The following is a 57,671-nucleotide window of genomic DNA, read 5'->3' on the forward strand; positions in this document are numbered from 1 at the left end:
AACATAAAATCGTTGAAATTAAATTTACAATTCACGTTTGTCGATAACCCGTTTTGCTTTTCCTGTAGAGCGTTCAATACTCTTTGGTTCTACTAGTTTTACGTCAAAGCCAATTCCAATAACACTTCTTAATTCAGCTTCAAGTTTATTACGTAATCGAACCATCTGTCCCATTTCATCACTGAAAAATTCTTCTTTTACTTCAACTTTCAATTCTGTAGTATCATTATTGTTAATGCGGTTGACAGTAAGGAAATAGTGAGGTTCGAATTCTTTTAGACTTAATATTACAGCTTCAATCTGAGTTGGGAATACGTTGACTCCCCTAATTATAAGCATATCGTCGCAACGGCCGAGGATACGGTCCATACGGACAAAAGTACGACCACAAGGACATTTATCGTAATGCAAAGCCGTAAGATCGTGCGTGCGATAGCGAAGAAGTGGCATACCTTCTTTTGTAAGATGCGTAAAACAAAGTTCTCCTACGGTACCTTCAGGTAACGGCTCACCGGTATTAGGGTCAAGAATTTCTGGATAATAATAATCTTCATTCAGATGCGTACCATGCTGACACTCACACTCATAGCCTACACCAGGCCCTGCGATTTCACTTAATCCGTAAATGTCGTAAGCCTTAATACCTAGAGCCAGTTCTAGTTTTTTTCTCATATTTTCAGTCCAGGGTTCAGCTCCAAAAGCACCAATCCGAAGATTAAAGTCCTCTTTAGGCCATGGACTCAGCTTTAAGGCTTCTGCTAGATAGAGCGCATAAGAAGGGGTACAACATAGTGCAGTAGCTTTAAAATCGTGCATCAATGTAATCTGTTTCTGCGTATTACCAGAAGACATCGGGATAACGCTTGCCCCAATATTGTCAGCACCAGCGTGTGCACCAAGTCCACCAGTAAAGAGCCCGTATCCATAAGATATCTGGAATATATCTTTTTTAGTAGCACCATAAGCTGTGAGAGCACGAGAAAGACATTCTTTCCAATCCTGCAAATCGCGGCGTGTATAAAGGGCAACAACCGGCTTACCTGTTGTACCCGAAGAAGCATGAATGCGTACAATCTGGCTCATGGGTACAGCAGCCATGCCAAAAGGATATTGATCGCGTAAATCTGTTTTATTGGTAAACGGTAATTTGGAAATGTCGTCGATGCTTTTAATATCACCAGGCTCGAGTCCCATTTCCTGAAATTTACCTCTATAGAAGGGAGTATTGTGATAAACGTAGTCAACCATGTTGACTAATCTTTTGCTTTGGATTTCACGAAGCCGATCGCGATCCATGCATTCCATGGTTTTATTCCAAATCATCTGGTCAAATTTATTAAATGGTATTAGTATTGAGTTCTTGCAAAGATACAATATAATCAAATACATGCAAACTTTTTCGTACTTTTTAATAGAAAAATATAACAATCCGATATTTTATTTTGATTTCAATAAATAAATTCGTATTTTTGCCTCAATAAATAAAAACTTTATACAATGAAGATAGCCATATTACAACAGGATATTATTTGGGGAGATATTCACGCCAATTGTAAAGCTGCAGCCAAGGCTATTGATGCTCAGCCGGGAAGTAATCTCTATATATTGCCCGAAATGTTTTCGACAGGATTTGCTACTCGACCAAAAGGAATAGCAGATGCAGATGGTTATACTCTGAATTGGATGAAGCAGAAGGCCCGAGAGAAACATGCTGCAATCTGTGGCAGTGTGGCTATAGAGGACCATGTAAGATACTATAATCGTTTATACTTTGTAAAGCCAGATGGTAGTGTGGAGTATTACGATAAGCACCACCTTTTTACCTATGGAGGTGAACATTATCAGTTTACTGCTGGTAAAGACAGAGTGATAGTAAATTACGAAGGCTATCGTATCCTCTTAGCGGTATGTTATGACCTTCGTTTCCCTGTGTGGAGTAGAAATAATCAGGATTATGACCTGGCCATTTACGTGGCGAGTTGGCCGGCTAAACGTCAACTAGCCTGGGATACACTATTAAGAGCGCGTGCCATAGAGAATCAGTGCTATCTGGTAGGTGTAAATCGAGTAGGAGATGATCCGGTGCTCCATTATTCAGGAGGGTCGGTCATCTTAGATCCGAATGGCGAAATACTCACTGCATGTGAATCAGAAAAAGAGCAGGTAGCGGTAGCGGAAATAGATATCAAAAAACTTGAAGAATTTCGGAAAAAGTTTCCAGTTCTCGACGATATTGATAATTTTATACTGAAGTAAAAATTAGCAAATCATGCTAAATCCTTAATACAATCAATACTACATGAAAGAAAAAAGATTATTGCTCGGAGACGAAGCTATAGCCCTTGGAGCCCTCGATGCTGGTTTATCGGGAGTGTATGCTTATCCGGGCACACCCTCTACAGAGATTACAGAATTTATACAAAAACATCCTTTGACGAAAGAGCGTGGCATTCACAGTCGTTGGTGTACCAATGAAAAAACAGCGATGGAAGCTGCTCTTGGCATGAGTTATGCAGGTAAGAGAGCGCTCGTTTGTATGAAGCATGTAGGCATGAATGTGTGTGCTGATGCTTTTATCAATTCGGCAGTAACCGGTGTGAATGGTGGACTTGTAGTTCTGGCGGCCGACGATCCGTCGATGCATTCATCACAAAATGAACAAGATTCTCGTTTCTATGGCAAATTTGCTATGGTACCTATATTCGAACCGAGTAATCAACAGGAATGTTATGATGTTATGGGTACAGCTTTTGATCTTTCTGAAGCGATCAAGCTTCCTGTCGTTATGCGATTGGTAACACGATTGGCACATTCTCGTGCTGGTGTAGAGGTGAATCATGAGGCTAGAGAGATGAATGCTTTCCGTTTGGATACTGGAAAGAACTGGATACTATTGCCAGCAATTGCACGGAAGCAGAATGAACTACTGATAAGTAAACAGTCTACTATAGAACAATTTGCCGAAGAATCAACTTATAATCGACTAGAAATACAAGAAGGAAAAGGACTCGGTATTATTGCATCTGGTATCGGCTATAATTATGTGCGTGAGGTTCATCCATCAGGCGTATCAGCTATTTTAAAGATCTCACAATATCCCCTACCTCAGAAACAGATAAAACAGTTAGCTGAAATGAGTGACCGCATCCTTGTGGTAGAAGACGGACAGCCTTTTATAGAAGAAAGTGTTAAAGGTATGCTTGGCTCAGACTATGCGATAATAGGCCGCTTGACAGGTGATTTACCACGAACAGGAGAGTTAAATCCCGATTTTGTAGGAAAAGCTTTGGGAAAAGACGTCGATATCACCTTCAACGATATACACGAGGTAGTGGGGCGTCCACCAGCCCTATGTAAAGGATGCGGACATAGAGATGTATATCAAGCCCTGAATGCAATAGTTGCGCAATATGACGACTGTCGTATATTTGGCGATATCGGATGTTATACCTTAGGTGCATTACCTCCATTCCAAAGTATAGCCAGTTGTGTAGATATGGGTGCTAGCATTACGATGGCCAAGGGCGCAGCAGATGCTGGCCAGCATCCAGCTATCGCCATAATCGGAGATTCTACCTTTACCCACAGTGGGATGACAGGATTGCTGGATGCTGTAAATGATCATTCTCCAATTACCGTGGTGATATCTGATAATTTGACGACAGCCATGACAGGTGGACAGGATTCTGCCGGTACTAATAAATTTGAGCAGATATGTATCGGACTCGGAGTGGCTCCAGAGCATGTTCGTGTAGTCGTTCCTTTGCCTAAAAATATGGACGAAATCGTTAAGATTTTGAAGGAAGAAATAGATTATCCCGATGTTAGCGTGATTATACCTCGAAGAGAATGCATGCAGACACTGGGAAGAAAATTGAAAAATAGAGCTACAAAATAGGAGGGGAAGCTAAAATGAAAAAAGATATCATACTTTCAGGTGTGGGAGGACAAGGTATCCTCTCCATTGCCACCGTCATAGGTGAAGCTGCTACAGAGGCAGGTGTGAATCTGAAACAAGCAGAAGTACATGGTATGAGTCAGCGTGGTGGAGATGTGCAAAGTAATCTGAGACTAAGCAATGGCGATATTTTCAGTGATCTGATACCAAAAGGACAAGCAGACTTGATTATTTCCATGGAGCCCATGGAAGCTCTTCGTTATGTACCATTTCTGAATAAAGACGGATGGGTAGTAACCAGTTCTGAGCCTTTGGTAAATATATCTAATTATCCTGATGTAGATGCGGTTATTGCAGAACTCCATGCATTGCCTCATGTGAAATTATTGCCTATCGGAGAATTGGCAAAGCAAAATCATCTGCCTAAGAGTGCTAATATGATTTTGTTGGGTATGGCTGCTGATGCCCTCGAAATCATTTCTCCAGAGAAATTACGTGATGCTATCGGACGTATCTTTGCTCGAAAGGGAGAGACTATTGTAGAGGCGAACTATAAGGCTTTTGATTTGGGACGAAATACGAAAATGTAATGTATACCGTTTTCGGGTATTCAAGAATATAGTAAGAAATGAAAATATTTAGTGATGAACTGATAAACGAAGCGTGTCAGACTAATCATGTAGCCGATTTGGGACATGCTACTATAGGTGAAGTGCTGCTTGTGGCTCAGTTTTTAGAACAGAAAACGGGCATTCCTTTTATCCGTATGGATCAAGGTTCACCAGGATTACCTGTAAATCGGTATGGTGTGGAAGCTGAGAAGGAAGCCTTAGATCGTGGGGTAGGTTCACAATATCCTGCAGCTGCTGGTGTGAAAGAATTGAAGGAAGCTGCTCATGAGTTTGTTAAAGCTTTTATTAATGTTGATATTTCAGCCCGCTCATGCATTCCGACAACAGGTTCGGTAGCAGGTAGTTTTGGCTCTTTTATAGCGACAACTCAACGCATTCCGGGTAAGAATAAGGTACTTTTCATTGATCCTGGATTTCCTATTCAGAAGTCTCAGTTGCGTGTACTAGGTATCGAATGGAAAGAATTTGATATCTATCCTTATCGTGGTGAGGCTCTTCGTGCTAAACTCGAGGAGGAATTGGCTGATGGCACTGTTGCTTCTATCGTTTATAGCAATCCTAACAATCCTGCATGGACTTGTCTTGATGAAATAGAACTTCAGATTATAGGTGAATTGGCTACGAAATATGATGTTGTTGTTATGGAGGATTTGGCTTATTTCTGTATGGATTATCGTCGTGATTTAAGTCATCCGTATGAAGCTCCGTTTGTACCGACAGTAGCACGATATACTGAAAACTATATTCTTATGTTGTCATCTTCTAAGATTTTCAGCTATGCCGGACAGCGTATGGCATTGGTATGTATCAGTGATAAACTCTATGATACCTATTACCCAGCTTTAGCCGAGCGCTATCATGATGCGGGACTGTTTGGCAGTACGATGTGTGCCGAGATACTCTATATGATAACAAGTGGCTGTACAGCGAGTACTCAGTATGGTTATGCCGAAATGCTTCGTTTAAGTTGTGAAGGTAAAATCAATTTTGTGGAAGATACGCGAGAGTATGAGCGAAGAGCTTGTAAAATGAAGAAAATCTTCTGCGATCACGGATTCCATATCGTGTATGATAAGGATGTGAACCAAAAAGTGGGTGATGGTTTCTTTTTTACTTTAGGCTATGGTCAAATGGACGGTAGTACGCTGGTGAAAGAGTTGGTAAGTTATGGTGTAAGCAGTATTAATCTAGATACTACCGGTTCGCTTGAGCCAGGAGTACGCGCTTGTACTTCTCGTATGAGGGAAGAGCTATATAGTGTACTCGAAGAACGTATGAAACTCTTCCAAGAGGATCATCCTTTGGAAGACGGACAGTGATTCTTGCGCAAATCTCGACCTTCATATTTGCACATGGCATCCACCCATTCCGGAAGGAGTTCCATGGATTCCTGTTTCTTCAAGTCGAAAGCTACCATAATCGTTTTACCGATACACTTTACCTCATTGGTGTCGGTATTGACTAATTTTTGGTAAAGAGTAAAACTCTTATTGCCCACGTTGGTAACAGCTGTTAAGACCGATACATTCTCATCGATACGAACTTGTGCCATGAAGTCGGCCTCTACATGGACTACGACAATGGCATATTTGCGAGTGTCTAAATCAGGCCATAACTCCTGTACATATTTAATCTTTGCAATATCATAATACTGAAAGAATATGGAATTATTAACATGCCCGAAAGGGTCGGCATCGGTAAAGCGTAATTGGATATCTAGCTTATTATGAAAAGTTATATCATCTATTTCCATCCTCTATTTTTTGTATACGAAGGTACGGAATAAAATTAATGGAAAGGAAAGGGATTTTTGCTTTTTAACGAATATTTATATATACTCAAATCGTTTTGCGCACAATAGAAGAGGAGTGTGCAGTATATCTTATCTGTTCGTATTTAAGCTATAAGGGGGATGTGTAGCGTCGGCACATCCCCCTTTTTGAATCTAGTATTATGATATCTCTTATTTTGAAAAAAACGAATTCGTAGTGAAAGTTTATCTGCTATTTCGACATATCATAGTGGTATTTTTATCATTTATCAGACGCTGCTGATGGGATATACTTGAGTCTATACCAAATATTGTTAGGCATTAGTGAAGATTGGAGCTTACCATCGATATACATTCCTATATTGATAATTTGCAATTCGAAGGATTTTGGATTAGTAGTGTATAAACCGTAAGAATATGAATTATTTAAAGCAAATGAGAACTGTACCTTATGCTCCTTACCGCCATAGTTTACGTTAAATGTTGGTGAAGTTGGGTTAATAAGAATAGCAATCGGTTTCAGTTGTACTAAACCGATATAACATTTCAATACCGGTGTTACCTGTTTCTCAATAGCTTGTTTCAATTCATTGTCTGTAATGCTCTTAGCGAGGAATTTAGAAGGAAGGTTGTAGATATACATGATAGAATCATTGCTTACTTCCCATTCGACATCTGCAGTATCTCTAATTTCTTGATTGGTAACAGAATTCTCTTGAATACGAATAATTTTTCCATGGTAGATACCATAGATGGTTTGCATAGCTTGTTTACTCTGTTCTGGAGTAATGATGTTGTCTGCATGATCCAGATCGTTACATGCTGTGAATGCCATGGCTGCCATGATGCAGCAAAGAATGCTGCTAAGTACTTTTAATTTTTTCATTTTTGTTTTTGTTTTTGTTTATTATTATTGGTTTCTTGTATTTTCCTACTGATATGCCGTAATTGGTTATTGCATTTTCAGCCTTCATACACTCTCTAAATGCAATAACTTCGAGAATCTTGCTTGTAGATAAAAAAAATTTTTTTTTATGAAACATAGATGCAAGATTCACTCTTTTTTCGTATTTATAAGGTAATAATTAAATAATAAGACAAGAAATCTTTTTTATATCCGTTTGGCTAGTGTGCATTCGGATGAAAAATTATGAATAATCTGGGAAACGATATAGAGATAGCGATAGTCGAGAAGTTCCGTCGAGGAGACACTTCTGCGATGGATCGGCTATATGCTGCATATGCAAATTATCTTACTGGAGTTTGCTGTCGATATATCGTCCATGATGACGATCTTAAAGATGTACTTCAAGAGAGTTTCATCAAGATTTTTACTCGAATGAATAGTTTTGATTATCGAGGAAAGGGATCGCTACGAGCATGGGTAACCAAGATAGCAATTAATGAATGTTTACTATTTCTTCGCAGGCAAAAGCAGAACACCTTTGTTGTTGATATGGATCCGCCTGATATTCCAGATGAGGAACCTGATACAGAAGGCTTGAGTGGAGATGTATTAACTCGCTTGATTAGACAACTGCCAGATGGTTATCGTACAGTGCTTAATCTCTATGTTATAGAAGGGAAAAGTCATAAGGAGATAGCTGAGATGCTGAATATAAAACCAGATACATCGGCTTCTCAACTACACAGAGCCAAAAATATGTTGGCTAAGTTTATTAAGGATTATAAAAGGTATGGGTATGAATGATAAGTGGATGGACGATTTGAAAAACCAGCTTGGCGACTATCGGAAAGATGCGCCAGAAGGTTTACTCGATGACATTAAGCAAGAAATGTGTCGTAGAGGTGTGATGCCTAATCAGAAAGTACCCGTAAAGAAACCGGTAATTGGATATAAACGGCAAATATGGTGGAAGGTGGCAGTCGCAGCGCTGCTTGCTATTGCTGGTATTGGTATTGTGGAGTGGAATAACCGAAGTGTATCGTCTAATTCCATTGTTCACACGGCACGTGTAAATTCTACAAATAGCTCAAAACATGGTATTACTGAAGTGGATAGTAAGGAGCAAGAAAATTCTCATGTGTTGGCTTCATTATATCCTATGAGTAATCATCGATATCTTGTTTCTGATAGAGATCAAGAATACAGTCTGCAAGGATGTCTGAAAGAAGATATTCAAGAGGATTATCACAATAGTACTTCTGAGCATGCACAAGTAACTCCTTTTTCAGAGGACGAATCTCATGAATCGACTTCAGCTAGTATTATTATCCGTAAACCAAGTACTTCTTTATATGCCCAGAATACATCTAAGGCATCTGTCAAGAGGCAACAGGTAGATGAAACATTATCATTGGGAGCTTGGTATGGTAGTAGTATGACAGGGAATAGTTCTGCTCAGCAAATGGCGATGGTATACGCCTCTACTTCCATATGTAGTTTTGATGCGATGGATACTCATGAATATATTGATGAGGCCTTGACACAGATTTATAATAAGGAATTTATACAAGCGGCTATGCCTACAGTGAAAGCGAAGCATCATCAGCCAGTTAAGGTAGGAGTGTCTGTACGCTATCAGTTGAATCCGAAATGGAGTTTACTTGCAGGACTAACATATAGTTATCTGCATAGTGAATTTACAGAGGATGTACGTTTTTATCAATCGGTAACCGATCAGAAACTTCATTACGTTGGTATTCCTTTGAGCGTAAGTTATAGTTTCTGGCGTAATCCGCATTTTAATATCTATGTAACAGGTGGTGTTGAAGCTGAGAAGTTAGTAAGTGGTAAGGCCGAGCATCGTATGGAGGGATATTTGATGCAGAAGGATCAGAAACTATCAGAAAAAAAGTCTTCTGAGGTGGAGAACGTGTCAGAGCGTCGCCCTGTATTTAGTACGAATGTTGCGGTCGGAGCAGAATATCATATATCTGATAATCTGAGCCTTTATGTCGAGCCAGGTGCCAATTACTATTTTAAGAATGGAAGTGGAGTGCTGTCTAGCTATACAGAAAATCCATTTATCTTTAATCTTCATTTAGGTATGCGCTGGCATGTAAATCGATAATAATAGATTATTATTGCATGTGTTCGCACACAAATATTTGATATAGGTCAAGAATATGCTGTATAACATATTTTTAGTTGGTATCTATTTGGCTATTATTTTAGATAGTTATACTTTTGCAGTGTCGAGAGAGACAATAAAACAACTTGTAGAGAGAGAATATTCAAGTTTTGGTTATTAGTTTTTAGGTTTAGATTGTTTAGGTTTTAGATTTTATTAAAGTTTGTTGCTTTGAGGTAAAAAGCAAATAAGATTGTTAGAACGACAATAGACAAGTTTAGATTATGAGGATTCGGCCGTGAGGCTGACCTCTTTGGTTAGGCGGAGAAGATATTCTTCGCTTTATTTTTTGTAGATACTTTATATGAGTATAAAAAAACGAATCCACTCTGTTGTGAATTCGTTTTTTGCTTTCTGTATGATTTATTTAATTCGATTTTGCTTTTTCTTTATGTTTTAAAGGCAATGTGAACGAGAAGGTAGTGCCAGTACCCAAAGCACTTTCTACGCTGATAGTACCATTCATGGCTAATACCAGCCTATTGGCCAATGCCAAACCAATACCCGTACTTGATTTTTTCTGAGAGCCATCTTTGCTTTGCCAGTAAGGTTCGAAAACATGTTTACATGTTTCTTCGTCCATACCAATACCGTTATCTTTTACTCGGACAAGCAAGTTCTTGTTTTCTACTTGGGTAGTTACACGGATAATACCCCCTTCTTCAGGACAAAATTTGCAAGCATTGTTAATCAAGTTACGAAGAATCTTAGTTATGAAGTCAGGTTCGTAATCCATATTAACCTCAGGCTCATATCGAGCAAGCGACAGCTGTATTTGCTTCATGTGACAGAGTTCTTCGCAATCTTCGAGAATTCCAGCGATATGTGCGATGACATCGCCATGGCGATAATTTTGTTTTAGTCCAATTTCACTTGTTACCTTGTTGAAATCCATCAACTGGTTAACCAGTTCGAGCATAACTTTACCCTGTCGATTAATGCGTGCTAAATATTTTTGTATTATTGACATGCTAGGCTTTTCGTTTTCCATCAAGTCTTCACTCATACCAATAACGATAGTGAGCGGAGTGCGGAGTTCATGAGTTACATTTCGAAAGAAGTTTAAACGCGTAAGTTCCAATTGCTTTTGCAACTCATTACGCTGCTTACGAGCCTTGAGCAGATTAGTCATGATAGTGAGCAGTATAATCAGAAGTAACACAATGATAGCCGAACCTAAAGCGGTATAGATACGTTTGTTTTTTTCCAATTTGTAGTCACTAGCAAGTTTAGCCAATTCTTGCTTCCTTCTAGTTTGATCCATATTTTCGTGAAGTATACGGATATGGTCTTTTTCATTGCTGAAATGCATGCTATCACGAAACATTATACTGCGTGTATAATTATTAAGCGCTTCCTTATAGTTGCCCTGCTTCTTATATAGGTCATAAAAAGACTCATAGAGGCGCGCTTTGTATTCCATTGCATGTACGTTGTTGGTTAGTTTTTGTGCTTTATCAAGTTGTGCCTTAGCTGCTTCGAATTCGCCCTTGGCGATATAGGCTTTTGCCAAATTTAGAATAGGTTCCACCCAGTACCAGGTATCTGTTGTCTTTATCAAATAGTCGCTGGCGAGTTTAAATTCCTCGATAGCTTTGTCGTATTTTCCTTGTTGCAAATATAGACTGCCATAGTTAGAATGTGAAAGTCCAATACCCAGCGTATTGTGGTCTTGTAAATTCGCATCCATAGATTTCTTGTAGTAATACAAAGCCGAGTCAATCTGACCTTGTTTCTGTTTGCTTTGTCCTAGGTTAGCCATATTGATAGCAATACCTCTTCTGCTATTTATCTTCTTTTCACCAGCTAATGATTTATGGAAAATAGTATCAGCAGTTTTGTAATTTTTATGAATCAGATATATTTTGCCAATACCATTAAGGGCGCTAAGATATTGCTTATAATTGTTCGGATTTTTAAAGTCAGAATAAGAGGAAATGTAGTGTAAGGCTGTTAGATGATAGAGAGTAGCTTGGTCGAGAATACCCATACGTCCAAAGTTGACTGCTAGCTGGTTGCAGATGTGAGAAATTTCGATGGTATCATTGTTGTCAATAGCTATCTCATAAGCTTGGTATAAATATTTTATAGCAGTATAGGAGCGACCAGCCAAACAATTTTGGCTCCCTAATTCACGAAGTGTAACCTCTTGTCCAAGAATATTATTTTCTGCTTTATATTTATCGAGCAATCCCAATAATGCAGTGGTATCCTCGGCTGCTTTTATGAGGCTATCCATCTCTTGGCGCACATCTTGTGCGTAATGTCCATTTGGATTATGCTCTCCACATCCTATAAGCGCAAATACGCTTAAGAGGCATAGTATCCCTATAATGTTTCTAGAAAAAAAGTGTTTCATCTTTAAATGCCATGCGGTGGTTTTACCCTCTAAATGTCTTTATAATATATTAATTCAAGTGCATGGATACCATGCATGGTAGAGCATACCCATCCGTGAGCTCAATATCGAGCAGAAGTCTAGCATTACGAATATAATTTATGTGTTTTAATAATTCATCCATAGTAAATAGCTCTTTAGTACAATATTTGAAAGTTAATAGAATGTCATATTACAAAGATAAATTTATTCTTTGAATAATGCAAGATTTTGGCTATTAAAAAAAGATGTTTTGATATGAATTATATTTCTTTCGTTTATTTTGTATTCTTCTTGGTGGGTATTTTTATTTTCATGAGAGTCTCCACATCCTTTTGTCCTAGTGTCTTAATGCCATACTTTTTGATATTTCTGAGTTTGGCAGCACCAGCTTCTTTGCCAACGAAAACGAAGTCTGTAGCTTCTGATACTTTAAGATCGATGTCAGCACCGCAAGCTTTCAACTGTCGTGCAATATCTATGCGGTCGATAACATTCTGCTTATCGGCTCCTTGATAGAAAACTCCCGTGATAACTACTTTTTTATCGTAGTATGGACTATTGGGATCTGCATTTTTCAGGTCTTTAATCAGTAGGTCACCCTTCAAGGTTGGATGATTGACAAATACGTTTGCATATGGTTGTTTCAGCTTATCATTGATAGGCTTGATATCTTCCAGTGGTTTGTTACCTTTCAGATGCTGTACGTAGAGCCAGCCACAATAATAGGCATCATCGTCACTCTCATGGTGATGTGATGTATCTTGATGATATGCTTTCGTAATTGCTTCCAACTTGTAAGGGTATACATCAAACAAGCTGGCAAAGGTATATTTATCGAGATCTATACCTAGCTGGTAAGCTTCAGACTCCGCTTTGAGAACACCAGGGTCAAACGGACTATTACTATGATACAAAATGACATCAGCTTCGTCAAAATATGGTTTAACTTTTGGCCATATTTTATCGAAGGTAGGAGCATTGGCCGTGTCTTTTGGCTCCAGATGATGTATCATCGGAGTAACGGGGTCATAATAATTATTTGGAGGCTGATTGATAAAATTTTTTCTCAGCGTTAGTTCTCCATCGATAAATTGGGCGATACCCAGTGAGCATGCCCTACTGCTATGCGAATAATATACAGCTTCAAAATCGAAGGCCAATATATTATGAGGCATGGTCAAGTGTGTAGGTGTATGGTCAATGAGCTGTTGCAATTCTTCTACAGAGGTAATTTGTCGATGCATGATAATTGCTTCTGAAGCATACCCCTTTACCCATTTTTTAGGTTGTTTCTTTTTTATGGCCCCCAATGGCGTGTCACCGCTAAAATATTTCATGCCAGCCGGAATATAAGCTAACCAAAGTTGAAGATGGGTTTTGTTTTTCGGCTTTTTCTCGATACTGAAGGCAAAATCTTTAGCATTTTCGATGCCTTGTAGGGCATAAGTATGGATATAACCATTACCCAACTGTAATGGATTTTCAGGATCTTGCTCATCCAAGTAAACGGTTTTCTTACCTTCCTTACCATTTGCCTTTTTAAGTTCTCGGGCCTTGAGACGTGCACCAAAACGTGCTTCTACGTGCTCAAGTGCTACAGGTGTAACAGTATGTCCATCAGGATGCCTTTTCGTGTATCGCACCTTGATAATTTTTAGACAAAACATGTTATCCTTAGCCGTTTCTTCCTGTTGATGAGGCCGTATGATAAGACTCATAATATATACCGTTTGCTCATTTGAGATGCAAAGGTACGCAAATGTCGAGAATTACCCAAATAATTGTTTACCTTTTTGATCGTATGCGTCTGTTGCTAGCATAAAAATAAGTATCTTTGCAGGCAAAATATAAATACGACAAAAAGATGAATAGTAAGACCGATGCGATGGGTAGAGCCATTGCCGAATATAATAATACCCATAAGGCTGGAAAACTGCGAGTTTTCTCACCGATGTTTGATGAAGACGAAATACCGGTAGAGTGGCTCTTTCGCACTTACGGTGAAATGCCAAAATGGGAGCAACAAGCCCTTGATAGGGCTCAGGGGCGTATTCTTGATGTAGGTGCAGCGTCAGGTTGTCATTCACTTGTTTTGCAAGAGCAAGGCAAGAATGTTGTGGCCATTGATATCTCGCCGCTTTCAGTCGAGGTTATGGTGCAGCGTGGTGTAAAACATGCTATTGAACAAGATTTTTTTGCCGTAACTGAGCAGTATGATACCATTTTGATGCTGATGAATGGTATTGGAATTGTTGGCACGATAGATCAATTACCCGATTTTTTTGAACATCTTAAACGTATTTTAGCACCAGGTGGACAGTTATTGTGCGATTCTTCGGATATCAGTTATATTTTTGAAGATGAGGATGGCTTTATCGAATATCCTGAGGATAGTAATTATTTTGGTGAACTAACATACCGAATGCAATATAAGGATACTGTTGGTGAGCCTTTTCCATGGCTTTATATAGATGCGCAAACATTAGGTGATGCTGCTGTAAAGGCGGGTTTTGATTTTGAAGTACTCGCAGAAGGCGATCATTATGAGTATCTTGCCCGAATAACCCGGGCTGTATAATATAAAGTTGAACTATTGAATTTAGTGAACAAAACTTCTTATCAGAATAAAAAGTATGTCGGATAAGATCTATTACTAGACCACCGTCGGTAATATCAAGGTGATATCAAGTAAATCATACCAATTATAATGTTTTTTCTTAGCCCTTAACTTACGCATGTTTTCATGCGTATAATTCTTACTCATTTTTCTTCATAAAAACCTATCTTTTTTCTTCTTTATGTGTAATTAAATGTAAAATATGTCTATATTTGCAAAAAAAATAATTTCATAGAGAAGAAGGTGCAGTATATGGCTACTTTTCATGGAATATTTTTATAGTATAAGTTTTTTTGCATTAAACCTAATATTATATGATCCAACATTTAGGATTGAAAGGATGTTTTCTTTTAGCTTCTGTTTTGTCTATACAAAATGGATGGGCAGTTTCGCTGACGTCATCAATTGAAACAGTACCCTTATCTGTTGAACCTCGGTCTGAATCTATAGAAGGTAGAGTCGTTGATGCCCAGGGCAAACCGATTGTCGGAGCTATTGTGGTAGAGAAGGGGTCTACAGTAGGAACAGTTACCGATATAGATGGTAAGTTCAATCTACCAGTTAAAGTGGGTTCGCGCTTGCTGATATCTTATCTTGGATATCAGACGAAGGAGGTGAAAGCTCAGTCACATATGCTGTTAGAGATGACAGACGATAACGCACAACTTGACGAAGTGGTTGTTGTGGGGTATGGTCAGCAGAAAAAAGTAAATCTAACAGGTGCAGTCGCTAACGTCGACCTCGAGAAGACTATAGGTTCGAGACCTGCTCAGGATGTAGCTAAAGCGCTGCAGGGTGCAGTGCCAGGACTTACGATCATCAATAGTAATGGTTCTATAGATGCTTCACCAACACTCTCGATACGTGGATTAGGAACCCTATCAAACAGTCAGCAATCATCTCCGCTTGTTATCGTCGACGGTGTTCCTTGCGATGATATGAGTCTGCTTAATGGTAATGATATTGCATCTATTTCCGTGTTAAAGGATGCCTCCTCGTCAGCCATCTATGGAAGTAGAGCCGCCTTTGGTGTGATATTAATTACTACCAAACAGGCGAATAAAGGTGACAAAATAAAGATAAGATACGATATGCAGTTTGGTTGGGACAAAGCTACCATATTACCAGATTTCCCATCGGTAGCCACCCAACTTGAAGCGGGTATAAGAGCTAAGGCGAGAGCCGGTGAAAGTACCCCTGAATTATTCGGAATGTATTTTGACGAGTTATTACCTTATGCTAAGGCTTGGGAAGAGCAGGATGGTGGCAAGAAAGGGTACAGCCTGATGCAGCCTTATCAAAGTATGGATGCCGTGGGCGATTATCGTTTTGATGGCGCCAAAGCGCTCTATTATGCAGATTATGATATACAGGATATTTGGTATAATAGCCATGCTCCTTCGACATCACATAATTTGAGTATATCGGGTTCAAGCAATAAGACAACGTATTATTTTTCAGCGGGCTATGATCGCAAGGTAGATATCATGAAGATAGACCCAGATCGTCGCCAGCGCTTTAACGCTACTCTTCATTTGAAGACAGACCTGACCGATTGGCTTACCATCGGACTTCGTTCGTCATTTTCCCGAAAGAAAGTCGATTCTAAAGATACCTATTCGAGCATATATCAGTATATCTGGCGATGGGGATCTTACTTTGTTCCATCGGGCTATATAGAGGATGTAGACGGAAGTACTTATGATTATCGTTTTATAGCCATGCAGAAAGGGGCTGGTGATAAATCTACTATACGCGATGTACTTCAGATGCAGGCTTATGCCAAAGCATATATAACTCATGATATAACGTTGAATGCTGATTTTACTTACCAAATAGAGAATGACAATATAAAAACCTCTACGAAGAGTATTTTCGGCATGAACTGGAGCGGTACAACACCCGTGTACATTGTGAATAATAGTAATTCATCGGTGACCAAGGAAAATGGTAAGGCTGACAGATGGACTGCTAATGCTTATCTTAACTATGCTCATCTCTTTGCTGATAAACATAACCTGAATGTTATGGTAGGAGTAAATGCAGAAAAACTGGAGCGAGATAATTTTTCGGCTATGCGTACCCAACTCTATGATGAGAATTATCCGGAATTTAATCTTACTTACGGAGATATGGCCAAAGCTAAAATAACATCAGCAACACAAGATCGTGCCAGTGCAGGTGTCTTTGGTCGAATCAACTACGACTATAAGGGCATTTATCTGTTAGAACTCAACGGCAGATATGATGGTTCTAGTCGTTTCAGAGAAGGACACAAATGGGCCTTCTTTCCTAGTCTTTCTGCTGGATACCGCTTCAGTGAAGAAAAATATTTTAGTCCTGTGAAAAATATAGTCTCTAATGGTAAGTTGCGTTTTTCATTCGGTCAGATAGGTAATGAAGCTGTAGGTGACAATATGTTTCTTTCTACCTTAGAGGCTTATCAGACCAATTGGTTTGTGGGTACTAACCAGCTTAGTGGTTTAAAAATACCAACATGGGTTAGTCCGTCGCTTACTTGGGAGCGAATACAGACAACCAATTTCGGCATTGATCTTGGTTTCTTAAATAATGAGTTTACCCTGAGCTTCGATCTTTTTCAACGTCTTACCAAAGACATGTTGGCACCAGGAAATGCCCTACCATCGAGTGTGGGAGCTGAAGCCCCTTATACGAATGCGGGTCAACTCCGTTCTCGTGGCTGGGAACTTGCTTTAGCTTGGCGTAAGCAGTGGAATAAAAATCTGAGTCTTTATGCCAACTTCTCTATCAGTGACACCCGTGTACGTGTAACCCGTTGGAATAATACCTCGCAGCTGGTAGGTCATACCGGCAATACAGCCTATGCTTATGAGGGTGAAAACTGGGGAGATATCTGGGGCTTTGAGACCGATCGCTATTTTACAGAGGAAGATTTTGAAGGACAGAATGCCGATGGAAGTTGGAAATATAAAGCGGGAATAGCTGACCAGACAGGTATACAGACCGGTAAGTTTGTCTTTGGTCCAGGTGATATCAAATATAAAGACTTGAATGGTGATGGTAAAATAAATGGTGGCAAAGGAACGTTGCAAGATCATGGTGACTTGAAAGTTATCGGCAACCAGTTGCCACGCTATGAATACAGTTTCCATTTAGGTGGAGCTTATAAAGGTATTGATCTAGACCTCTTTTTTCAGGGTGTAGGCAAGCGTGATATGTGGACGATTTCTTCTTTTGCATTCCCGCTGATGAGAAATGCCGACTTAGCCCTTTATGCCAATCAGACAAGTTATAATATTTATGATCCTGCTAATGGCATCGTTAATATCAATCAAAATAATGATTTCCCATGTCTTTGGCCGGGGAATGATGTAGCGGGAAATGTTGCAGCTTTGGCTGACGCAGGTGGAAGTAATAATTATTATCCACAAAGTAGATATCTCGTTGATATGTCTTATCTGCGTCTGAAGAGCGTAACTCTGGGTTATACTCTTCCTGAGGGGCTTACCCGTAAGGCTCATATCGAAAGCTTACGTATCTATACCAGTGCCAATAATTTGTTCCTATTGCATAAAGGTAACGGTAATCTGCCACTCGATCCGGAAATTAACGACGGTAACGGTATCGTTTATGGTGGATGGGGGCGTACTACCCCTATAACTCGTTCGTGGGTAGTAGGATTGCAGGTAACTTTCTAATTCATATATTGTACATCTTTTGTAAGTGACAAAATCATGAACATATCTATAAAATATATCATGACAACTCCATCGATCGTTGTTGTAAGGTCGATAGCTTTATCAGCAGTTTCGATGCTTTTGGCCGGTTGTAGTGGTCTGCTTAATCAGAAACCACGCGATGTAATTACTAACGACGCCTCGTTGTGGAATAATGCCAATCTAGTAGAGAGTTATACCAATGGTTTCTATGAGAACTATATTGGTTATGGACAAAATAGCGAATTTGGCTGGTTCTACTTCAAGAGTTTGGGAGATGATCAAGCTAATCCAGATTTTGATAACTGGAGTTTTACCACCGTGCCAAGCACAAGTAATGAGTGGACTGATAAATTTACCCAAATTCGACGGGTAAATTATTTGCTCGACGGTTTGAAAACTTCGACATTGCCGCTGGCTCAGAAAAATCAATTTGAAGGTATCGGACGACTTAATCGTGCTTGGCTTTATTATCAGTTGGTGCGCGAATATGGTGATATTCAATGGGAAGATCGGGTAATCAATAATCCAGATGACCCTATTGTGTATGGTGAGCGTACTAGTCGTGACCAAGTGATGGACTATGTGCTGCAAGATCTCGATTTTGCCATTGCTCATATCCCTACAGCTACCAGTAAGTTTAGCTGGAGCAAGGAAATGGCGCTGGCTATGAAGAGTGATATCTGTCTGTTTGAAGGTACCTATTGCAAGTATCGTACTCAAGCGGATAATGGTGAAGCACCGAATGAGGATAGAGCTCAAAAATATCTGCAAGAATGTGTGTCCGCATCTGAAACTCTGATACATAGCGGTATGTATAGTCTGATGCCTATGTATGGTGAAGTCTATCATTCACTAGATTTGTCGAATGCAAGCGAAGTCATCTTTGCCCGCCATTATGAAAAAGATGCCATTGGACATTCGTTAGTAGATTATAATGTGGGGTCTACAACGCAACGAGGGCTCACCAAAGATGCTGTAGACGCCTTTCTCTTTACCGATGGTAAACCTTTGGCCACCACGTCATTGCCTACAGACGACCGTGCTCAGCTGAACCAACAGGGAAATTATTCGATACAACATTTACTTGCCCATAAAGACCAACGTCTATCAGCGATTATAGATTCTGTGATATGTTACAATGGGCATGGTTGGATACGTCCAGAGCCTTCGCCTGATGGAAAACTGACTATGGAGATGACGTCGAGTACTGGATATACTATACGTAAATACGATACACCGGCTGTTCTTCTTTACTATCGTACCAATGTAAAAACCGGATATACCGATGCCCCCCTCTTCTGGTATGCCGTCATTCAACTTAATTTGGCGGAAGCTAAAGCAGAACTCGGTATAATTACTCAGGAAGATTTGGATGAAACCATTAATCCGTTGCAGCACCGAGTCGGTTTACCTGCGATGACACTGAATCCTAAGGCTGACCCTGCCAATAATCAAGGAGTAAGCCATTTAATCTGGGAGATACGCCGTGTTCGTCGTTGTGAACTGATGTTAGATAATTGGTATCGTTATTGGGATTTGGTACGCTGGCATCAACTCGACAAACTGGATAGTAATCGCTATCCTGCGATTAATAGAGGAGCAAATCTGACCGCAGCCGAACATAGTCAGGTGAAGGTAGATGCTGATGGATACATGATTGCAACATCTGCAACTCGAAGTTATCTGCCTAAATATTATTTTTATCCGATACCTACCAATGATATCAATTTAAATGGAACTATTAAGCAGAATATAGGATGGGAATAAAAAAAATATCACTGTTATTTATGCTCTTGGTGAGTTTTGCTCCACTTTCAGCTTCTGATATAGATGTCGTAATTTCGCTCAAGAGCGAAGGACAACCGTTGCACCATTATTTCTTGGAGCAAAAGGGTAATCAGTTAATACCCGAGAAGCCTTTGCCATTAGATATTACCATAGAGCAGAAAAAGGATGGGGCAGACGAATTATTAACTCTTTGTGTCAAGGCCAAGGCTGATGTCTATTATAATATAGGTGGTATGCTCAATACAGCCCTGTCATCTCAATCTGCAGAATTTTATCTGCCAGGTTTGTTTTATCATCAGAACATGAGATCGCCTGCCAAAGCTCCATCCTTTAAAACTAGCCGTAGCTGGAATTTCCGTGAAGACCGGCTCTCAACACCGCTTACATCGGTGTATGATGAAAAAATGAAACAGGGAGTCTCCGTGATGCGCATTTTAGATCAGGGAAAAGATTGTGTCGTGGGACAACTGTCGGGTGAAGTCATTCTGCCAGGTGAAACCTCAATAGGTTATTTGGGATTTGATGCAGAAGACCCTCAGGTATCACTTACTTTTGGTTATCCTTTCATGGAAACCCCAAAACGTTATGTCAGAAAACTCTCATTGGTTGAGGCTGTGATGACTTTTGCTCATTTAAAACGAGGTGAGCAGAAGCGTATTTCCTGGCGTATTCACACTGTACAGGCCAAGGATTTTAGTGATTTTGTCGCTTTAACATGGTGTCATAGTTTTGATAAGATGGCCCCACAACCACTAACTCCTCGCTATACTCCGGCAGAGATGAAGTCTGGACTTGCCCAATACTTCAAACAGTCGTATGTCGATTCGACCCCCCTGAAATACCATTCCGGTATATCTATACAGACAGCAACTTGTAATCGGGAAAGCAGAGTACAGTTGGGCTTCTGTGGTCGTGTCCTTTTGAATGCCTTCAATGCGTTGGAATATGGAGAACAGCAGCAAGACGAACAACTGGTGTCTATGGGCAAGAACATATTCGACAGTTGGCTGGCTCATGGTATAACCCAAAACGGCTGGCTTATCGACGATAAACCTATCATACGTGCTGGTGGGCAGCAGATACACACCATAAGGCAGCAGAGTGAAGGCATTTATGCACTTTTACACTATTTGTCCTATGAGAAAAAGCATCATCGTAAGCATCAAGAATGGGAATTGCGGGTACGAAAGATGCTCGATAATATGGTTGCTATGCAACTATCAGATGGTCATTTTGCTAGAAAATTTAAAGAAGATGGTACTGTGCATGATATATCGGGAGGCAGTACGTCTTCGGCCACCTCAACATTGGTAATGGGGTATGTTTATTTTGGCGACAAAAAATATCTAAAAGCAGCAGAGCGTACGGTAGATTATATCGAACAAAACATTATTAATAAGAGCGATTACTATTCATCTACACTCGATGCGAATTGTGAAGATAAGGAGGCTGCTATAGCTGCAGTTACAGCAACCTATTATATGGCAATGGTCAGTCCAAATAAAGCAAGAATGCATTATATAGACTTATGTCGTAAAGCGGCTTACTTTGCCTTATCCTGGTATTATACATGGGATGTACCATTTGCTCCTGAACAATTATTAGGAAAACTCAATTTCCACACGCGAGGATGGGGTAATGTATCAGTAGAAAATAATCATGTTGACGTGTTTGTGTTCGAATTGCCAAGCATATTGAAATGGTTGAGTATAGAGACAAACGAAAGAAGATTTGAACAAATGCGCCAAGTTATTTTTAATTCGTTAGACCAGTTACTTCCTACCCAAGACCGACTTTGCGGTATAGCCAAACCAGGCTATTATCCTGAAGTGGTACAACATACAACCTGGGACTATGGTAGTCATGGTAAAGGATTTTACCATCGTGTTTTTGCACCAGGATGGACTGTTGCATCGCTGTGGGAAATGTATAGTCCACAGCGTACAATAGATTACTTAAAAGGAAAATAAAGTTCTATTTGGAATGTTCTCTGAGATACTGATTGCGATAACGCTGAGGGCTAACCCCTAAATGCTTCTTGACATATTTGCCAAAGAAACTCAGATTATCGAATCTTAAAGAATAAGCGATTTCCTTGACCGATTTTGTAGAGAACTGCAGTTCGCTCTTAATACGGTCGAGGGTAATCTCAGTAATCACTTCCAGCGGCGCTTTACCCATATATCTTCTTACCAGAATGGCGAGATATTTAGGTGTGATATTGAGAAGCTTGGCATATTCAGCCACATTACGTTCGTGGTTGTTTTGATCATTAACCATCATATAGAACCGCTTGGCAAGTTCTTCACCATGTATACCTTTAATAGGAGTATCTTCTTCAGGAACTTCGCGATTCTGATATATCGTCATTACTACAGCGATAAAAGCCTCTAGCATCTTCTTAATAGCATAAGCTTTACGCCCATCGAATAATTTATTGCTTACCATGTCATATATGGTATCGAATAGGGTATAGATATATTGCTGCTGCTGCTTATTCAGACTGATTACAGGGTCCTCTAGCATTTTAGATTTCAACAAGTTCATTTGTGATGTATGCACGAGAAACTGATAAGCTAAAAAGTCTTTAAACGAAATGGTGTCTAAAGATGCAGAAGCAGACATATGAGTATCTTGTAAAGTAAGACGGCTTGATGCGAAAATAATATCACCAGCTTGATATTGGATTTCTTTCCCGCCCAAATTGCATTTAACCTTACCTTTTTTGCAAATGACAATAGTTGTATAGTTTAAGGGTGTTGGTCCTTTGTTGACGACAGCCTTAATGCCCTTATACATTTTAAGGTCATTATGATTGAATTCAACTTTAGAGTCAGCAGTAAATTCAATCTCATATTTTATGGGTTTACGCATTTTATTTCTCATTCTAGTTATTTTATAGTAAATGCTTCAATTCATTATCTTTGGCTATCTACTTTGCAAAGTTATACCTTTTTTCGTTTGGATAGATATTCCATATGATATAAAGAATGTTACATATAACAGAAAACCATGTTTCTCGTCCCAAAAGAATGTTTTTTAGGGTTTATATAATACAGAAGTTATAAAATATCTTTTTATATTTGCACTTAGATAGAAAGCGTTGTATGTCTTTCATGACAAATGAGAGTGATATATTGGCTTGAAAATTGTTAAGACCAACTCAAAAACATAATAAATACAAGTGGTCAGTTCTATGTCCTCTGACCCGACGAACAATTTAAATGTGGAAATGTAATATATTTGTCGACCAGTGTAGATGTGATATCTCTGCTGGTTTTTTTGTAACTTTTCATGCAATTTTTGTATCTTTGCATGCGTGAATCATTAAAAGTAACCTTTTATAAATTAACAATGGGTGGTATTTTCGGAACAATTGCAGTCAAAAGCTGTGTAGATGATGTATTCTACGGCACAGACTACAATTCGCATTTGGGTACTAAGCGCGCTGGTATGGTCACATTTGACCGTGAGAAAGGCTTTACCCGCTCTATTCATAGTTTGGAACGTAATTATTTTCGTTCAAGATTTGAAGATGAACTAGAATCTTTTGTTGGAAACCAGGGTATGGGTGTTATCAGTGATACTGATCCTCAGCCTATCATCATTAACTCTCATTTGGGACGTTATGCAGTGGCCACAGTTGCTCACATTACAAATCTGCGGGAAATCGCAGATGAATTGTTGCAGAAGCGTATGCATTTGAGTGAGATGTCGGCGAACACCATTAACCAGACGGAGATGGTAGCTTTGCTCATTAACATGGGTAATACTTTCGTTGAAGGTATCAATAATGTATTTAAGAAGATTGAGGGGTCTTGCTCAATGGTTATCATCACTGAAGATGGTATGATAGCTGCTCGTGATTTCTTAGGTCGTACACCTTTGGTTATTGGCCAGAAGGATGGCGCTTATGCAGTATCGAGCGAGACGACGAGTTTTCCAAATCTGGATTATAAGACTGTTCGTGATGTTGGTCCTGGTGAAATTGTTCGTCTTCGTGCCGATGGTATGGAGGTATTGCAAGGTCCAAGAGAGCGTCAGCAGATCTGTTCTTTCCTTTGGGTGTATTATGGCTTCCCTACCAGTACCTACGAAGGTATTAATACAGAAGATGTGCGAGAGAAAAATGGTATTATGATGGGTAAGGAAGATGATACCCCTGCCGATCTTGTTTGCGGAATTCCTGATTCTGGTGTAGGCTGTGCTTTAGGCTATGCAGAAGGTAAAGGTATACCTTATAAGAGAGCGGTTCTAAAATATACCCCAACATGGCCTCGTAGCTTTACTCCAGGTAACCAGTCTCGTCGTAATCTTGTTGCTAAGATGAAGTTGATACCTAATAAGGCTATTCTTAATGGTAAACGTGTAGTGTTCTGTGATGATTCTATCGTTCGTGGTACACAGCTTCGTGATAATGTACGTACATTCTTCGAGTGTGGTGCTAAAGAAGTGCATGCACGAATTTCATGTCCGCCATTAGTATATGGTTGTCCGTTTATCGGCTTTACCTCTTCTAAGAGTGATCTTGAACTTATTACTCGTCGTATCATTAAGGACTTTGAGGGTGATGACAAGAAAAATCTTGAGAAGTATGCTACAACGGGTACTCCAGAATATAATCGTATGGTTGAGGAAATCGGTAAGCGATTGGGACTTACAAGTCTGAAGTTTAGCAAGATTGAACATCTCATCGAAAGTATCGGTATGCCTAAATGCAAGGTTTGTACGCATTGCTTTGATGGTAGCAGTTACTGTCATGAGCACGATAATGACTAATGAAGTTCTTGCCACCCCCCTTGGGGGTGTAAGGTTATAATTTTTATAGAATGGTACCGGAGGTACATTCCTTTATACTGAGTTATAAAGTGAATGTATTTCCGGTTTTTTTATTCTTATGTATTTTATCCAAAAAGTATAAACAAGCGTATTTTATACAATTATTTATTTAACATTAATTTGTATTTTTAGGTTAAAAAATGCGACAAACTCGTAAAAATGTCGGTAAATGATACGTTTTGCAAAGTATTTGTTACATTTTGCAAACATGCTCATGTAACAAATAAATATATTTGCATCGAACCAAAGTTCTAATATCGCAAGAGAAATACACCGGCCACTATTTAGATCGCATCTGTCATGTTCCTTTTATTTAGCAGTGATGTATTTTCATATATTATGGAATAAAAATGTATTTATATTTAACTAATATGTTTAGTCTAATCATGAAAATGCAACAAGCAAAAATTACTCCTAAATCACTTTCTGGTTGAACCGCCAGAGTACAAACAACGTTTTCAAGCTTTTTCCCGACAAAAAGGCTAACCTATCATTCGTATGCCTTTTACTCTGATATTTGTAAGGGTAAAGGCTAGTCTTAATCTAAAAAACCAACAAAAAGTTTTATGGCGTATTTTAAAACTATGCTCAGGGCCATTATGGTGCTTATCTTGTTGTGCTGTAGTTCACTAGAGAGTTTGGCCCAAAGCCTCATTAAAGGTTTGGTGAAAGATCAGACCGGTGAACCTATTATCGGAGCTACTGTGCGTGTAGCAGGAACTAATACTGGTACGGTTTCCGATTTAGATGGTAACTTCTCAATAGAGGCTGCCCCTAATGCTAAACTGCAAGTTTCTTATGTAGGTTATGAGTCACAGACCGTTGCTATCGCAGGAAAGCGGTTTGTTACCATTGTGCTTAAAGATGATAGCAAGACGCTTAATGATGTAGTTGTTATCGGTTATGGTACCATGAAGAAATCAGATATCTCCGGTTCTGTGGCAACAGTCGATAAAGATGCTGTTATGAAGCGTATACCTACCAATATCGGACAGGCTCTGCAGGGAGCAGCTGCTGGTGTATTGGTTTCTCAGCAGGATGGTACGCCTGATGGTAATTCGGCTATCCGCATTCGTGGTGTAGGAACCATTAATGGTGTAGCAAGTCCACTCTATGTGGTAGATGGTGTTCAGGTGGGTTATGATGCTAACTTCCTTAATCCTCAGGATATCGAAAGTATCGAAGTGCTCAAAGATGCTTCGGCTACAGCAATCTATGGTTCTAATGGAGCCAATGGTGTTATTATGATTACCACCAAACACGGTAATAAAGGAGCTACACACGTAAACCTAACAGCCGATTTCGGTCTGCAGACCTTGCCTTATAAACTGAAGACAGGCAATGTGGATCAATACGCTGCTTCTATTCGTGAGGCACATGCTAACGATGGTACAAATATCTTCAACCAGATTTGGGATGCACAGTATGATGGTAAACGTACCAATATCGACTGGCAGAAAGAAATGACACGCCCAGCACTTCGCCAGCAGTACGGACTTTCTGTATCTGGTGGTGGTGATAAGTCACAGTATAGTGTGTCACTGGGTTACCTCGATGTTAACGGTTTGATAGTAAATTCCAGCTATAATCGTTTCAGCGCTCGTGCCAACATGAACAGTAAGATAACCAAATGGCTCGAAGTGGGCGCAGATCTTAACTATGTACACTCTGCAAGTTATGGTAGTAATGGAGCCTTGAACAACAATGGTAACATGTCTTCTCTTCGTGATTTAGCTTATATGGCACCTACCGAAGACTATCTCGTCAATAATGTCCTAGGTGGCGAATATGTGCATGTCAATTTAGTCAATCCTGACGGTACTTATGGTACTACTTATCAAGGCACGTCAGATGGATGGGAAGGTAATACAGCACTCTCTGGTAACCCATATGCATCGCAAATGGAAAATGGAGCACGTAATCGTAATGGTCACGACCGTGTACAGACTACAGCCTATTTAGATGTAACTTTCCTCAACACGAAGGAACATCATCTCAACTTAAAGACGCAGGCTACACATTTGTACACCTCTAATCACTCTAATGATATGACAGGTGGCCGTCATCGCTATAATTTTATCGGTGGTTCGCTTCAAGAGATTGTTCAGAAGCAAGACCAGATGCTTCAGCTTTCTTTCAGTGCAGATAATAGCTATAGCTTAGGCGACCAGACCTATCTCACGTATAATTTCAAAAATGCTAATCATGACCTTACAGCAATGGCAGGTTTCGAGGTGAACAAGACGTGGGGCCAATGGTTAAACTCAAGTGCCAAGAATTTTGCTACTGCTGATAATTTCGACATCTCACTTACCAATGATCCGACAACTAAGGATAATGGTGGTGCACGTAATCTCGAAAATCATACAATCTCTTACTTTGGTCGTCTCTCTTATGTCCTGATGGATCGTTATATCTTCACCGGTACTATTCGTCGTGATGGTAGTTCAAACTTCAGTAGTAGCAATCGCTGGGGTACCTTCCCTTCTTTGGCAGGTGCATGGCGTATCAGTCAGGAGCCATTCATGAAAAATGTGAAATGGGTGGACAACTTTAAATTACGTATTGGTTGGGGTCAGACCGGTAATGCTGGTAATATGGCGGGCAAGTCAATAGCAGCCCTAAGTGGAAACGCTGCTTATGCCTTCTATCCTGCTAATGGTTATTCTGGTGCCTTTGCTGGTAATCGTGACCGTAAGACAGGCTGGTTTGTTCCTCTTATCGATGAGAATCTGAAGTGGGAGACCAATGAAATGGCAAACTTTGGTATCGATTTCGATTTCTGCTCTAATTGGAGTGTTTCTCTTGATTATTTTATCAAGACTACTAAAGATTTGCTATTGGATCGCCAGATGCGTCCATCTGCAGGTTATACATCTGTTTACACCAACTATGGTACTATCAAGAACAAAGGTTTCGAGTTTGCCATTCGCTATCACAAACAGGTAAATAAAGATTTCGGTTTCAATGTAGCTCTTACTGGTTCTACCATCAAGAATAAGGTTGAGGAAATGGGTGAACCATTGTATAACACATGTTCTGCTAATGGGGCAGGAACCCTCGACGGTTCTAACGTACAGGCCGTTTCTGATGGTGTACACTGGAATAACCACTCTATCTGTGCTAATGGTTACGCTGTAGGTTCATACTATGGTTATCGTACCGACGGAATCATAAAGGATGAAGCAGACTTGAAGGATTATTTGAGCAAGGTAAAATTGAGCGAAGGTACAGCACATGTAGGAGACTATAAGTGGAAAGATCTCAATGGCGACAAAACAATAGACAAGAGTGATATGGATATCATTGGCAATGGTTTCCCTTCTCTGAACTATGGTATCAATTTTGGTGCTAATTATAAGAACTGGGATTTCTCACTCTATATGTATGGTGTATTCGGACAGGATATCCTCTCTTATTCAGCCATGCGATTGAGCACAATGATTCCTTCAGACGACCAGACTGTTCCTAATCTGCTCACCGACAACTATCAGAATGCTTTCCGCAATGGTCAAGGTTCTCTTCCACGTCTTACTCTTGTAGATGGTAATTACAATATGCGTTGTAGTGACGCTTGGGTAAAGAATGGTGATTTCCTCCGTATCAGCAATATTCAGGTGGGCTATACCTTACCTTCACTTTGGGTTCATAACCTCGGTATTCAGAATGCTCGTGTATATTTTGGTATTCAGAATCTATGCATCCTTTCAGGTTACGCCAAGTATGGTGACCCTGAAGTAGGACAGGGTTCGGTACTCTATACCGGTCTTGATACTGGTCGTTACCCTATGCCTCGTACATTCATGGCAGGTGTAAACGTAACATTCTAATTTGCTCTCAACCATAATAAGATGAATCGTATGAAAAAAAGATATTTAATATATGGAACAGTTGTATGTAGTATGTTGGCTATGGGCTTGACATCGTGCAACAACGACAATTTTCTTGATACTACACTATACAATGCTATTCCAAAAGATTTCATGTATAGCTCAGATGCTAATGCAACAACAGGTCTTAATGGTATCTATGACCAGGTTTTCCCAAATGATGACTATGATGGTGACTGGGGCTTTAAGCCAAATTTGTTTACGGGTAGTCATCCTACCATAGATACGCAGGCTACGGGTTGGGATAAGGACTGGAATACGCAGAAATGGGGCGCTTCAAGCGAAGAATTGCTCAAGGGCTGGCGCCACGTATATGCTGGTATTGTTCGTGCCAATGATTATCTGGCTGGTCTGGAGGCCTCCACGGGACTCAGTGAGGGTGTCAAGAAAAGTCTTCATGGACAGGGATGTGCACTCCGAGGATTCTTTTACCATTGGTTGGCTACCACCTTCGGGCGTGTGCCAATGTTGAAGACTGGTGAGACTTATATGAATACACCAACCAAGGCCCGTGCAGCTACTTACAGTGAAATGTGGAATTTCATTATCGACGACTTTAAGACAGCTGTTGATGAACTGGATTGGGCTCCGATGAATGGACAGTATGGCCGATGCACCAAAGGTATGGCTCTAACGTATCTGGCCGATGCCTACATGTGGAAAGCATATCGTCTTACCGATGGCGCCAATGGACAGGAGCAAAATGAGAATGAGGCTAAAAAGTGTCTGCAGGAAGCTGAAAAATGTCTGAAGCAGGTACTAGACAGTAAAGTCTATGAACTGAGCCGTTCTTTCACAACAAACTGGGACCCTGCTGGTGCCTGGAATAAGGAGACGATATGGTGCGAACAGCTCGATGAAGGTACCAACTGGGGTGGATGGAATGATATGACCTCTAAGCTTATGTTGAAGTGGTATACAGCTTGCCCTGAGAATGGAGGATGGGGGTCACTCTACCTCTCTTGGGAGTGGTGGAGCAGTTACGAAAAGGGTGATAAGCGCCGTGAGGCTTCTGGCTATACGGGTGCTGTTCCACAGATTGATCCGAATAATCCTGCTTATGATCCTCAGTATGAGGGATGGTATGAACCAGCTGTTTACGGCAAGAATCCTTATTTGCAGGAAGTTCTCGGCCAGTCTAAGGGTGCTGATACCAAGACTGCTCAGTTCCACTTTACCAATGGCGAATGGGCACCATCCATCTGGAGTGCTAAATTGTGGCGTACAGCTACAGCTGATTATTTAAGTTGGAGTGATGGTCACTGGAGTCCTACACCTATTTACTGGAAGCGTCTGCCTAACGTGATGCTCGACTATGCAGAGTGCCGTTTCCGTCTTTATGGTGGTGATGATACTGAAGGGTGGAAGATGATCAACGAACTTCGTAATCGTGCTTTCGGTAAACTTGAGGATGGTCATGAGAAAGAACTTACCGACAAATTCCTGCCATACTATAACGACTATGCTCACTGGGTAAGAAATGCACGTGAAGCAGCTAAAGTTCCTATTCATGATCTTACAGAGTATCCGATTCCTTTCGGAAGTACTGTAGCTACAGTGCCTGATGCCAAGACAGTGTATACTGCTTTGAAAGCTAAGAAAGGTTTCGATTCTCCAGTATGGAAAGTCGCTGTTAATGAGGAACGTCGTAAAGAATTCAATTGTGAATGGTGTCTTCGTCCTGATATGCAAAGGAGCGGTTATATGGCCGATCATGTAGCGCATAATTATCCTGAGCGTGGTGAGGCAAGTGATATGGCTAACAGTCCATGGACTGTACGGCAATATAAGTATGATGACCGTAAGATGGATATGCCAATACCTGCTGATGAACTGACGAAGAACACGGAGTGTGATCAGAATGAAGCTTATAGGGCAGATGAGAAGTGATAAACTAGTGCTAAATTTTTAGACGTTAAATGGGGAAAGGTGCTGAATGGTGATTCGGTATACTTTCCCCTTATTAATTAGTGCGCTCTTGGCAAGATACCGCGTTCGGGTTAAAGAATGTCAAAATAAGATGCTCTATTATATTTATTCTTACCTTTGAAAGGTTATATATAGCATTTTAAATATGAATGAGAATCTGAACGAAAGATATAGGATGAAAGATTTTAGAAAATTGCTTTTTCTGATCTTGATGTGTTTGTTGCCTTTTGCTATAAATGCGCAGAGTTATCAAGATGGTTGGAAAGAAGTAGATGAGGCCGCTCGTCGTGATTTGCCAAGAAATGAACTGAAAGCGCTCGACAAAATTATAAAGAAGGCTACTCGGCAGAAGAACTATGGTCAACTGATGTCGGCTGAGCTTGTCAAATTAAGTGTTCGTCGTACGTTAGAGCCTGATTCGGTGAAAGGTATTTATGCCAATTATCGAAAGACAGCAGATTTGCTCGACAAGAAGAATCCTGCTTTGGCGGCGATTTATTATGCTGTTGTCAGTGATAAGAAGAAAGCCTTGGCTCATTTGGATGTTTTGGCTGCTACACGCCATGAGAATTATGTGCCTTTAGTAAATATAGGAGTAAGCAGTAGTATTTTTAATCACGACTTACTTCATGTTATCGGTTTTTATTTCAATGCTTATGATGAAATGTCGGCTTATTACCAGCGTAAAGGCAATAAGCTTGGAGCTTTTATAGTGGAAGGTTTAGGGCTGATAAAAAAAGGTGATTACAGACAGGTAGATGCTTTGATTAAGGCGCATCCTGAGTTTGATGAATCTGTTTGGCTTGCCGGTAAGCGAGCTGAGAGAATATCAAAATCGATAGATCGTGGCCACTATGCCGATAGTATCGTGAGGTGTCATCCTCATAATCGTTATGTCAATATCTTGCGAAATCAAGTCAACGATTGTATGTATCCGAGGGCCAATATTTCTATCAGTAGAACCATATTATCACCTCTGGATAGTATCAAAATGGATATTACTACTCGAAATATTCACCAGTTGAAGTTTGAGGTTCGTCGTTTAATCAATGATACTACGGTGAACGAGAAAGTGGAGATGGAACAAACGATTAATATCAACGTCGACGACGTCTTCCAATCAATCAAACAAAATTATTCTCTTCCTTCTCTTCCAATCGGATGGTATGAAATCCGTGCTATAGGCGATGATTATCAAGCTTCTGTGGCTAAATGTCAGGTGAAAATCACGGCTCTTTACCTTTTGGCTACGAAGTTGCCTGGTAATAAGTATCGTATGGTAGTAGTTGATCGCAAAACGGGTAAACCGGTGTCTAAGGCTTCTATCCATACTTATATGAGTTCTACCCATAAACCAGGTACAGTTTATACGTGTGACGAGAAGGGAGAAGTGCTCATAGATGCACCTGCCAACTACAATACTCAGGTACGTTATGCACCTGTTTTGGGTCGAGATACCTATTGCCCTGCAGAGTTACTTTATCCTTCTTTCTATAGTAATGTCTCAGCTGAGAATCATAACGACGTCGATAATATACGATGCCACACCATGACCGATAGAGCTATTTATCGTCCTGGTCAGAAGGTGCATCTTGCTGCTACAGTCTATAGCGATGCGAGCAAGGGTAAGATGAAGACTCTCGAGAATATTCCTATAGGCGTTATCGTCAGCAATGCTGATGGTCAAGAGGTAGACACACTCATCGCCAATACTGATGCTTATGGAACGATAGCCGTGGAGTATCAATTGCCTAAAAATGCCAAAACAGGTCATTGGAGTCTGATGGTTACCAATGATGTTAAGAATTTCGCTGAAGATACGGAGTCTTTTGTATCTACACATCAAGGCGTATATATCCATAAGCATTTTTCTCAGAATATAGATTTCTCAGTAGAAGAGTATAAGCGACCAACCTTTACAGCTGAATGGATTAGTCCAAAGGAGGCGTATTGTCAAGGTGATACCATCACGCTGAAAGGTAAGGCTTCTACCTTTGCAGACAATGCCGTTCAAGGGGCCCGCGTGGTATACTCTGTTGGAAATAACAGTAAGGATACTACGATAACCGATAATAAGGGTATTTTTTCCGTAAGAGTTCCTATTCATTCTACAGCAACTTACGAGTGGGGTAGAAGAGTGACTGTAAGAGCCACGGTTACTGATGTAAGTGGGGAGAGTCACGAAGCACAAATATCACTGCCTGTACGTAAGAGTCCTGCGCGCTTGTCCGTTATGGTTAATGATGGAGGAGAAACTGTAACTCAAGATTCGCTTCGTATTATGATTACACGTAAAAACCTTTCTGACCAGCCGATAGCGGGTAGTGCTTTCTGGTATTTGGTACCTCAAGGTAAGACGACCAAGATAGAGGCGGCTGATGCTATACGCAAGGTCAAGGCTAATCAAACTTTTACGATTTCCACCCGAGCTCTGCAGATGCATACAGGTGATTATATACTTTATGCCATCTGTGAGGGCGACACTTCGCAGACTGATATTCGTGTGGTAAATTTAGCTGATAAGCATCTCTGTACTTCTTCTGATATCTGGCTTTACGCTGATCATGTAGGCTATAAGAGTACGAAAGATGCAATACGAGTACAGTATGGCAGCAGTAGAAAAAATGTAACTTTCTTCTACACTTTAGCTTCGAGCCGTCAGATACTCAAGAAGGAGCAACTTTCGTGTGATAGTTCGCTTCAGGTATTGACCATACCTTATGATAAGTCGATGGGCGATTTGGCTATCCTAACGTTGGCTATGGTGAAAGACGGCAAAGTATATCAGATGGAAAAACAACTAACAGGTCCAAGAGAGTCTGAGCCAAAATTGCAGGTTACTTGGAGTACTTTCCGCGATAAACTACAGCCGGGTGAGAAAGAAACTTGGAAAATGAATGTGCGTTATCCAAATGGAAAGCCAGCAGATGCCCAACTCACGGGTACAATGTTCGATCAAGCACTCGATTACTTGAAAGAGTATTATACAATGGATGTTCCAACCTTTACACCTTATATTACAAGCTCATGGTCTGGTCTTACTAACCATTATGATTCAGATCATCTGTTCCATTACTTCCCATATCATCCAGAGTCCGACCTTTCTTTTAGTGCATTTCGTAGAAATCTGATGCAGGGTAGAGTGGGACTCGATGATATTGCCTTGTTGAAGAGTGCTGATGAAGGAAAATATGATGCTGGTAAGGTCGGCTTGATAATGGGTGTTGTTACCGATATGGAGGGTAACCCTCTTATTGGTGTCACAGTGAAGAGCAAAGATAATACGAAATCAGCCATTACGGATGTAAATGGACAGTTCAAAATCGCCTCTCAGCATGCCCTTGAATTGGTATTCTCGTTTGTGGACTTCATGAGTGAAAAGATAGTAGCTCAGCCGGGGGCTTCCTTACGTGTAAGACTACGTGAGAGTGGTAACCGACAGAAAGATGCACCAGTTGTAGGTTATGGTGTGCGGAAGAAGAATTTCGCGGTAAACCGGGCTGTGTCTGCAGATGTGATGAATGCAGCAATGGCAGCAGATAATAGTATCATGATACGAGGATCAAAACTACAGGTAGAAAGTGCTGCTACCCCCGCATCTTCCAATCATGTGTCTGAGGAGATTTTACCTAGCGTTTCTCCTCGTACCAACTTTAGTGAATTGGCCTTTTGGCAGCCACAATTGGTTACAGATAAGAAGGGCAGAATCAATTTAACCTTTACTTTACCCGAGAGTATTACAGCTTGGCGATTTATCGGTTGGGCTCACGATAAGCACATGCGTACTGGTTGGGCCAACGCTATGGTCAAAGCTCAGAAAGCCTTTGTAATCCAGCCGAATATGCCGCGCTTTATGAGACGAGGTGATTCTGGTGAATTGGTATCGCGTATTGTGAATACCTCAGAGCAAAATCAGAAGGGAACTATCGTGATGCAACTCCTTGACCCTGCTACAGAAGAGGTAATTTATGAAGAAAAGAAACCTTTTGTGGTAAATGCTCAGCAAACTACTTCTGCTGTTTTCACCATCGATTTGCGTAAGAGTGATACCATAAAAGATGGTGTTATCTGCAAAATCGTGGCTGCTACTGCTGATGGCACAGCCGATGGCGAACAGCATTATCTGGCAATACTTCCTAATAAAGAGATCATTACCAAGAGTATGGCTGTGCGGATAAAGCGTGGCGAAACAGCTACAGTGCCAGTTGAAAAACTCTTTGGAAAGAATGCTTCTCAACGTAAACTGATTATTGAGACAACAGAAAACCCTATATGGTATGCTGTACAGGCTCTTGGAGGACTTACCCTTCCTAAGTATGAAGATGCTTTCAGTCAGTTGTCGTCTTTTTATGCCAACAGTCTTATCGCTAAGATAGGTAGTCAGTTTGATAACGATTCTATTTTCATTAAGATGCTCGGTACGGCAGCTAATCCAGATACTTTACGTCATCGTATAGATGAGGCTGCAAGTAAACTCGGAAACCTACAACATAACGATGGTCGATGGAGCTGGTTTAGTGGCATGCCAGGTAATGATTATATGACCATCATGATAGCCGAACAACTGGTTCACCTGAATCAGTTGATTGGTGCTGGACAATCAACACGCCTTCCTGTTTTGACTGCAAGTATAACTAATGCAGAGACGATGTTACGACAGGCGATGCCGGTTATAGACAAGTGTATTAGCGATGAGGCCAAAACGATGCGTAAGAAGGAAGCAGAAGAGCGCCAACGCACTAAAGGCAGAGTAAAATCATTACCATATATACCATATGAAATGGTAAACCATGCCCTTTATGTTCGTGCAATGGCAGGAGGAGTAGAGAGTGACAGTCTCAAATCAGATATCGATTATCTTATGAGTAAGATTATAGACCGTCCTGATCAGTTAACCATTTATGGCAAGGCTATTCTGGCTAATGTACTTGATAAGCGTGGAGAGAAGCAATATGCCCGTGAATTTCTGGAGAGTATTCGCCAATATAGTGTAAAAACACCGATGATGGGTGTTTACTTTGATACGAATAAGGCTCACTCTTCATGGTACGACTATAAGTTGCCTACTGTAAGTATGGCGCTTGAAGCCTTCCATAAGATTGCGCCAAGCGATACGGCTATGCTCGTCGGTATGCAGACTTATTTGCTCGAAGAAAAACGAACACAGGAATGGGATACACAAATTAATTCGGTGAATGCCATTTATGCCCTGTTACTCGATAATATGAAAGATATGCATGAATCAGAGGGGGTAGTACATGTTACAATGGATGGTAAATCTGTAGCTATGGGTGATGCAACCGCCATTGTTGGTTTCTGCAAGACAGAGCTGAAGGAACCAAAAGGAAAGATGCTCACGATACAGTCAGACCCTTATCCTGTAGCCCAGCATAACAAATCCATTGTAGCGGGAATGTCATGGGGGAGTGTCTATGCTCAGTTTGAACAGCCTGTAGCAGATATTGATGCCAGTTTCTCGAGTGGTTTTACAATTAGTCGACGTTTGGAATTCGCAGACAGTACCAAGACTCCTACCGTAGGCGATAAAGTTCGCGAAGTCATTATCATTCATGCAGAACGTAATTTTGATTATGTTCGTGTAACCAGCAATCATGCTGCCTCGCTCGAACCCGTAAAGCAGTTAAGTGGTTACGACTGGAGATTCAATTGTTATGTATCGCCTTACGACAGTCATACCGATTACTTCTTCAATACCATGCCAAAGGGCGATTATACATTGACTACGGAGTATTATATCGATCGCAAGGGTGAATATCAGAATGGCTCTTGTTCTGTTCAGAGCGTTTATGCACCAGTATTCAAAGCCTATGCCAGTCAGAGATAGAGAAATCATACTATAGCTTGACTCTTTATTTGAGTAAAACGATTTTTTTTAGTAATTTTGCATTTAGTATCATTTAAAGATGAAGAGAAAAAAATCAGTTTATAATATTAAAATAGGGAATGAAGTCACAATTAAAAAACAAGATTTTGGCTATAGTCTTGACTTCTGTCGGCGTGACAGCTAGTGCTCAAAATGTCCAACTCCATTATGACATGGGACACGTACTTAATGGTAATCTAACTTCTCGTCCAAGTGTAACAACAACTGTCGAAATGTTTAAACCCGATGCGTGGGGTAGTACATTTATGTTTACTGATATTAATTATCAGCGTGATGGTGTAGAAGGAGCCTATTGGGAAATTTCACGTGAATTTCATGTGAGCAAGAATAAGCAGTGGGCAGTACATGTAGAGTATAATGGTGGTTTGAGTTCTAATGAAAAGACATGGGACGCTACTCGTTTTCAGCATGCTGTGCTGGCTGGTGGTGCATGGAATTGGCATTCAGCAGATTTTACTAAAACATTCTCGCTTCAGGCCATGTATAAGTATTATTTCAAGAATCGTCATTATGGGGCCCGTCCTTTCAGTGGTTTTCAACTTACAGAAGTATGGAGCATTCATTTTTTAAATCGACTTTGTACCTTCTCTGGTTTCAATGATCTTTGGTATGATCCTAATGTAAATGGTAAACTTATTTGGTTGAGCGAACCTCAGTTTTGGTTTAATCTGAATACGATTAAAGAATGGGATAAAATTAATCTGAGTGTAGGAACAGAGGTTGAGTTATCCAATAATTTTGTTTGGAACGATCAGGGACAAAATAATCGCTTTTATGCTATCCCAACATTGGCATTAAAGTGGACTTTTAATTAAAAAGACAAGTGCGACATCATTTCATTGTTAAGATGGAATCATGTCGCACTTTTTACGAATCACTTGATGACTTCAGAGAAGTAAAAATCACGCAAAGGTTTCACTACGATATCTCCCTTGACGGTTATATTTTTTTGCAATTTGATATCCTGTGATGAGGCTCCTATCTTGACCGTAAATGTGCCAGGGGCGATATTCCATTGTCGTTTACCGTTGTTAGAATAATAGCCAAACTGTTCAGTGTAGAGTTTTACCTTTACTTTCTTACGCTCACCAGCCTTGAGTGATATGCGTGCAAAGCCCTGCAGTTGGATAGGGCGGATATTCTGATTCTCTTGAGTAGGAGATAAGTAAACCTGAGCGATTTCATCAGCATCCATTTTTCCCGTATTTGCTACTTCGAATGCGATATGCAAGCTTTCATCAGAAGTCTTCACTTCTGCAGGAACTTCAAGATTACTATAGTCGAAAGTGGTATAGCTCAGTCCATAGCCGAAAGGCCAAGCCACACGTGAATCCTGTTTGGCAGAATAGTTATAGCAGATGGGCTCGTCCAGTTCTACATTCGGATAACTTACAGAAAGTTTAGCTGATGGAGACACGTTACCGTAGAGAATATCTGCAACAGCATGACCACCTTCCTCACCAGGATACCAAGCCTGGATAACAGCAGCACAACGGTTAGCAATGTTAGAGATGACTTGCGCTCTTCCACCAAAAACAACCAGCACAACAGGTTTTCCTGTAGCCAGAAGTCGTTCTACATATTGTTCCTGATGTCCCGGGAGGCAAAGCCCCTGTCGATCACGATTTTCGCCACATAGCATTACATTCTCACCAACAGCTGCGATGATAACATCCGCCTTCTTTGCCATGGCCAGAGCTTCAGTTTCATCAGCCTTTTCACCAGAATCGACCTTGCGATGTAATACCTCGTATTCCCAAGCACGTTCATCACCAGATACAGCATACTTGGTTTCGATAGTATCAGTCCAGTCACATCCGCGGGAATAAGAAATATTTATCCCCGCAGGCTTTCGGTCTTTCATACCTTCGAGGAGTTTCACGATATGAGGATGGTCAAGATCTTCAGTTACCTTCTTCCAGAAATAAGTCATTGCTGGGAACGAATAGTCACCACACATGGCCCACATCGTATTCGCATTCGGACCTGTGACGAAGATATTCTGTTTGCCTCGAAGCGGTAATATCCCTTTATTTTCAAGTAAAACGACACTTTGTGTAGCGATATCGTAGGCAGTCTGTCGCTCCTCCTTACTATCGAGCTGAATAGGATCTTTGCTGTAGAGATAAGCGTTCTTGTCGAAGAGCCCTTGGCGATATTTATGGCGAAGAACATCTTTTACAGCACGCTCAAAAGCCTCGGGCTTAACCATACCTTTATCGAGACCTTCCTGCAGGAACTTATAGTTGGCACCATGCGGAAAATCCACATCGTTGCCAGCGTTGATCGCTGCAGTAGCCTTCTGAAGAGGAGTATCAAGACCAGGAATTTGGTCTATGGCTGTATAGTCACTAACCACCATACCATCGAAGCCGAGATAGCCACGAAGAATATCGGTCAATATCTCATGATTAGCTACACAGTTAGTACCATGTACAGCGTGATAACCAGGCATCAGCGCTTTGCTTCCAGCCAGACGAATCATTGTTTCGTGAGGAAGTAGAATTTCTTCCATCATCTCCTTTTCCTTAGCATCGCCTCCGCCACCATATCCGAGATAGTGCTTGCTGCAAGCCCCCACACCTTTGGTTAAGTCGCCCTGCTGTAATCCCTTGACAAAGGCAGTACCCATTACAGCCGACAGATACCCATCTTCGCCATACGACTCTTCGAGCCGGTTGAAACTCGGATTTCGGCATACGTCTACCATAGGCGATAAGGAGAGTACGCCCCCCATTTTGCGCATATCGATACCCGTTTGTAAGGTCTTTCGCTCAGCCAGTTCGGGATTAAAAGAGCATGCTTGTCCTATTTGTTGTGGATAGATCGTAGCATCTTTCGTGTTAACACCCGAGAGCACTTCTTCGTGGAAGAGAGCAGGAATTCCGTTAGGAGTATGATGTATGAGCCAGTCTTGTACAGCAGCAACGCGGTCTCGAAGAATATTTGCATCGAGCGGTTTTTGGCTGGCATATTGAGAGAAGTGACCGATACCAAACGGAATCAACTCTTTACATTTTACGGTATCCAGATTACCCTGTTCATCAAACAAGTCATCCATATATCCACTACGTAATTGGTTAATGCGTTCTTCCTGCGACATTCTATCGTAAAGAGCGTCAACCTGCTGATTAATAAGTATAGTTTGGTTATTACAACTGACAAGAGCTATAGAAGCACACATAAGCAATATTTTTTTTCTCATGTTAAGGTTTAATGTTATTATTTGGTTAGCTTTGGTGCAAAGATACATTTTTCTTTGAAAATATAACTCTATCTATTTACAATAATCCCAAAATCATCTTATTTGCTTTGTCAACCACTGACGTTTCTAGTGAAGCAAGGTAAATCCGTGTCGTTGCTTCAGAGTCATGTCCCATACCTTCGCTGATAACAGATAAAGGTATATTTTTAAATTTGGCAGCACTTGCCCAAGAGTGGCGAGCTACATACATGGTCAGTGGTCTCTGGAGTTTAAGCATAGTCGAAAGCTCTTTTAAGTGATAGTTCACTAAATGAAGGGCATTGTTGTATTGTTTTCGTTCCTTGCCTGGTTTGGTAATGATAGGAAGAAGATAGATCGTCTCATTTTTAGGGTATTTGTCGATAATCTCCTCCATGCACTTCTCCCACTTGATCGTGAGCAGCTGACCCGTTTTTTTTCGTCGGTAAGTCAGAAAACCGTTTTTCAAGTCTTTCTTTTTGAGGTATGACATGTCGATGAAAGACATGCCACGAGTGTAGAAACTGAATAAGAACATATCACGTGCATAATCGAGTATCGGTTTCAACGACAAGTCCTGTTCTTTCAAGGCTTTAATCGTTTTGATAGGAACGGCTCGTTTAACAGTTTTCTCAACTCCCGTATAGACGTGTCGAAACGGATAGATTTGTGGAGTCAGCTCCTTTTCTACGGCACGATTATAGACGGCGCGAAGATTGCGCATATAGAAAGAAATGGTGTTCATGCTAACCCCTCTGGCTTTCAGATAAGCCTCATACAGAAGCATGAGGTCAGAATTGATGCCATTAAGTGGGATATCTCGTCCGTCTCGAAAAGTGATAAAACTTTTAAGTGTAGCGGCATAAGTCTCAGATGTTCGGATCTTGCCCAAAAGCTTTAATTGTGCTATGGTATTGTGCATGAAGGTGAAAAACGAAGTTTCTTTAGTTACACGTTGGAATGTAGCTATTATAGTATCCGTCGTATATCTAAGTTCCTCTGTCTCCATTTGTCTGATAATGCTTTTCAATCGGGTGAAGTCCCATTTCAAATGCTCCTTGATATTGCACAAAACAGCGTATCGGTTTTCGTTCATGATAATACATTCTTCTGTTGCATCCCATTCATTTGCAAAAATATGATAGTCGGTGTTTAACTGGCGAACTACGCGGTTATGGATAATTTGAAAATAGATGCATCCTTCTTTATCTTCAACAGTGGAAGGTCTAAACTTTATTTTTATTGATGTCATAGTATAAAATTATAGTTGTTACATTATATACTGTGATGGGGAATATTTTATATCCCAAATCGAATAAAAATATAGAGAATTAATCCATTTTTTGAGTAAGTCTAGTATATAAATTCTCGTTTTTTGTATTGGATAGAGCGATAAAATATCGTATTTTTAGAACCTTTGTGCTTAAATTGAGCGCAAATGAAAAAAGAACAATCTTCTTTACAAGTTCAGCAACTGGACGCACAATATAATAATGTTCGTCAACTTTTCAACACTATAAGAGTACTATATGAAAAATATTAACTAAATTTGCACTTGTATATTGAATCTTGAACAAAATAAATACTTACTTATGCGTATAATCTTAATGTCTTTTCTATGGCTATGCTCAATAGCTTCTTTTGCTCAGACAATAACAGGTCGTGTTATTGATGAATTGTCACAGCCTTTGGCTTTTGCTAATGTTGTATTATTGAATAGTGCTGACTCTTCTTTTGTTAAGGGAGTCATAACCAAGGACGATGGAACATTCATCATTGATGCAGAAGGCAAGGACGGATTACTTAAACTCTCAAGCGTGGGTTATCAAACCATGTTTATTGCTGTCCAGCATGGGAGTGTGGGAGACATTAAGATGCAACTTGCTACCCAAACACTTGGTGAGGTGGTGATAAAAGGTGAATATCCTCAATACAAGATGACTGCAGGCGGTATGGCTGTGGATATTCATAATTCGATGCTTAAAGATGTTGGAACGGCAGATGATGTCCTTTCTATGCTGCCAAACGTGCAAGGCGAAGACGGAAAATTTACTGTGTTTGCTAAGGGTACTCCTGAGATATACATCAATAACAAAAAAGTGCAGGATATTCAAGAACTGAAACAACTGAAATCTACAGATATCAAGAGCGTATCAATAATAACCTCACCTGGTGCAAAATATAACGCTGAGGTGGGTGCCGTGATACGTATTAAAACCTTAAAGCCTCAGGGTGATGGTTTTGGCGTGGAGACATATAGTTGGCTAGGTTATAACAAGAAATGGGCAAACTATGATGACGCTACGGTAAAATATCGCACTGGTGGCTTGGAACTAACAGGTTCAATGGCATTGAATCATGCTAACTACTCTGAGGACAACACATTGGCTACTGATATTTATACAAACGGCAATCATATCAATATTAGTCAATATGCTCCAAATAGTTTCTGGTACACCCTTGTTAATGGCAAGATAGGTGCAAGTTATGATTTTAATGTCGACAATTCTATAGGCTTCTCTTATAAACTGAAGGGTTCTATTTATCAAGGTGGAACAGCTCAAACATTACAAAATATAAAGCGTAATGATGTTCTTGAAGGAAATGTTGATCAGTTGATGACAATACAGATGAGCGATAATCCACAGCATGAAGCAAATATGTATTATGTGGGTAAGGCTGGCAAACTTGGTATTGATTTCAACGGAACATGGATTTGGAAGAAAAACACACGTAATCAAGCTTCCCATGAAGAAAGTCTGCAATTGGGTAATCGTGAGGTAAATACATACAACGTAAATCGTAATAATCTGTTGGCTGGAAAATTAGTGTTGAGTTATCCTGTGTGGAAGGGCGAACTGAGTGTAGGTTCTGAGATAAGCCGCTCTAATAATCATGGTGTTTATACCAATATAGAACAGGTATTATTGCCTTCAGATGATGAAATAAAAGAAAGTAATACAGCTGCTTTTGCAGAATATCAGTTGAATTTAGGAGAATGGAACTTTGTTGGAGGCTTGCGCTACGAATCGGTTAATTCTGATTATTATTCCTTTGGAAAATTCCAGACAGAGCCAAGTCGAAAATATCGTGATTGGTTCCCTAGTGTTACCTTAGGATGGGAAAAGAATAAATGGGGTGTTCAGTTGGGATATGATAAGCGTATAAGTCGTCCAAGCTATCGTTCTTTAAATTCTAACGTGCAATATGACAATCGCTATCAATATGAAGGTGGTAATCCGTTGTTGCGTCCAACAATAAAGCAGAATCTCAGTCTGAATGTCACCTATTCTTGGTTGAGTTTCATTGCAGGATACAGACGTGACAAGGATGTACAGCAGAGTTTTGGTAGCCTGTATAAGGAAGGAACGGAAATAACAATATGGACAGATCGCAATTTCGATAAGGCTGAATTCTATAACCTCTCGCTAACAGCCTCTCCTAAGTTTGGATTCTATTTGCCAACGCTCACAGTTAGCTACTGGCAGCAGAACTTTGACACAAAGGCTTATGGTGTAGATAGGAATTTTAATAAGCCAGAGTGGGAATTCGACTTCCGCAATTGGTTTACCCTCAACAAGACAACCAAGGCAATGCTTTATTTGCACTATTCAACAAGCTATTACAATGGTTTTACTTATTACAACCATGGCTTTAGAGTGAATGCTCGTGTTCAGAAGAAATTCTTTGATGATAAGATTACTGCAGCTATTATAGCCAACGATATCTTTCGTACTAAGCGTGACAGCTGGACAGGTTATTTCCCTGTAACAACGATGTCGAGGGATGCCTATACCTTTACCCAATCCATCGGTGCCTCTATCACATACAACTTCAATACCTCTCGAAGCAAATACAAAGGAACTGGTGCTGGTAATGCAGAGAAGGAAAGACTGTAATGATAAAAGACGTGGGAGTTAGAAGAGATAACCTAATGATATCTGAATGTTACGGTTCTTGCAACCGTCTACGACTTTAGATGTTCCAGTCAATCCATGAATATATCGTCCTTCAATAAATACATTGTTATTGAAACGATAGCCTAGTCCACCAAAAATACTAAAATCGATCTTCTTGGTATTGTTAGAAGAATAAGCGTCATATGTGTTTTCCCAATTCTCTAGTTTGCCTTTCTTGGAAAGCAAATAGCCTATCTGTGGACCACATTCTGCATAAAATCCGTCGGCAATGTAGTATTTTATAGCAATAGGGAGGTTGATATAATGACTTGTAACGGTATAGTTCTCATTGGCTATGTTTTGTTCAATAGCTGTAGTATAGATGATGTCTTTATATCCTTGTTGAGAATAGAGAAGATCTGCTTCTAATTCTAATTGATCCGTTAAAGCGTAATTCATAACTCCTCCAATATGAAAGCTTGTTCGAAACGATAAATCGCTGGAAATATACAGTTGTTCTACTTTACCTTGAGTTTCTTTAGAAAAGTTTAATCCCCCCTTTACTCCAAATCTAAGTTTTTGTGCATTTGCTGTAAGTGCTATGACTGCAACAAATAAAGTTAATGCTGTTTTCTTTACCATTTTTTTGTGATTAAATTGTTACTTCTGTTTTTATGGTTATTTTTAATTACCTTTATAACGCATGAAGAGACTATTTGTTGCTAATATTGAGAAATATTATTGAGCTCTTTGAGTTGGTTTTCATCAACGTTATCAGTAAGACCCTTTTTGAGTTCTTCCCATGAGATTTGCGTAGCAGGCGCAAAGGCATCAGAATTCATATAACGAAGAATGCCACGATAAAGAGCTTTCGTTTCAGGAAGTTTGCTACGTAGATTAGTCATGCAGACCATTAATTTACCTTTGCCAACTTGGAATTCAAAGATAAGTCCCAGACGATGATTACGTTCGATATTATCAATAACTTGTACGATAGGGCGATACTTCTTATCTAAGTTATCGAGCATGAGTGGGCGACTGTTCTTGGTAGCATCAAACCATTGCCATGAAGTGTAGCTGTCAGTTGGGAAATCAGCAAAGATAGGATGCAAAGGGTTAGCGATATACAGGCCGAGTGTACCCGGAGAAACAGGTTTCTTGTTGTTTTCGCTGATTGTCTTAAACATACGCCAGTTCCAGTAATCCGTCAAGAAGAGTCCGCCAACGGTATTTTTGTAGAGCGCAGAATCGTTCGCGAAGGTCGTACTGTCAGGCATCCAGAGAACGACAGCGCCTCGTTTTAACTTATTGGCGACAGCATCGTTCAGTGTACTTGTAATCAGCACTTTACCTTTTTCTGCTTCCGCCTTATCGATGGAAGGGTAGACCCATATACTGTAATTGTTACGATATACTTCCTCATTATTATCAGAAGAAGCCGTTGTGAGCGTTAAACTATACCTACCAGATTGCAAGTTTTTAGCCTGAGGTATACAGATAGTTCCCACTGAGATGAGCCCTTGAGCATCAGAATTTACAGTTAATTGTCCCTGTACGATGGTCGTATCCGACAAATTAGTTGTATTACCGTTTTTGCGAGAGAGTCCCCAAAGAATATTTTTACCCTTCAAGGATGCACCACTGTAATTAGCTATTTTGATATCAGCCAGAATCGTCTCATCAGAAAAGCAGAATTTAGGCAGTTCAGCCAGAATAACAGTATTATAGCACCACTGTTTCCATTCATCTTGGGTGGTAATCCCTTTTGTTTGCATATTGGCATCGAGAATACCCACGTAAGCCGAACCCTGTCCTGGATAATCCTGAATGTCGAGGAGCTGGAAGCCGGCCATGTTCTTGGTACGGAGATCCATTTCGATATCAGCCTTATAGAGTTGTACGGCCCATTTTCCGCTGGCATCATGGAAGGCTTTAGCCATGTCGGCCAGACCGGCTTTTTGCAGTCTTCTCTGGAAAGTCATCATATTATACGGATAGAGCACCCCTTTATACTCAGGTATTTCTGTTTCGAAATCAGGATAAGTCTGGAATTGACCCGTCTCGTGGCTGATAACAGGAACATTGGCTGCATCGCAGGCAAGGTCAAAATTTCGGGTGGAATTCGGATAGAAATGGTTGAGCATACCACCATCGTAGACATCGGCAAAGGCGAATGAGCCACGAGTGTGGGTGTTATAGTTGCCCCATCCTTCGCCACCGATACGACAAGTGGTGAAGTAATCCATTCCCGGTTTGATGCCCTGGTAGCCTAGATAGAAGTTAGAGCCGAAAGTATAGAGTTTTTCAGGTGCCATTTTGCGGAAAGTATCCACAAATTGTTTCATGGCTTCGATAGAACCCCAGAGTTCATTACCTAAAGCCATCATTTGGAAACTAGGATGATGTCCATAGGTACGGATAATATTCTTGCCTTCTTTCAGAAGAAAGGTCATGAGGGTAGAATCTTCAGCCTTGAAATCCCCCCAGAAAGGAAGTTCTGGTTGTAAGTAGAACCCCAACTCATCAGCTGCCTGAAATGCAGCTTCAGGTGGACACCAGGAATGGAACCGAATATGGTTGATGCCATAGGTACTGAGCTGCGTGAGATATTCTTTCCAGTCATCAGTCTTCATGGCAACATGTCCCGTTTGTGGCCATACGCAGGCATCATGTTTACCTCGTAGAAAAGTGAGGGTATCATTCACATAAAAGTGATGATTCCGAGTTTCCATTTTGGTAAGTCCAAAGGTTGTTTCATAGATATCTTTACCTACAATTTCAGCTTTCAGTCGGAAGAGGTTAGGATGAAACTCACTCCATCGTTTAGATGTTTTAGACAAGTCGAAATGAATAGTAGCATCCTTGTCTTGTTCATGGAGCAGTGATGCTATCGGGAAAGATTTTTGAGCGATAATCTTTTCTTTGTCGCCATCGGTATCGATAACAGAGAAAATGATTTTGTCTTTGCGTTTCAGATTCGGCGTACAGCGGAAGGTCACCTGTGCCACGGTTGGGTGCTCAATGTCTGTGCGGACTTGCAAATCGGTGAAGTGAGTAGGGTGGATGGCCTCCAGATACAGTTGTCCGATGATACCGTTCCAGTTCGTCTGAGTATCTTCTGTGTAGGCATGTGAAGAAGCGTATACTTGTTCAGGAACCCCGCTGCCGTTATCCACAAGAATAGTGATTGTATGCTTTCCTGGTGTAAGAACCTTAGAAAGATCAAAAGTCTGGGGAGTAGATACATCATTACTGCCTCCACACAGTTTGCCGTCAACAAAGATAGTCGTAGTTTTGGTACGTTCAAGATGGAGGATAATAGTATGATTCTTCCAACTTTTGTCGATGTAGATGTTACGGCTATACCACGCTTTACCCTTATACGAGAAAAGACGGGAAAGATGTGTAGTCTCAGTAGTATCTTTGATAGCGACACCCTTGCAATTCGTATCAGTAGTTCCGGGAAGCGATACCAGATCGCTAAATGGCGAATTGATAGACAACGAGCCCAGCGGATCGAGCGCAAACTGCCACTGACCATCAAGGGCAAGCCGTGTCCGTGATTGAGCAGACAAAGATAACGGCAAGAATAAGGGTAAGGATATCAATAGTAGAGATAAAAATATTTTTTTCATAATTGATTATTTAGGTTTTTTTACAAGTCTAAGGTGATTATATACTAGTTAACTGCAAATATACTGGTTACATAGTCCTTCATTTTTATCCAAATAATTCGTCCATGGTAATAGGTATCGGAGAGATTTCCGAATACATATTCTCATTTAGCCCGTATGTCGTTACGAGGCTTACCTGCACCCCGCCTTTGTGCCCTGTTTCCTTTTGAAAAGTTTCCATGCGACGGACGATGTTTCTGTATTCAGTCTCATTAAGAGTGTAGTCATCCTTTGAGTATTTCATCTCACAGATAGTCACAATACCGTCTGCACGGTCTATTACCAAGTCTATCTGGACGGCAGGTCGGCTTTTCTGACTGCGCCATGCATAGTATTCATGTCTGATAGCATCAAGCCTCAAACCATGTATGATCTGTCTTACATGCCACAGACAAACACGTTCGAAAGTAAGACCATACCAATTGTTTTGTTCGGGCGTACCGAGTGTGTTGCGCCAGAAATGTTCATCCGTCACTCTGCGAGTTCCAAAACGATAGTGGAATAGAGAGAAAAAATCTATCAACTGGTAGATTCCGTTTTTCTGCAATGAGCCATTGTTATAGCGGCGAATAAAGTCACAGTGCTCCAAATCATCCAACATGTCACTAAGATGGCCATTGTCTGCAATCTTCAACTCTTTCGCTATCTCTGAACGAGTGTAACCATCTCGACGTGTGCTGAGCAGTCGTATAATTTCCATATATGAATCAGCATTCTTAAAAAGAGAGTTGAAGAGTCTCTGGTATTCATTCTCCAGTTCAGGCTCTGCTGAAAAGAAAAGAGAATCTATGTTGTCTGGCACATTTTTCTTCGGATCAAGCAGACTCAAATAGTATGGTACTCCACCAAGCACCATATAAGCCTGCAATACGGCAATTCTTGGCCAACGGAATTTCCTGCTTTTTAGATATTCCTCTGTTTGTCCAAGAGAAAAAGGACGTAGGTGCATGGTGTGTGTGGTACGCTTATGGAGTCCTGCCTTGTTGTTGACAATATTGCGCATCATCCATGAGGTAGCAGAACCGCATACAACCAAGTAAATGTTATCTAACCATGAGGCACGACTGTTCCAAAATAAATCCAATGCTTGTAGAAATCCAGAACGACGCGTATCGAAACAAGGCAATTCATCAATGAACACAGTCAGACGACGCTTGCGATTTTTGTTTTTCCTCTCCAAGAGTTCTGCAAGTTGTGTAAAAGCCTCAATCCATGAGGATGCTTTGTCTCCTTTGTGACCATAGCGTACCAATGCATTATGGAAAGCCTCCATCTCTGTTTCTCGTGACCCGTCAATGACTCCTGTTGCGTAGAAGTCAAATTGATCCTTGAAGAAACTACGGATAAGAAAGGTCTTGCCAACACGGCGACGACCATATAAGGCTATGAATTCACTCCTTCCTGACTTAAAGTAGTCAGAAAGTCTTTCTAATTCCGATTCCCTACTAATAATTCTTTCCATTTTGACCTTGTATTTTGTCGATTCAAAAAATAAAGGGTAGAAATATTATGATTCTATCATAAATTGCTGATACAAAGATACAAAGAATATTTTAAATAAGATTTATTTCGGGCGGAAACTTGCATTTTTTTTGTGTTTCCGCCCGAAATAAATCATATTTTACCACAAATATAGGCGCAAGATTGTTACTTATATTGGGCGGAAACTTGATTATTTTGGCTGTTTCCGCCCAAAATACTTCATTCGCATTTATCAATGCAAGCAACATTCTCATTGGTTGCGAGCATAGTATAAGCATGAGAATTCACATGTCATAGTAAGATAGTTCCCGTTGTTTAATTTTATTCCTTGAAACCCCATGTAGCATTTGTCTTTTTGCCCTCTTTTTTTCTTCGAGAACGAACTTTTTGACGAAATGATTTCCATGCATTGTTGGAAATAATTCTCTTTTTTTTCTCTCAAGCGCCTCATAATCCTCTGTCATAACCAAATTTATACCATGCATCCATGACGAGATGCTTGGTGCGATATTCACCATACTGTCGGATTTCGTTGTCTTTTAAGACGCGGAAAGTCTCATTGATGCAGCCCTCACCACATACATCTTCTGGGTCGAGAATGTAGCGGAGATCTTCTGTTGTGAGACCATAGAGGTGGGCAAAGATGGCATCCAATTCTGCTTGCCATATAGCACGCTTCTCGGGATTATAGATGAATGGTTCTTTATTGCCAAGTTGCGGTAACTCTGCACGTTGTTCTGGAGTAAGTTCATCCCACAGTTCTTCTGCCCAACCGTCAAGATCATGGTTGAAATAGCAAAGTTTTGCCACTCGCTTTACTATCTCAAAACGCCACTCTTCTGTTATCTGATTTGGCGTGAGAACAGGGAACTGCTTAACAAAACCTATGCTTGCATGACTACCGCCTATTTTCTGCCTTGTAACATAATCAAAAGGTATTGAAGACATCAAGCCTAAAAGTATTGCTCCGGGCATAGTGCCACACTCCGCGAAGAGGAGTGTGGCACTATGCCCGACGCCAAAGGCGTCTGGAATAGGCGAACAAATGAATGTGCGTTCATTTGTCGCATTTGTTATATCTCTAAATCCAATTATCCACTTATGCTTCCACTTCCAAATGACATTCCCTTGACGGTCTGTCTTTACCAATCTATTTTTTACCTCAGACATTGGCACCCAATACCAAGGCATGATACAAGATGAGGAATTTGACAATTCTTCAATCGCTGGAGTGTCAATCGTGTTTGGGCGATCTCCTTCTGTTGGCCATGTGCCATAATGATGATTGTAGTGCCAAATCATCTTACCTTCGTAGAGTGGCACATAGATTTCTCCATCAAGATTGAAATTAGGAGCTTCATATTTTGCACCTGATTCCATAAGTTGTGCGTAAGTACGGAAGAGATGTGAATCATTGGACATATGTATCATACTTCCAAATCTTATGCTCCATGGGTTTTCTCCATTCTGCTCGTTGAGTAAAATAGTAGAATTCCTATATATTTTTGCTGTAAGTTTCGCGTCACGGCTAGTGCGGAACACAGGACAAGTTTTAGTGTTTGGATTCAGTCTCGCAAAGTCGGAAGTCTGCAATGAATAGATTCTGCGAGGGTCAAGTAAATGATCCAAGCGTGTAAGGTAGAATCCACCACTTACCTCTCGTGGCGCTTCTTGTGCTTTTCCAGCAGTCAAGAGACAGAACTTAAACCTTGAATCGATATCAAATAGCTTTTCTCTATTCTCGAAATCATAGAGAGATATCAGTCTGTTCTCATCAATGAGTTTTGAAAAGAAAGCTTTGCTGCTGTCATTGACAGCAATACCCGTTGGAAGAACCAAGCCCCAAGATTCTTTGGAGAATCTTAGACAAAGTTCTGCAAACAATGGATACAAGTCTATTTTCCCACATGCAGTTAGAGGGAAACGTCCCGAATTTTTTACATAATTACTTTGACTTGAGATGTCTGTATAGGCACTTATATAATTTTCATACAATAAAGGATTCTTTTCTTCTAATTCCGCAATCTTTTTTTTACGAACACTTTGGTTTGCTGCATTTACTATATCCATATTTTTTCCAACAAACCATTTTTCGTCTTCCATTTGCAGCTTATCCCAAGGTGGGTTTCCACACATTACATCAAAGCCTCCATCATATGCGAAGACTTCAGGAAACTCTACGCACCAATGGAAGAAACGATGCTGACGAGCACATTGGTCACCTCTTTACGGAAATCATCTGGTAACCTTTGTGCATCGACAATACCATCATTATCATCAAGATATTTTATTTCTTGAAGTGCTTGAAAAACGGTTCGGGTATATGGAATGTTAAATGCTGTAAAAGTGCCAGACTCGTCTAAGTCACTTTCAATATCTTTTGAGGTAAACTGCTTATAATAAGAGTACCTTTGTACTCAATAATCCATCTCTTAGAAAGAGATGAAGAAATTTGCAAAACAAATCCAGGTTTTGCAATAATCCTTTTATCATTTCTTAGTCTTGTTGCTTATCCGTATTTTCAGTGAAGTGAGGTTATTTTTGTTGATACCTTAGTGTATTGCTGCGTGATGAGAGCTCGTAGAAGTATCCGTATTCTTGGTATTAGCAATAATGACTTAGCCTACATACATTACTATACGGTAATGTATGTAGGCTAAGTCATTATTATATAGTAGAGTAGAGGTACTCTTGGATTAGTGCGTTTTATTTTTTCTCATTTGCTTTGCCTCATATTTCTGTATTGTTGTCATTATGGAGCCTATAGTATCTCCAATATCCTTCATCTGATCTCTGAGTGTTATTTCGTCATCTGTATCACCATCTTTACTATTTACTTCAAAGTAACAAAGTTCCTTGTCTGTTTTCGTATCCTTTAAAATAACATGTGCCTTGATATAACCATTCTTATAGACTTCTAATACTCTTATGACAAGTTCATAATTGGTCGTATCGCAATCAACGCAGGTAATGATGTTAGATGATTTTTCATTAAAATGTTCACAGAAGTATGATAAGGACTTCTCTGCCCAATCCTTATCCCTTTTGTATTTTCCAAGAAAAATATGGAAGCTGCTTCCTGTAATTTTTGGTGCAGATAATTTATTTCCATACGGGTCATATTTTATCTTTTTGGGCATATATATAGCCTTGGAACAATCAAGAGAAGTCTTTATCTTTTCATCAAACATATATGGTAATTTCCCTTCTATAGCTTCTATCGTTGGGGTGCTATAAGTAAGATTCATATATGGATTTTTCTTCTTTTGTGCTTGCATGTGCAAACATATGAGTATGTTAATGAGTATAATTAATATTTTCTTTATATACATATAGTGGTCATATAAAAAGGAGTGTCAAAAACTGACACTCCTAGTTGATGTTTATTTGGTTTCGACAAAGTATTCTTTGTTGAAAAGCAGACCTTAAGCCCAAGGATTTTCTGTTGGGTAAGGTAAGCTCTTAGGCTGGTTGTAAGCAACATCCTTGATACCGAGGTACTTGAATACGTCGAAGAGGATGCGACCAACATGATTGAAGGCTACAGCACCGTGGTGTGGATAACCCTTCTGGATCAATACGTGACGATAGAAACGACCCATCTCTGGAATAGCGAAGATACCGATACCACCGAATGAACGTGTAGGAACATCAAGTACCTCACCCTCAGCGATGTAAGAACGGAGGTTACCCTCTGAATCACACTGCAGACGATAGAATGTAACAGGGCTAGCAGCAATATCACCCTCAAGTGTACCACGTGTGAAGTCTGGTGTGCAACCATTCTCGAGCAAGCGGTTCTGGATAAGCTGGAACTTGATAGCACGGTTAGAACACATCTTGCAAGAAGGAGTGTTACCACAGTGGAAGCCCATGAATGTATCTGTAAGACTATACTTCTGACCATACTTAGGTACGATGTCCTCATCGTAGATGTACTGTGGAGTAGAGTTGTTGATATCGAGCAATGTAACGGTGTCATCGCTTGCACACATACCGATGTACTCAGAGAGCGCACCATAGATATCTACCTCGCATGCTACAGGAATACCACGGCTAACAAGACGAGAGTTAACATAGCAAGGCTCGAAACCAAACTGACTTGGGAATGCTGGCCAGCACTTGTCTGCAAATGCTACATACTGACGGTCACCCTTGTGAGCTTCAGCCCAATCGAGCAATGTCAACTCAAACTGTGCCATACGAGCGAGCAATTCTTCGTAATATTTGCCTTCGCCCATTTCCTTACGCATATCCTCGCAAACGTCAGCGATACGTGGATCGTTAGCGTGCTCACGATAAGCTACAAGAAGGTCGAGCTCTGAATTCTCTTCGATTTCTACACCAAGTTCATAAAGACCCTTGATAGGAGCGTTACAAGCGAAGAAGTCCTGAGGACGTGGACCGAAAGTGATAATCTTCAAACCTTTAAGACCCAAGATTACGCGAGCTACAGGAATGAAGTCTTCAATCATTTTAGCGATTTCATTAGCTGTACCTACAGGATAAGCAGGAATGAAACCCTTCAAGTGACGCATGCCAAGGTTGTATGAGCAGTTGAGCATACCACAATAAGCATCACCACGACCATTGATCATGTCGCCATCGCCTTCTGCAGCTGCAACAAACATGCAAGGACCGTCAAACTTCTTTGCGATAAGAGTTTCTGGGGTCTCAGGACCGAAGTTACCAAGGAATACAACGAGTGCGTTGCAACCAGCTGCCTTTACTTCTTCAACAGCTTTGTTCATATCAGCTTCATTTTCTACTGTAGTCTGGCAGTTGAAAATTTCGCCTTTATACTCTTTTACAATGTTTTCACGACGCTGAGTTGACAGTGCGATAGGGAAACAGTCACGGCTTACGGCAATAATACCGAGCTTCACTGTAGGAATGTTATTAGATACCATATATTTAATGTTTTTGTAATATATATACTTAGTATGAAAAATTGCTTAGATACAAAATTCATAGGTTGTAAATCTTGTTGCAAAGATAAATGATTATATGAATTACACCAAATAAAAATAGTGTAAAATTGGTTAAAGGACACTTTTTATATGAAAAAGTGGTGTATCCGGTGAAAAAGCATTATCTTTGTGTTTACTTTTGGATACAAAAGTTTAATAAAGATAGAAATTAAAAGAATGTAACTATGTGTGGAATAGTTGGATATATAGGTAATAGAGATGCTTTCCCAATTTTGATAAAGGGATTGCATCGCCTAGAGTATCGTGGTTATGACTCCGCTGGTGTAGCTTTGCTTAACCAGAAAGATGAACTTAATATTTATAAAGCGAAGGGTAAGGTGGCCGATTTGGAAACGGTAGCAGCTGATAAAGATTGTTCGGGTTCTATCGGTATCGCTCATACACGATGGGCTACTCATGGTGAACCTTCTGTTCGTAATGCGCATCCTCATGTATCTGAGAGTGGTAACCTTGCGATAGTGCATAATGGTATCATCGAGAATTACGCGGTATTGCGTGAGCAACTCAAAGCTAAGGGGTATCATTTTCAGAGTGATACAGATACTGAAGTGCTGGTTCAGCTTATTCAGTTCGGTATCGATGAGCACGGATTTAATTTGCTTGAGGCTGTAACTAATGCCTTGCGCAAATGTATTGGTGCGTATGCTATCGTGGTCGTCGATAAGAATTGTCCTAATCAGATTGTAGCGGCTCGTAAGGGTTCGCCTATGGTGATCGGTGTAGGTCAGAATAATGAGGAATTTTTCATCGCCAGTGATGCGACTCCTATCGTGGAATATACGAAAAATGTGGTGTATGTAGACGATGAGCAGGTGGCTTGTATCGAGTGTGGCAAGGATTTGCAGATTTATAATCTCGACGAGACGCAGGCTGAGATTGTGGTAAAGCATGTAGACTTGGATATCAATATGCTGAGTAAGGGTGGTTATCCTCACTTTATGTTGAAGGAGATTCATGATCAGCCTGACTGTATGCGTGACTGTATGCGTGGACGTATTGTAGATGATGAAATCAAACTATCTGCAGTGGATAATTTCGGTAGTCGTCTGTTGCATGCTCGCCGTTTTATTATTGTGGCTTGTGGTACTTCATGGCATGCTGGTCTTATCGGCAAGCAGCTCATCGAGGAGTTCTGTCGTATTCCGGTAGAGGTAGATTATGCTTCAGAGTTCCGCTATCGTAACCCGGTACTTTATCCAGATGATGTGGTTATCGCTGTGTCTCAGTCTGGTGAGACTGCCGATACTTTGGCTGCTATCCGCTTGGCTAAGGATAATGGTTGTATGATTTTCGGTATTGTCAACGCTGTAGGTAGTAGTATTGCTCGAGAGACAGATACGGGTATTTATATCCATGTAGGACCAGAAATTGGCGTGGCTTCTACGAAAGCCTTTACAGGTCAGGTCTTTTGTTTCGAAATGCTCGCTTTGGCATTAGGTAAGGCTAATGGTAAGCTTGATGACAAGCGTTATAAGGAGATGGTAGAGGAGTTGCAGGTTATTCCTGAGAAGATAGAGAAAATCTTGGAGCAGGATGATGCGATAGAGCATTTGGCTCGTCGATTTACCTATGCTCATAACTTCTTGTACTTGGGGCGTGGATGGAATTATCCTGTAGCGCTCGAAGGAGCTTTGAAGTTGAAAGAAATCAGTTATATTCATGCTGAGGGATATCCTGCTGCAGAGATGAAGCACGGTCCGATTGCCTTGGTTGATGCTGATATGCCTTGTCTCTTTATTGCTACACACCATGAGGGTTACGAGAAAATTATCAGTAACATGCAGGAAGTAAAGGCTCGTGGTGGTAATATCATCGCTGTCGCTACAGAGGGTGATGAAGAGATTAGCAAGATAGCCGACGAAATTATCTATGTGCCATCTACCATTAACTGGTTGGTGCCATTATTGAGTGTTATTCCTTTGCAGCTACTCTCTTATTATGTCGCTGTAGATAAGGGCCTGAATGTGGATATGCCTCGTAACTTGGCGAAGTCGGTTACTGTAGAGTAAGAGTTTTAAGATATTAACTATATAATTGTGCTATTTGTTCGGCAAAGTCAGCCGGACTGATAGCACTTTTTCGTATCTTGGAGCGATAGTTGTATACGGTCTGTACTGAGAAATGCAGGAAGCTGGCGATAGATACACTGTCTGTTATACCCATGCTGATAAGGGCATAAATGCGTAGATCTACAGTAAGTATATTTGGTTTGGGCTGTTTGATTTGTGCTTCAGGTTTCAGCAGTGCATTAAAGCGCATCACGAAATCAGGATGTGAATCGAGGAAAGCAATATCAAACTGGTAATAGAAATTTTGGAGATATTTCTCGAGGTTACCTGATGAGGTAAGCATCGTTTTTGCTTTTTCGATTTGTCCTGTAATCAGCAGATTATAGACGCCTTTTTTGAATTCGTCGATATCGCCGAGATAATTAGTAATCAGTCTATATACCTCGATGAAGTTTCTGTTTCTTTTTTTGATTTCTTCTAGCAGTTTACGATTATTAATTTTCAGCTTCTCCTGAAGTTGGCGTTCAGAATCGATAGAGTAGTGTAATGAGCGATTCATTCTTTGCATATCATCGACCATTATCTTTCGATTTTGAGCTCGTAGATACATGAGATAAGAGAGAATGATGATAGCAATTAAGGTAAGAAAAAGCAGAATAATACCTGTAACCAGATATTTCTCATTGCGTTTCATCTTTTCCTCGTATTTTCGGGTAATGATAGAGTGGGCCTTGACAATGTCCAAACTTCGCAAGCCGTCATGAAAAGAAGTGGCATTGTCAGTGCAGAGTAGCGCATATTCAGCAGCTCTACTACTACCTTGCTCTATATAAGGCGTCTTCAGTAGAAAGAGAAGTGACATAGCTTCACGGTTGCTACTGGTGATATCGTTAATAGCTGATTCTATCAAATAGTGAGCGTATGCATTTTGATTTTTTTCTTGTCTGTATATTTTGCTTAGAGCGATGTTAAGCATTGCTGCCTGTATGGTATTGGGGCGGGCTTTTTGAAGCAGTTTTTGTAAGGTAGATTTGCTGACATCTCCTAGGTAAAAGTTTCGATAGTAATAGTACAGCCAGTTATCCTTAGATATATACTGGCCGTATTTGCTCCAAATCTTTTTACTATGCAGTTTGAAGGCTTTTGAGAACAGAGGATATTTTCTTCCCAGGTATCTGCCTTCTAGTTCGATTGATATGATGGCCATTAATTGTTGGCACGGTATAGGCGCCTTTTTTATATCTCCTTTTTGGGCTAGCATATGCATAGCCTGGTCAATCTCACCTCTATATATATGTATTAATATAAGACGGAGTTCTATGTCGAGTATTTCTTCTGCTTGTTTGTCACTCAATGCGATTTGATGGCATTGGTTGGCATAATATAGAGCAGAGTCACTGTTATATTTTAGATATGCATCTGTAATTGATAGCAGGTAAGTATATAGGTCTTGGTCACCATATGATGTTGTATTCTGCAACTTAAGTTTTCCTATTTCTTTTTCCTTGTCGGCGTAATACCACTTGGCCTTGGATACGACGTTATCCAAGCGATCAAGATCTTTGTCTATATCGAAGGTCTGTGCTATCCCAGACATAGACATGGTGAGGTATATAATGATAACAAATATGTTTCGAAACATAAGAAATTGAATTATTTTTGGCAAAGATACTAATATTTCCAATTATTACCAAATAAATTATCAGTATTTACAATTACTATCTTATTTCATGTATTTATATTCTAAAATGTTTATTATCAACTGTTTAAATACCTTGAAAATTTACTTTTGCTTTTCAATCTATAGGTTACTGCTTGTTTTTATGTGAAATGGTATATCTTTGCATCAAAATAAAAACAACCAACACAGGAGATGGATGTATACAATCAGCTCCATAATCTTCTTATAAGGTATTGATCTATATTGAAAAGACTACTTGAGTTAATA

At 40.3% G+C, this 57,671-nt stretch carries 31 protein-coding genes and 4 pseudogenes (1 of these 35 running past the window's edge); 19 read left to right on the forward strand and 16 right to left on the reverse strand.

The features are described from left to right. Together L6471_RS00525 and L6471_RS00530 are read right to left on the reverse strand one after the other, a co-directional pair. A protein-coding gene (locus L6471_RS00525; protein ID WP_237797001.1) for an amino acid-binding protein crosses the window boundary here: on the reverse strand, window positions 1-5 show its 5' end (the start). The gene continues 421 nt to the left of window position 1, outside the view; the window shows 5 of its 426 coding nt (coding positions 1-5); the start codon lies at window positions 3-5; its stop codon lies beyond the left edge, outside the window. A gap of 19 nt (window positions 6-24) precedes the next feature. Next, entirely contained in the window at window positions 25-1,323 is a 1,299-nt protein-coding gene (locus tag L6471_RS00530; protein WP_006281978.1) for a phenylacetate--CoA ligase family protein, read from the reverse strand. A gap of 174 nt (window positions 1,324-1,497) precedes the next feature. Here L6471_RS00530 and L6471_RS00535 point away from each other — a divergent pair, with 174 nt between their 5' ends. Genes L6471_RS00535 through L6471_RS00550 form a run of 4 tightly spaced genes read left to right on the forward strand, consistent with a single transcriptional unit; the run spans window position 1,498 to window position 5,849 of the window. Then, window positions 1,498-2,256: an amidohydrolase gene (locus L6471_RS00535; RefSeq protein ID WP_237797002.1), complete on the forward strand. Its 759-nt coding sequence runs from the start codon at window positions 1,498-1,500 to the stop codon at window positions 2,254-2,256. A gap of 43 nt (window positions 2,257-2,299) precedes the next feature. Further along, window positions 2,300-3,898: a thiamine pyrophosphate-dependent enzyme gene (locus L6471_RS00540; RefSeq protein ID WP_237797003.1), complete on the forward strand. Its 1,599-nt coding sequence runs from the start codon at window positions 2,300-2,302 to the stop codon at window positions 3,896-3,898. Between the two features lie 14 nt (window positions 3,899-3,912). Further along, on the forward strand, window positions 3,913-4,488 hold the full coding sequence (locus L6471_RS00545) for an indolepyruvate oxidoreductase subunit beta (RefSeq protein ID WP_027453794.1): 576 nt from the start codon (window positions 3,913-3,915) through the stop codon (window positions 4,486-4,488). Window positions 4,489-4,526: 38 nt separating this feature from the next. Beyond that, the gene (locus L6471_RS00550; RefSeq protein WP_237797004.1) at window positions 4,527-5,849 is read left to right on the forward strand and encodes an aminotransferase class I/II-fold pyridoxal phosphate-dependent enzyme; all 1,323 of its coding nucleotides are present in this window, start codon (window positions 4,527-4,529) and stop codon (window positions 5,847-5,849) included. Here L6471_RS00550 and L6471_RS00555 read toward each other — a convergent pair. Both L6471_RS00555 and L6471_RS00560 read right to left on the reverse strand, forming a co-directional pair. Next, entirely contained in the window at window positions 5,825-6,277 is a 453-nt protein-coding gene (locus tag L6471_RS00555) for an acyl-CoA thioesterase (protein WP_027453796.1), read from the reverse strand. The two genes, L6471_RS00550 and L6471_RS00555, sit on opposite strands and share 25 nt — an antisense overlap. 286 nt (window positions 6,278-6,563) lie before the next feature. Continuing rightward, window positions 6,564-7,187, reverse strand: a complete 624-nt coding sequence (locus L6471_RS00560) for a DUF4840 domain-containing protein (RefSeq protein ID WP_081657112.1) — start codon at window positions 7,185-7,187, stop codon at window positions 6,564-6,566. A gap of 264 nt (window positions 7,188-7,451) precedes the next feature. Between L6471_RS00560 and L6471_RS00565 the strand changes: the two genes are divergently transcribed. Continuing rightward, the gene (locus L6471_RS00565) at window positions 7,452-8,012 is read left to right on the forward strand and encodes an RNA polymerase sigma factor (RefSeq protein ID WP_237797005.1); all 561 of its coding nucleotides are present in this window, start codon (window positions 7,452-7,454) and stop codon (window positions 8,010-8,012) included. Further along, the gene (locus L6471_RS00570; RefSeq protein WP_173652065.1) at window positions 8,005-9,336 is read left to right on the forward strand and encodes an outer membrane beta-barrel protein; all 1,332 of its coding nucleotides are present in this window, start codon (window positions 8,005-8,007) and stop codon (window positions 9,334-9,336) included. The genes L6471_RS00565 and L6471_RS00570 overlap by 8 nt, the downstream gene beginning before the upstream one ends. Window positions 9,337-9,763: 427 nt before the next feature. On the opposite strand, the gene L6471_RS00575 is transcribed toward L6471_RS00570, so the two are convergent. Continuing rightward, a complete protein-coding gene (locus L6471_RS00575; protein WP_094448573.1) occupies window positions 9,764-11,755 on the reverse strand; it encodes a tetratricopeptide repeat-containing sensor histidine kinase in 1,992 nt (663 codons plus the stop codon). A 296-nt stretch (window positions 11,756-12,051) separates the two neighbouring features. Further along, window positions 12,052-13,494 carry an exonuclease domain-containing protein gene (locus L6471_RS00580; RefSeq protein WP_006281967.1) on the reverse strand — a complete coding sequence of 481 codons (1,443 nt, stop codon included), beginning with the start codon at window positions 13,492-13,494 and terminating at the stop codon, window positions 12,052-12,054. A gap of 146 nt (window positions 13,495-13,640) precedes the next feature. Between L6471_RS00580 and L6471_RS00585 the strand changes: the two genes are divergently transcribed. From L6471_RS00585 to L6471_RS00600, 4 genes are all read left to right on the forward strand, one after another. Beyond that, entirely contained in the window at window positions 13,641-14,354 is a 714-nt protein-coding gene (locus L6471_RS00585; RefSeq protein WP_039870087.1) for a class I SAM-dependent methyltransferase, read from the forward strand. A 353-nt stretch (window positions 14,355-14,707) separates the two neighbouring features. Then, window positions 14,708-18,073: a SusC/RagA family TonB-linked outer membrane protein gene (locus L6471_RS00590; protein ID WP_237797006.1), complete on the forward strand. Its 3,366-nt coding sequence runs from the start codon at window positions 14,708-14,710 to the stop codon at window positions 18,071-18,073. A gap of 60 nt (window positions 18,074-18,133) precedes the next feature. Then, entirely contained in the window at window positions 18,134-19,861 is a 1,728-nt protein-coding gene (locus tag L6471_RS00595) for a RagB/SusD family nutrient uptake outer membrane protein (protein WP_237797172.1), read from the forward strand. Then, window positions 19,852-21,852, forward strand: coding sequence for a hypothetical protein (locus tag L6471_RS00600; protein ID WP_237797007.1), 2,001 nt, complete (start codon window positions 19,852-19,854; stop codon window positions 21,850-21,852). Before L6471_RS00595 ends, L6471_RS00600 begins: the two co-directional genes overlap by 10 nt. 4 nt (window positions 21,853-21,856) lie before the next feature. Here the strand turns inward: L6471_RS00600 and L6471_RS00605 are convergent, their stop codons facing one another. Beyond that, entirely contained in the window at window positions 21,857-22,768 is a 912-nt protein-coding gene (locus L6471_RS00605; RefSeq protein WP_237797008.1) for a helix-turn-helix domain-containing protein, read from the reverse strand. A 468-nt stretch (window positions 22,769-23,236) separates the two neighbouring features. Here L6471_RS00605 and L6471_RS00610 point away from each other — a divergent pair, with 468 nt between their 5' ends. From L6471_RS00610 to L6471_RS00630, 7 genes and pseudogenes are all read left to right on the forward strand, one after another. After that, window positions 23,237-24,661 carry an amidophosphoribosyltransferase gene (locus L6471_RS00610; protein WP_027453804.1) on the forward strand — a complete coding sequence of 475 codons (1,425 nt, stop codon included), beginning with the start codon at window positions 23,237-23,239 and terminating at the stop codon, window positions 24,659-24,661. A gap of 626 nt (window positions 24,662-25,287) precedes the next feature. Continuing rightward, window positions 25,288-28,551: a SusC/RagA family TonB-linked outer membrane protein gene (locus L6471_RS00615; protein ID WP_237797009.1), complete on the forward strand. Its 3,264-nt coding sequence runs from the start codon at window positions 25,288-25,290 to the stop codon at window positions 28,549-28,551. A 30-nt stretch (window positions 28,552-28,581) separates the two neighbouring features. Beyond that, on the forward strand, window positions 28,582-30,501 hold the full coding sequence (locus tag L6471_RS00620; RefSeq protein WP_173652069.1) for a RagB/SusD family nutrient uptake outer membrane protein: 1,920 nt from the start codon (window positions 28,582-28,584) through the stop codon (window positions 30,499-30,501). A 1,588-nt stretch (window positions 30,502-32,089) separates the two neighbouring features. Next, window positions 32,090-33,898 (forward strand): annotated as a pseudogene (locus tag L6471_RS14185) (MG2 domain-containing protein); the annotation flags it as partial. A gap of 12 nt (window positions 33,899-33,910) precedes the next feature. After that, window positions 33,911-34,411: pseudogene (locus L6471_RS14190) on the forward strand (alpha-2-macroglobulin family protein); the annotation flags it as partial. Window positions 34,412-36,118: 1,707 nt separating this feature from the next. Beyond that, window positions 36,119-36,385: pseudogene (locus L6471_RS14195) on the forward strand (alpha-2-macroglobulin family protein); the annotation flags it as partial. Between the two features lie 119 nt (window positions 36,386-36,504). After that, entirely contained in the window at window positions 36,505-37,260 is a 756-nt protein-coding gene (locus L6471_RS00630; protein ID WP_074549534.1) for a nucleoside-specific channel-forming Tsx family protein, read from the forward strand. A 59-nt stretch (window positions 37,261-37,319) separates the two neighbouring features. Here L6471_RS00630 and L6471_RS00635 read toward each other — a convergent pair whose 3' ends face one another. Continuing rightward, complete coding sequence (locus L6471_RS00635; protein WP_237797011.1) at window positions 37,320-39,650, reverse strand: glycoside hydrolase family 3 C-terminal domain-containing protein; 2,331 nt, start codon at window positions 39,648-39,650, stop codon at window positions 37,320-37,322. Between the two features lie 76 nt (window positions 39,651-39,726). Beyond that, window positions 39,727-40,920, reverse strand: a complete 1,194-nt coding sequence (locus tag L6471_RS00640; RefSeq protein WP_237797012.1) for a site-specific integrase — start codon at window positions 40,918-40,920, stop codon at window positions 39,727-39,729. Between the two features lie 340 nt (window positions 40,921-41,260). Here L6471_RS00640 and L6471_RS00645 point away from each other — a divergent pair, with 340 nt between their 5' ends. Beyond that, window positions 41,261-43,567 (forward strand): outer membrane beta-barrel family protein, encoded by a 2,307-nt coding sequence (locus L6471_RS00645; RefSeq protein WP_237797013.1) that lies wholly within the window; start codon window positions 41,261-41,263, stop codon window positions 43,565-43,567. Between the two features lie 18 nt (window positions 43,568-43,585). On the opposite strand, the gene L6471_RS00650 is transcribed toward L6471_RS00645, so the two are convergent. The 6 genes and pseudogenes from L6471_RS00650 to L6471_RS00675 all read right to left on the reverse strand — a co-directional run bounded on the left by L6471_RS00650 (window position 43,586) and on the right by L6471_RS00675 (window position 53,633). Continuing rightward, window positions 43,586-44,209, reverse strand: coding sequence for a porin family protein (locus L6471_RS00650; RefSeq protein ID WP_237797014.1), 624 nt, complete (start codon window positions 44,207-44,209; stop codon window positions 43,586-43,588). Window positions 44,210-44,289: 80 nt separating this feature from the next. Further along, on the reverse strand, window positions 44,290-47,202 hold the full coding sequence (locus L6471_RS00655; RefSeq protein ID WP_237797015.1) for a sugar-binding domain-containing protein: 2,913 nt from the start codon (window positions 47,200-47,202) through the stop codon (window positions 44,290-44,292). Window positions 47,203-47,287: 85 nt separating this feature from the next. Then, entirely contained in the window at window positions 47,288-48,703 is a 1,416-nt protein-coding gene (locus tag L6471_RS00660) for an AAA family ATPase (RefSeq protein WP_094448582.1), read from the reverse strand. 467 nt (window positions 48,704-49,170) lie between these two features. Next, window positions 49,171-50,877, reverse strand: a pseudogene (locus L6471_RS00665) (Eco57I restriction-modification methylase domain-containing protein); the annotation flags it as partial. Between the two features lie 542 nt (window positions 50,878-51,419). Continuing rightward, window positions 51,420-51,971 (reverse strand): hypothetical protein, encoded by a 552-nt coding sequence (locus tag L6471_RS00670; protein WP_144263835.1) that lies wholly within the window; start codon window positions 51,969-51,971, stop codon window positions 51,420-51,422. A 177-nt stretch (window positions 51,972-52,148) separates the two neighbouring features. Beyond that, on the reverse strand, window positions 52,149-53,633 hold the full coding sequence (locus tag L6471_RS00675) for an L-fucose/L-arabinose isomerase family protein (RefSeq protein ID WP_094448585.1): 1,485 nt from the start codon (window positions 53,631-53,633) through the stop codon (window positions 52,149-52,151). 245 nt (window positions 53,634-53,878) lie between these two features. On the opposite strand from L6471_RS00675, the gene glmS reads away from it, so the two are divergent. Then, the gene (gene glmS / locus L6471_RS00680) at window positions 53,879-55,723 is read left to right on the forward strand and encodes a glutamine--fructose-6-phosphate transaminase (isomerizing) (RefSeq protein WP_027453814.1); all 1,845 of its coding nucleotides are present in this window, start codon (window positions 53,879-53,881) and stop codon (window positions 55,721-55,723) included. A gap of 13 nt (window positions 55,724-55,736) precedes the next feature. On the opposite strand, the gene L6471_RS00685 is transcribed toward glmS, so the two are convergent. Continuing rightward, window positions 55,737-57,365, reverse strand: coding sequence for a DUF6377 domain-containing protein (locus tag L6471_RS00685; RefSeq protein ID WP_237797017.1), 1,629 nt, complete (start codon window positions 57,363-57,365; stop codon window positions 55,737-55,739). Between the last annotated feature and the right edge of the window lie 306 nt (window positions 57,366-57,671).

This window comes from Segatella bryantii, from assembly GCF_022024215.1.
In the GTDB taxonomy this organism is placed as follows: domain Bacteria; phylum Bacteroidota; class Bacteroidia; order Bacteroidales; family Bacteroidaceae; genus Prevotella; species Prevotella bryantii.

Excerpts from the sequence above, each read along its gene's own strand:
- L6471_RS00530 (WP_006281978.1), bottom strand. The coding sequence starts at position 1,323 with ATGATTTGGAATAAAACCATGGAATGCATGGATCGCGATCGGCTTCGT.
- L6471_RS00535 (WP_237797002.1), top strand. The coding sequence starts at position 1,498 with ATGAAGATAGCCATATTACAACAGGATATTATTTGGGGAGATATTCAC.
- L6471_RS00540 (WP_237797003.1), top strand. The coding sequence starts at position 2,300 with ATGAAAGAAAAAAGATTATTGCTCGGAGACGAAGCTATAGCCCTTGGA.
- L6471_RS00545 (WP_027453794.1), top strand. The coding sequence starts at position 3,913 with ATGAAAAAAGATATCATACTTTCAGGTGTGGGAGGACAAGGTATCCTC.
- L6471_RS00550 (WP_237797004.1), top strand. The coding sequence starts at position 4,527 with ATGAAAATATTTAGTGATGAACTGATAAACGAAGCGTGTCAGACTAAT.
- L6471_RS00560 (WP_081657112.1), bottom strand. The coding sequence starts at position 7,187 with ATGAAAAAATTAAAAGTACTTAGCAGCATTCTTTGCTGCATCATGGCA.
- L6471_RS00565 (WP_237797005.1), top strand. The coding sequence starts at position 7,452 with ATGAATAATCTGGGAAACGATATAGAGATAGCGATAGTCGAGAAGTTC.
- L6471_RS00570 (WP_173652065.1), top strand. The coding sequence starts at position 8,005 with ATGAATGATAAGTGGATGGACGATTTGAAAAACCAGCTTGGCGACTAT.
- L6471_RS00575 (WP_094448573.1), bottom strand. The coding sequence starts at position 11,755 with ATGAAACACTTTTTTTCTAGAAACATTATAGGGATACTATGCCTCTTA.
- L6471_RS00580 (WP_006281967.1), bottom strand. The coding sequence starts at position 13,494 with ATGAGTCTTATCATACGGCCTCATCAACAGGAAGAAACGGCTAAGGAT.
- L6471_RS00585 (WP_039870087.1), top strand. The coding sequence starts at position 13,641 with ATGAATAGTAAGACCGATGCGATGGGTAGAGCCATTGCCGAATATAAT.
- L6471_RS00590 (WP_237797006.1), top strand. The coding sequence starts at position 14,708 with ATGATCCAACATTTAGGATTGAAAGGATGTTTTCTTTTAGCTTCTGTT.
- L6471_RS00595 (WP_237797172.1), top strand. The coding sequence starts at position 18,134 with ATGACAACTCCATCGATCGTTGTTGTAAGGTCGATAGCTTTATCAGCA.
- L6471_RS00600 (WP_237797007.1), top strand. The coding sequence starts at position 19,852 with ATGGGAATAAAAAAAATATCACTGTTATTTATGCTCTTGGTGAGTTTT.
- L6471_RS00605 (WP_237797008.1), bottom strand. The coding sequence starts at position 22,768 with ATGAGAAATAAAATGCGTAAACCCATAAAATATGAGATTGAATTTACT.
- L6471_RS00610 (WP_027453804.1), top strand. The coding sequence starts at position 23,237 with ATGGGTGGTATTTTCGGAACAATTGCAGTCAAAAGCTGTGTAGATGAT.
- L6471_RS00615 (WP_237797009.1), top strand. The coding sequence starts at position 25,288 with ATGGCGTATTTTAAAACTATGCTCAGGGCCATTATGGTGCTTATCTTG.
- L6471_RS00620 (WP_173652069.1), top strand. The coding sequence starts at position 28,582 with ATGAAAAAAAGATATTTAATATATGGAACAGTTGTATGTAGTATGTTG.
- L6471_RS00630 (WP_074549534.1), top strand. The coding sequence starts at position 36,505 with ATGAAGTCACAATTAAAAAACAAGATTTTGGCTATAGTCTTGACTTCT.
- L6471_RS00635 (WP_237797011.1), bottom strand. The coding sequence starts at position 39,650 with ATGAGAAAAAAAATATTGCTTATGTGTGCTTCTATAGCTCTTGTCAGT.
- L6471_RS00640 (WP_237797012.1), bottom strand. The coding sequence starts at position 40,920 with ATGACATCAATAAAAATAAAGTTTAGACCTTCCACTGTTGAAGATAAA.
- L6471_RS00645 (WP_237797013.1), top strand. The coding sequence starts at position 41,261 with ATGCGTATAATCTTAATGTCTTTTCTATGGCTATGCTCAATAGCTTCT.
- L6471_RS00650 (WP_237797014.1), bottom strand. The coding sequence starts at position 44,209 with ATGGTAAAGAAAACAGCATTAACTTTATTTGTTGCAGTCATAGCACTT.
- L6471_RS00655 (WP_237797015.1), bottom strand. The coding sequence starts at position 47,202 with ATGAAAAAAATATTTTTATCTCTACTATTGATATCCTTACCCTTATTC.
- L6471_RS00660 (WP_094448582.1), bottom strand. The coding sequence starts at position 48,703 with ATGGAAAGAATTATTAGTAGGGAATCGGAATTAGAAAGACTTTCTGAC.
- L6471_RS00670 (WP_144263835.1), bottom strand. The coding sequence starts at position 51,971 with ATGAATCTTACTTATAGCACCCCAACGATAGAAGCTATAGAAGGGAAA.
- L6471_RS00675 (WP_094448585.1), bottom strand. The coding sequence starts at position 53,633 with ATGGTATCTAATAACATTCCTACAGTGAAGCTCGGTATTATTGCCGTA.
- glmS (WP_027453814.1), top strand. The coding sequence starts at position 53,879 with ATGTGTGGAATAGTTGGATATATAGGTAATAGAGATGCTTTCCCAATT.
- L6471_RS00685 (WP_237797017.1), bottom strand. The coding sequence starts at position 57,365 with ATGTTTCGAAACATATTTGTTATCATTATATACCTCACCATGTCTATG.